This window comes from Streptomyces sp. NPDC054849 (assembly GCF_053610945.1).
The window spans coordinates 1-56436 of record NZ_JBSGZI010000021.1 but is presented as its reverse complement, the minus strand read 5'-3'; the positions used below and the strand labels follow the sequence as shown (position 1 = coordinate 56436).

The 56436-nt window shown below is 72.6% G+C and carries 49 protein-coding genes (1 of these 49 only partly in view); 25 read left to right on the top strand and 24 right to left on the bottom strand.

Translation table 11 applies throughout. From position 1 onward, the window contains the following. The 5 genes from ACWGIF_RS12570 to ACWGIF_RS12550 all read right to left on the bottom strand — a co-directional run. A protein-coding gene (locus ACWGIF_RS12570; protein ID WP_326591535.1) for a branched-chain amino acid ABC transporter permease crosses the window boundary here: on the bottom strand, positions 1–268 show its start. 665 nt of this gene lie to the left of the window's left edge; 268 of the gene's 933 nt are visible here — the first part of the coding sequence; its start codon is at positions 266–268; its stop codon lies off the left edge, out of view. A gap of 108 nt (positions 269–376) precedes the next feature. Beyond that, complete coding sequence (locus ACWGIF_RS12565; protein ID WP_398564234.1) at positions 377–1609, bottom strand: branched-chain amino acid ABC transporter substrate-binding protein; 1233 nt, start codon at positions 1607–1609, stop codon at positions 377–379. Positions 1610–2150: 541 nt separating this feature from the next. Beyond that, positions 2151–2561, bottom strand: coding sequence for a hypothetical protein (locus ACWGIF_RS12560; RefSeq protein WP_453495123.1), 411 nt, complete (start codon positions 2559–2561; stop codon positions 2151–2153). A 179-nt stretch (positions 2562–2740) separates the two neighbouring features. Then, positions 2741–3253: a hotdog fold thioesterase gene (locus ACWGIF_RS12555; RefSeq protein ID WP_453495120.1), complete on the bottom strand. Its 513-nt coding sequence runs from the start codon at positions 3251–3253 to the stop codon at positions 2741–2743. A gap of 54 nt (positions 3254–3307) precedes the next feature. Next, the gene (locus ACWGIF_RS12550) at positions 3308–5593 is read right to left on the bottom strand and encodes an FdhF/YdeP family oxidoreductase (protein WP_453495117.1); all 2286 of its coding nucleotides are present in this window, start codon (positions 5591–5593) and stop codon (positions 3308–3310) included. 106 nt (positions 5594–5699) lie between these two features. Between ACWGIF_RS12550 and polA the strand changes: the two genes are divergently transcribed. After that, a complete protein-coding gene (gene polA, locus ACWGIF_RS12545; protein WP_453495114.1) occupies positions 5700–8420 on the top strand; it encodes a DNA polymerase I in 2721 nt (906 codons plus the stop codon). Positions 8421–8452: 32 nt separating this feature from the next. On the opposite strand, the gene ACWGIF_RS12540 is transcribed toward polA, so the two are convergent. Continuing rightward, positions 8453–9319, bottom strand: coding sequence for a DUF4184 family protein (locus tag ACWGIF_RS12540; RefSeq protein ID WP_453495111.1), 867 nt, complete (start codon positions 9317–9319; stop codon positions 8453–8455). A 184-nt stretch (positions 9320–9503) separates the two neighbouring features. Between ACWGIF_RS12540 and ACWGIF_RS12535 the strand changes: the two genes are divergently transcribed. The 3 genes from ACWGIF_RS12535 to ACWGIF_RS12525 all read left to right on the top strand — a co-directional run bounded on the left by ACWGIF_RS12535 (position 9504) and on the right by ACWGIF_RS12525 (position 12203). Further along, a complete protein-coding gene (locus tag ACWGIF_RS12535; RefSeq protein ID WP_453495108.1) occupies positions 9504–10817 on the top strand; it encodes a lytic transglycosylase domain-containing protein in 1314 nt (437 codons plus the stop codon). 214 nt (positions 10818–11031) lie between these two features. After that, the gene (locus ACWGIF_RS12530; protein ID WP_453495105.1) at positions 11032–11172 is read left to right on the top strand and encodes an SPW_0924 family protein; all 141 of its coding nucleotides are present in this window, start codon (positions 11032–11034) and stop codon (positions 11170–11172) included. A 14-nt stretch (positions 11173–11186) separates the two neighbouring features. After that, entirely contained in the window at positions 11187–12203 is a 1017-nt protein-coding gene (locus tag ACWGIF_RS12525) for a DUF3068 domain-containing protein (protein ID WP_453495102.1), read from the top strand. Here the strand turns inward: ACWGIF_RS12525 and ACWGIF_RS12520 are convergent. Next, a complete protein-coding gene (locus ACWGIF_RS12520) occupies positions 12193–14889 on the bottom strand; it encodes an ATP-dependent RNA helicase (RefSeq protein WP_453495099.1) in 2697 nt (898 codons plus the stop codon). The genes ACWGIF_RS12525 and ACWGIF_RS12520 overlap by 11 nt on opposite strands. Positions 14890–14893: 4 nt before the next feature. Beyond that, positions 14894–15688: a class I SAM-dependent methyltransferase gene (locus ACWGIF_RS12515; protein ID WP_453495236.1), complete on the bottom strand. Its 795-nt coding sequence runs from the start codon at positions 15686–15688 to the stop codon at positions 14894–14896. 406 nt (positions 15689–16094) lie between these two features. On the opposite strand from ACWGIF_RS12515, the gene rpsA reads away from it, so the two are divergent. The 4 genes from rpsA (at position 16095) to ACWGIF_RS12495 (ending at position 20077) form a co-directional block, all read left to right on the top strand. After that, a complete protein-coding gene (rpsA, locus tag ACWGIF_RS12510; RefSeq protein ID WP_030720534.1) occupies positions 16095–17606 on the top strand; it encodes a 30S ribosomal protein S1 in 1512 nt (503 codons plus the stop codon). A 298-nt stretch (positions 17607–17904) separates the two neighbouring features. After that, a complete protein-coding gene (locus ACWGIF_RS12505; protein WP_453495096.1) occupies positions 17905–18843 on the top strand; it encodes a PAC2 family protein in 939 nt (312 codons plus the stop codon). Between the two features lie 103 nt (positions 18844–18946). Continuing rightward, positions 18947–19555 (top strand): dephospho-CoA kinase, encoded by a 609-nt coding sequence (gene coaE, locus ACWGIF_RS12500; RefSeq protein ID WP_453495093.1) that lies wholly within the window; start codon positions 18947–18949, stop codon positions 19553–19555. Positions 19556–19690: 135 nt separating this feature from the next. After that, positions 19691–20077, top strand: coding sequence for a tetratricopeptide repeat protein (locus ACWGIF_RS12495; protein WP_453495090.1), 387 nt, complete (start codon positions 19691–19693; stop codon positions 20075–20077). A 36-nt stretch (positions 20078–20113) separates the two neighbouring features. Here the strand turns inward: ACWGIF_RS12495 and ACWGIF_RS12490 are convergent, their stop codons facing one another. After that, the gene (locus ACWGIF_RS12490) at positions 20114–20374 is read right to left on the bottom strand and encodes a DUF6343 family protein (RefSeq protein ID WP_453495087.1); all 261 of its coding nucleotides are present in this window, start codon (positions 20372–20374) and stop codon (positions 20114–20116) included. Positions 20375–20534: 160 nt separating this feature from the next. Further along, positions 20535–21152 carry a hypothetical protein gene (locus tag ACWGIF_RS12485; RefSeq protein ID WP_453495084.1) on the bottom strand — a complete coding sequence of 206 codons (618 nt, stop codon included), beginning with the start codon at positions 21150–21152 and terminating at the stop codon, positions 20535–20537. Positions 21153–21334: 182 nt separating this feature from the next. On the opposite strand from ACWGIF_RS12485, the gene ACWGIF_RS12480 reads away from it, so the two are divergent. From ACWGIF_RS12480 to ACWGIF_RS12470, 3 genes are all read left to right on the top strand, one after another. Further along, complete coding sequence (locus ACWGIF_RS12480; protein ID WP_453495081.1) at positions 21335–22687, top strand: helix-turn-helix domain-containing protein; 1353 nt, start codon at positions 21335–21337, stop codon at positions 22685–22687. A gap of 96 nt (positions 22688–22783) precedes the next feature. Next, on the top strand, positions 22784–25657 hold the full coding sequence (locus tag ACWGIF_RS12475; protein WP_453495078.1) for an SNF2-related protein: 2874 nt from the start codon (positions 22784–22786) through the stop codon (positions 25655–25657). After that, on the top strand, positions 25654–26859 hold the full coding sequence (locus ACWGIF_RS12470; protein WP_453495075.1) for an SWIM zinc finger family protein: 1206 nt from the start codon (positions 25654–25656) through the stop codon (positions 26857–26859). Before ACWGIF_RS12475 ends, ACWGIF_RS12470 begins: the two co-directional genes overlap by 4 nt. Here the strand turns inward: ACWGIF_RS12470 and ACWGIF_RS12465 are convergent. Next, positions 26840–27388 carry a hypothetical protein gene (locus ACWGIF_RS12465; protein ID WP_453495073.1) on the bottom strand — a complete coding sequence of 183 codons (549 nt, stop codon included), beginning with the start codon at positions 27386–27388 and terminating at the stop codon, positions 26840–26842. The two genes, ACWGIF_RS12470 and ACWGIF_RS12465, sit on opposite strands and share 20 nt — an antisense overlap. 159 nt (positions 27389–27547) lie before the next feature. Here ACWGIF_RS12465 and ACWGIF_RS12460 point away from each other — a divergent pair, with 159 nt between their 5' ends. Beyond that, on the top strand, positions 27548–28234 hold the full coding sequence (locus tag ACWGIF_RS12460) for a chaplin (RefSeq protein ID WP_453495070.1): 687 nt from the start codon (positions 27548–27550) through the stop codon (positions 28232–28234). On the opposite strand, the gene ACWGIF_RS12455 is transcribed toward ACWGIF_RS12460, so the two are convergent. Then, positions 28227–28895: a DUF2293 domain-containing protein gene (locus tag ACWGIF_RS12455; RefSeq protein ID WP_453495067.1), complete on the bottom strand. Its 669-nt coding sequence runs from the start codon at positions 28893–28895 to the stop codon at positions 28227–28229. The two genes, ACWGIF_RS12460 and ACWGIF_RS12455, sit on opposite strands and share 8 nt — an antisense overlap. Positions 28896–29033: 138 nt before the next feature. On the opposite strand from ACWGIF_RS12455, the gene ACWGIF_RS12450 reads away from it, so the two are divergent. Then, entirely contained in the window at positions 29034–29408 is a 375-nt protein-coding gene (locus ACWGIF_RS12450) for a cupin domain-containing protein (protein ID WP_453495065.1), read from the top strand. A gap of 25 nt (positions 29409–29433) precedes the next feature. Here ACWGIF_RS12450 and ACWGIF_RS12445 read toward each other — a convergent pair whose 3' ends face one another. Further along, a complete protein-coding gene (locus tag ACWGIF_RS12445) occupies positions 29434–30879 on the bottom strand; it encodes a WGR domain-containing protein (protein ID WP_453495062.1) in 1446 nt (481 codons plus the stop codon). A 92-nt stretch (positions 30880–30971) separates the two neighbouring features. Here ACWGIF_RS12445 and ACWGIF_RS12440 point away from each other — a divergent pair, with 92 nt between their 5' ends. Next, positions 30972–31619, top strand: a complete 648-nt coding sequence (locus ACWGIF_RS12440; RefSeq protein WP_453495059.1) for a uridine kinase — start codon at positions 30972–30974, stop codon at positions 31617–31619. 292 nt (positions 31620–31911) lie between these two features. Here ACWGIF_RS12440 and ACWGIF_RS12435 read toward each other — a convergent pair whose 3' ends face one another. Both ACWGIF_RS12435 and ACWGIF_RS12430 read right to left on the bottom strand, forming a co-directional pair. After that, complete coding sequence (locus ACWGIF_RS12435) at positions 31912–32811, bottom strand: carbohydrate kinase family protein (protein WP_453495056.1); 900 nt, start codon at positions 32809–32811, stop codon at positions 31912–31914. Then, entirely contained in the window at positions 32808–33740 is a 933-nt protein-coding gene (locus tag ACWGIF_RS12430; RefSeq protein ID WP_453495053.1) for a pseudouridine-5'-phosphate glycosidase, read from the bottom strand. The genes ACWGIF_RS12435 and ACWGIF_RS12430 overlap by 4 nt, the downstream gene beginning before the upstream one ends. Positions 33741–33760: 20 nt before the next feature. Between ACWGIF_RS12430 and ACWGIF_RS12425 the strand changes: the two genes are divergently transcribed. Continuing rightward, positions 33761–34621, top strand: coding sequence for a class I SAM-dependent methyltransferase (locus ACWGIF_RS12425; RefSeq protein ID WP_453495050.1), 861 nt, complete (start codon positions 33761–33763; stop codon positions 34619–34621). A 73-nt stretch (positions 34622–34694) separates the two neighbouring features. Then, positions 34695–35111: a cupin domain-containing protein gene (locus ACWGIF_RS12420; protein ID WP_453495047.1), complete on the top strand. Its 417-nt coding sequence runs from the start codon at positions 34695–34697 to the stop codon at positions 35109–35111. Here ACWGIF_RS12420 and ACWGIF_RS12415 read toward each other — a convergent pair. The 3 genes from ACWGIF_RS12415 to ACWGIF_RS12405 all read right to left on the bottom strand — a co-directional run bounded on the left by ACWGIF_RS12415 (position 35101) and on the right by ACWGIF_RS12405 (position 38273). Then, positions 35101–36375: an MFS transporter gene (locus ACWGIF_RS12415; protein WP_453495233.1), complete on the bottom strand. Its 1275-nt coding sequence runs from the start codon at positions 36373–36375 to the stop codon at positions 35101–35103. The two genes, ACWGIF_RS12420 and ACWGIF_RS12415, sit on opposite strands and share 11 nt — an antisense overlap. Before the next feature lie 274 nt (positions 36376–36649). After that, the gene (locus tag ACWGIF_RS12410; protein ID WP_453495044.1) at positions 36650–37213 is read right to left on the bottom strand and encodes a methylated-DNA--[protein]-cysteine S-methyltransferase; all 564 of its coding nucleotides are present in this window, start codon (positions 37211–37213) and stop codon (positions 36650–36652) included. A 157-nt stretch (positions 37214–37370) separates the two neighbouring features. Beyond that, on the bottom strand, positions 37371–38273 hold the full coding sequence (locus tag ACWGIF_RS12405; RefSeq protein WP_453495041.1) for a glycerophosphodiester phosphodiesterase: 903 nt from the start codon (positions 38271–38273) through the stop codon (positions 37371–37373). Positions 38274–38507: 234 nt separating this feature from the next. Between ACWGIF_RS12405 and uvrB the strand changes: the two genes are divergently transcribed. From uvrB to ACWGIF_RS12385, 4 genes are all read left to right on the top strand, one after another. After that, positions 38508–40652 carry an excinuclease ABC subunit UvrB gene (gene uvrB / locus ACWGIF_RS12400; protein ID WP_453495038.1) on the top strand — a complete coding sequence of 715 codons (2145 nt, stop codon included), beginning with the start codon at positions 38508–38510 and terminating at the stop codon, positions 40650–40652. Between the two features lie 90 nt (positions 40653–40742). Further along, positions 40743–41321, top strand: a complete 579-nt coding sequence (locus tag ACWGIF_RS12395; protein WP_030762430.1) for a TerD family protein — start codon at positions 40743–40745, stop codon at positions 41319–41321. Positions 41322–41366: 45 nt separating this feature from the next. Next, positions 41367–43331 carry a TerD family protein gene (locus ACWGIF_RS12390; protein WP_453495035.1) on the top strand — a complete coding sequence of 655 codons (1965 nt, stop codon included), beginning with the start codon at positions 41367–41369 and terminating at the stop codon, positions 43329–43331. 238 nt (positions 43332–43569) lie between these two features. Beyond that, a complete protein-coding gene (locus ACWGIF_RS12385; protein WP_453495032.1) occupies positions 43570–44553 on the top strand; it encodes a TerC family protein in 984 nt (327 codons plus the stop codon). Positions 44554–44566: 13 nt separating this feature from the next. Here ACWGIF_RS12385 and ACWGIF_RS12380 read toward each other — a convergent pair whose 3' ends face one another. The 3 genes from ACWGIF_RS12380 to ACWGIF_RS12370 all read right to left on the bottom strand — a co-directional run bounded on the left by ACWGIF_RS12380 (position 44567) and on the right by ACWGIF_RS12370 (position 47473). After that, positions 44567–45883 carry an MFS transporter gene (locus tag ACWGIF_RS12380; RefSeq protein ID WP_453495230.1) on the bottom strand — a complete coding sequence of 439 codons (1317 nt, stop codon included), beginning with the start codon at positions 45881–45883 and terminating at the stop codon, positions 44567–44569. Positions 45884–46117: 234 nt separating this feature from the next. Beyond that, entirely contained in the window at positions 46118–46774 is a 657-nt protein-coding gene (locus tag ACWGIF_RS12375; RefSeq protein ID WP_453495029.1) for an MBL fold metallo-hydrolase, read from the bottom strand. A gap of 9 nt (positions 46775–46783) precedes the next feature. Then, complete coding sequence (locus ACWGIF_RS12370) at positions 46784–47473, bottom strand: maleylpyruvate isomerase family mycothiol-dependent enzyme (RefSeq protein WP_453495027.1); 690 nt, start codon at positions 47471–47473, stop codon at positions 46784–46786. Between the two features lie 187 nt (positions 47474–47660). On the opposite strand from ACWGIF_RS12370, the gene uvrA reads away from it, so the two are divergent. Beyond that, the gene (gene uvrA / locus ACWGIF_RS12365) at positions 47661–50660 is read left to right on the top strand and encodes an excinuclease ABC subunit UvrA (RefSeq protein ID WP_453495024.1); all 3000 of its coding nucleotides are present in this window, start codon (positions 47661–47663) and stop codon (positions 50658–50660) included. 325 nt (positions 50661–50985) lie between these two features. On the opposite strand, the gene ACWGIF_RS12360 is transcribed toward uvrA, so the two are convergent. Beyond that, complete coding sequence (locus tag ACWGIF_RS12360; protein ID WP_453495021.1) at positions 50986–51681, bottom strand: NAD(P)-dependent oxidoreductase; 696 nt, start codon at positions 51679–51681, stop codon at positions 50986–50988. A 31-nt stretch (positions 51682–51712) separates the two neighbouring features. On the opposite strand from ACWGIF_RS12360, the gene ACWGIF_RS12355 reads away from it, so the two are divergent. Continuing rightward, complete coding sequence (locus ACWGIF_RS12355; RefSeq protein WP_453495018.1) at positions 51713–52318, top strand: TetR/AcrR family transcriptional regulator; 606 nt, start codon at positions 51713–51715, stop codon at positions 52316–52318. A gap of 4 nt (positions 52319–52322) precedes the next feature. Here the strand turns inward: ACWGIF_RS12355 and ACWGIF_RS12350 are convergent, their stop codons facing one another. Beyond that, entirely contained in the window at positions 52323–53198 is an 876-nt protein-coding gene (locus ACWGIF_RS12350) for a carbohydrate kinase family protein (protein ID WP_453495015.1), read from the bottom strand. Positions 53199–53319: 121 nt separating this feature from the next. Here ACWGIF_RS12350 and ACWGIF_RS12345 point away from each other — a divergent pair, with 121 nt between their 5' ends. Beyond that, entirely contained in the window at positions 53320–53751 is a 432-nt protein-coding gene (locus ACWGIF_RS12345) for a Rieske (2Fe-2S) protein (protein WP_453495012.1), read from the top strand. 100 nt (positions 53752–53851) lie between these two features. Here the strand turns inward: ACWGIF_RS12345 and ACWGIF_RS12340 are convergent, their stop codons facing one another. Then, the gene (locus tag ACWGIF_RS12340; protein ID WP_453495009.1) at positions 53852–54784 is read right to left on the bottom strand and encodes a hypothetical protein; all 933 of its coding nucleotides are present in this window, start codon (positions 54782–54784) and stop codon (positions 53852–53854) included. A gap of 228 nt (positions 54785–55012) precedes the next feature. Between ACWGIF_RS12340 and ACWGIF_RS12335 the strand changes: the two genes are divergently transcribed. Further along, on the top strand, positions 55013–55612 hold the full coding sequence (locus ACWGIF_RS12335; RefSeq protein ID WP_453495006.1) for a papain-like cysteine protease family protein: 600 nt from the start codon (positions 55013–55015) through the stop codon (positions 55610–55612). A gap of 5 nt (positions 55613–55617) precedes the next feature. Continuing rightward, entirely contained in the window at positions 55618–56406 is a 789-nt protein-coding gene (locus ACWGIF_RS12330; RefSeq protein ID WP_453495227.1) for a hypothetical protein, read from the top strand. Positions 56407–56436 lie beyond the last annotated feature (30 nt).

Genomic DNA, 56436 nt, shown 5'->3' with positions numbered 1-56436 from the left:
AGGCGAAGCGTTCGGCTGCGCAGGCCACGGCGACGGAGGTTATTGCACCTCCGACGATCATGACGGGTATCGCGATCAGCAGGGAGGTGCCGGTCGGGAGGATGGCGTAGGCGGTGAGCGCGCCGAAGCCGCCGATCATGAAGATCTCGCCGTGGGCGAAGTTGATGAGCTGGACGATGCCGTAGACCATGGTGTACCCGATGGCGATGAGGCCATAGAGAGCACCGAGGGCCAGGCCGTTGGCCAGCTGTTGCGGCAGTTCGTGCACCGCAGGGCCTCCGATGAGCGTGTCGGATAAGACTCCGCGCGAGGGCGCTGTTTGCGCCCTCGCGCGATGATGGTTCAGGTGTTACGGGTGGTGCTGGGGACTACGGGCTTACTGGTTGAAGGTGTCGCTCTTGACGTCGACCCACTTGCCGCCCTCGACCTTGTAGACCGTGAGCTGCTTGTTGGTGGTGTCGCCGTACTGGTCGAAGGCGACCTTGCCGGTCACGCCGTCGAAGGAGACCTTGGCGAGTGCCTCGACGACCGCGGCGCGGCCGTTGTCGGGGAGCTTGCCACCGTTGGCGGCGGCGACGGCCTTGACGGCCTGGATGACGGCCCAGCCGGCGTCGTAGGAGTAGCCACCGTAGGCGGCGTACGGGTCCTTGTAGCCTTCGGCCTTGTAGTCCTCGATGAACTTCTTGGCGGTGTCCAGCTTCTCGACCGGGTAGCCGATGGAGGTGGCGAGGTCGCCCTCGTTGGCCTCACCGGAGGCGCTGATGAAGGCGGGGTCCTGGATGCCGTCGCCGCCCATGAGGGGGATGTTGGCGCCGGTCTTCTTGATCTGGTCGGCGAGCAGGCCGCCCTCGGGGTACTGGCCGCCGAAGTAGACGGAGTCGGCGCCGGAGGACTTGACCTTGTCGGCGGTGGAGGAGAAGTCGGTCTCCTTCACGGTGACGTGGTCGGTGCCGGCGACCTCGCCGCCGAGCTTCTTGAACTCGTCGGCGAAGATCGCGGCGAGGCCGGCGCCGTAGGTCTGCTTGTCGTCGACGATGAAGACCTTCTTCTTGCCGGCGTCCTTGAAGAGGTACTGGGCGGCGAACTTGCCCTGGACCACGTCGGTGGCGGCGGTGCGGAAGTAGGTGTCGAAGGGGCGCTTGAACTCGCCCTTGCCCCAGTTGTCGCCCTGGCTGAGCGAGGGGTTGGTGTTGGCGGGCGAGACCTGCGCCAGCTTGGCGGAGGCGAAGACGCCCTGCATCTGCTGGGCGACGCCGGAGTTCAGCGGGCCGACGACGCCGATGACGTCTTTGTTGCCGACGAGCTTGGTGGCGTTGGCCTGACCGGAGGCGGGGACCGCCTGGTCGTCGAGGGCCTCGACCTTGAACTCTATGCCCGGGACCTCGTTGTTCTTGTTGGCCGTCTTGGCCGCGAGGTCGACGGAGTTCTTGATGCCCTGGCCGAGCGCGGAGAGCGAACCGGTGAGCGGGGCGTCGACGCCGATGACGACGACGGTCTTCTTGCCGCCGCCGTTGTCCTTGGTGCCTCCGTCGCGCGATCCGCAAGCGGTGAGGGTCAGTGCTCCCGTGGTGATCACGGTGGTGAGGACGAGCAAAGAACGGTGTCGCACGATTCTTCCTTTCCCTGGCGCGGCTGCCTCTGTCGAGGTGCCGTTAGGTCGCCGGGCCGCACTGGGAGGTCCACGGCCGTGCTGATTCGCGCTCTGAGGCGCGGTGACTGGCCGTGACTCTAGGCCCGAGGTGGCGAGCACGGGGAGCGGCAAAAGGAGGATGTGACGCTCTTGTTATGCCAAGGCCAAGAATGTGAGGCGGGAGTGTGGACAAACCGGACATTAACGACGGGGAATTGTGTCCGCATCCTGAGAAATACCTGTTCCCCTAAGGTGCTTGAGGCCTCCATGCACCTGTCTTAGATCAAATTCAGCCGAATGTGGCCGTGTGTATGCGAAAGAATCCGCCGGGTGGTCATTCTCGAGGGAAAAGGCGGATTCCATACGACATCGTCATTACGGTGGGTAATGGTCGAGGTGGTGGCTTCGCGCCAGGTGGATCTTGCTTCGCCGGCCGACATGGCCTCCCACCTGCGCTTCGGCCGGGCGGGGTGATCTGCCCGGAAGGCGGACAGTGCACTCGGGAATCCGGTGACCCCGGTCACGTAGGGGGCGCCGGCTCTCCGGGCTCCCGGGTCGCACCGTCCTGTGCGGTGCAGCGCTGGGCCACGAACCGGTCGATCAGTTCAAGTGCCTTTTCCCGCCCGCCAGTTCGTTCCTCGGCGCGTCCCGCGGCGACGGCGTCCTCGTGGATCGCGTACTGACCGTTCGACAGGCCCTTCTGCTCCCAGTCGAGGCCGGACCACGAAGAGCCCTTGAGGGTCTCCTTCGCCCAGTAGGACACGAGGGCCGTGCAGATCTGCGCGGGGGAGGAAGGGGTGGCGGAAGGGCCGGTGGGAGGGGTGTCCGAGCCCGCCGCTGGGGGTGGCGCGGAGGGTGAGCAACCGGTCAGGGCGAGCGCCGCGAGGAGGATGTGGGCGGCGTACCGGGCCGTGCGTGGCATGGTCCCCATGAGGGGACGGTAGGCGGTCACCATCGGTGACACAACAGGTGGCGCGGGTCAGCGTGCGGACTGGCGGATTCCGGGTGGTTGCCGGGTGCGGAGGGTCCGAGAACGGGCGCAGGCCCGGATCCGCTGCCGTGGGGCGGGGTCCGGGCCTGCGTGATGGTAGTGGTGCGCCGGGGCCGGGTTCAGGCTCCCGCGGGGGCCCCGGGAGCCTCAGGGGCCTCGGCGGGGGCGCCGGCGACCTGGTCGACGTCGCGCAGCAGGCAGGTCAGCCGGGCGGTGCACACGCGGCGGTCCTGCTCGTCGCTGATCACGATCTCGTAGGTGGTGGTGGTGCGGCCGCGGTGCACGGGGGTGGCGAGGCCGGTCACCGTGCCGGAGCGCACGCCCCGGTGGTGGGTGCAGTTCAGATCGACGCCGACGGCGATCTTGGTGATGCCCCCGTGCATCATCGCGCCGATGGAGCCGAGGGTCTCGGCCAGTACGGCGGAGGCCCCGCCGTGCAGCAGTCCGTAGGGCTGGGTGTTGCCCTTGACCGGCATGGTGGCCACGACCCGCTCGGCCGAGGCTTCCAGTATGCGGATGTCCATCCGCTCGCCGAGGTCGCCCGCCGAGAACAGCGCGGGCAGGTCGATGCCCAGGGCCGCGTACTCGTCGAGTACGTCCTGCGGAAACTTCACAGCGTGCTGCTGACCCATGGGCCCGCTCCGTTCGTCAACGCTCGTTAACCTGCGTGTGCTGAGGTCGTTCTATCAGGCGGGCTCGAACCGCACGACGACGGACTTGCTCGCGGGGGTGTTGCTGGTGTCGGCGGTGGAGTCCAGCGGGACCAGCACGTTGGTCTCGGGGTAGTAGGCGGCCGCGCAGCCGCGGGCGGTCGGGTAGTGCACGACGCGGAAGCCCGGCGCGCGCCGCTCCACGCCGTCCTTCCACTCGCTCACCAGGTCCGTGTAGGAGCCGTCGGCCAGGCCCAGCTCCGCGGCGTCCGCGGGGTTGACCATGACGACGCGGCGGCCGCCGGTGATGCCGCGGTAGCGGTCGTCGAGGCCGTAGATCGTGGTGTTGTACTGGTCGTGGCTGCGCAGGGTCTGCAGGAGCAGCCGTCCCTGCGGAACGGTGGGGTACTCCACGGGCGCGGCGGTGAAGTTGGCCTTGCCGGTCTTCGTGGGGAAGCGGCGCTCGTCGCGGGGGCCGTGGGGGAGCTGGAAGCCGCCGGGGCGGGCCACCTTGGCGTTGAAGTCCTCGAAGCCGGGGATCACGCGGGCGATCCGGTCGCGGATCGACGCGTAGTCCCGCTCGAACTCCTCCCACGGGGTGGTGGAGGCGGGGCCGAGGACCGCGCGGGCCATCCGGGCCACGATCGCGGGCTCGGAGAGCAGGTGGGGGCTCGCGGGGGCGAGGTTGCCGCGGGAGGCGTGGACCATGCCCATGGAGTCCTCGACGGTCACGAACTGCCGGCCCGCCGCCTGGACGTCCTTGTCGGTGCGGCCGAGGGTGGGCAGGATCAGGGCACGGCGGCCGGTGACCGCGTGGGAGCGGTTCAGTTTGGTGGACACGTGCACGGTCAGGGAGGCGCGGCGGATCGCGGCCTCGGTGACGTCGGTGTCGGGGGTGGCGCCGACGAAGTTGCCGCCCATGGCGAAGAGGACCTTGGCCTTGCCGTCGCGCAGGGCCTGGATGGAGCGGACCACGTCGTAGCCGTGCCCGCGCGGTGAGGTGATGCCGAATTCGGCGTCGAGGGCGTCGAGGAAGGCGGGCGCGGGGCGTTCGAAGATCCCCATGGTGCGGTCGCCCTGCACGTTGGAGTGGCCGCGCACCGGGCAGACGCCGGCGCCGGGGCGGCCGATGTTGCCGCGCAGCAGGAGGAGGTTGACGACCTCGCGGATGGTGGCGACGGCGTGCTTGTGCTGGGTGAGGCCCATGGCCCAGCAGACGATGGTGCGCTGGGAGGCCAGGATCATGGCGAGGGCGCGCTCGATGTCGGGCCGGGTCAGGCCGGTCGCGGTGAGGGTCTCCTCCCAGTCGGCCTCCTTGGCGGCGGCCGCGAAGTCCTCGTAGCCGTGGGTGTGCTCGCGGATGAAGGCCTCGTCGGTGGCCCCGCCCGCCTCGATGACCAGCTTGTTCAGGAGGCGGAAGAGGGCCTGGTCGCCGCCGATGCGGATCTGCAGGAACAGGTCGTTGAGGGCGGTGCCCTTGAGCATGCCGAGGGGGGTCTGCGGGTTCTTGAACCGCTCCATCCCGGCCTCGGGCAGCGGGTTCACCGAGATGATCTTCGCGCCGGCGGACTTGGCCTGTTCCAGGGCGGAGAGCATGCGCGGGTGGTTGGTGCCCGGGTTCTGCCCGGCGACGATGATCAGGTCGGCCTGGTGGAGGTCTTCGAGGGAGACGCTGCCCTTGCCGATGCCGATGGTCTCGTTCAGCGCGGAGCCCGAGGACTCGTGGCACATGTTGGAGCAGTCGGGCAGGTTGTTGGTGCCGAACTCGCGGGCGAAGAGCTGGAAGAGGAACGCGGCCTCGTTGCTGGTGCGCCCCGAGGTGTAGAAGAGGGCCTCGTCGGGGGAGGAGAGGGCCGTCAGCTCCTCGGAGATGATCGCGAAGGCCCGCTCCCAGCTGACCGCCTCGTACCGCTCGGAGCCTTCCGCCGCGGCCCCTCGTTCGAGCAGCATGGGCTGGGTGATCCGGCCCTGCTGGCCCAGCCAGTACCCGGAGCGGGTGGCCAGGTCGGCGAGGGGGTGCGCGGCGAAGAACTCCGGGGTGACCCGGCGCAGCGTGGCCTCCTCGGCGACGGCCTTGGCGCCGTTCTCGCAGAATTCGGCGGTGTGCCGCTTGTCGCCCTCGGGCCAGGCGCAGCCGGGGCAGTCGAAGCCGTCCTTCTGGTTGACCTTGAGCAGGGTGCGGGCGGTGCGGGCCAGGCCCATCTGCTGCTGGGCGATCTTCAGGGTGTGGCCGATCGCGGGCAGCCCGGCGGCGGCGTGTTTCGGGGGCGCGACCTGCGGCGCGTCCTGTACCGGATCACCTGTGGGCGGCTTGGTGGCCATGACGCTCCCCTTTGAACAGTCCTTGCGTATCCACATCCGATCCTGTCACGGCCTCCGGATATCGCCGACGCCGGATTTGTCAGCGGGGGCGCCTAGGATCGGGGGCGTGGCAGATTCAGCATCGAAGAAGACCGACCAGACGACCGCAGCGGACCGCCCCCGCCTGATGCTCATGGACGGGCACTCCCTGGCGTACCGGGCGTTCTTCGCGCTGCCCGCGGAGAACTTCACGACCGCGACGGGCCAGCCGACCAACGCCATCTACGGCTTCGCGTCGATGCTGGCCAATACGCTGCGCGACGAGGCGCCCACGCACTTCGCGGTGGCGTTCGACGTGTCCCGCAAGACGTGGCGGTCGACCGAGTTCCCCGAATACAAGGCGAACCGCTCCAAGACCCCCGACGAGTTCAAGGGGCAGGTCGAGCTGATCGGCGAGCTCCTCGACGCGATGCACGTGCCGCGGTTCGCCATCGACGGCTTCGAGGCCGACGACGTGATCGCGACGCTGGCCACGCAGGCGGAGGCCGCCGGCTTCGACGTGCTGATCGTCACCGGCGACCGGGACTCCTTCCAACTGGTGTCCGAGCACACCACCGTGCTGTACCCGACCAAGGGCGTCTCCGAGCTGACCCGGTTCACACCGGAGAAGGTCGAGGAGAAGTACGGGCTCACCCCGCAGCAGTATCCGGACTTCGCTGCGCTGCGCGGCGACCCGTCCGACAACCTGCCGGGCATCCCCGGCGTCGGCGAGAAGACCGCAGCCAAGTGGATCACCCAGTTCGGGTCGTTCGCGGAGCTCGTGGAGCGCGCCGAGGAGGTCAAGGGCAAGGCCGGGCAGAACTTCCGGGACCACCTGGAGGCCGTCAAGCTCAACCGGGTCCTGACCGAGATGGTCAAGGACGTGGAGCTGCCCAGGGCCCCCGCCGACCTGGTGCGCCTCCCGTACGACCGGACCGCCATGCTCGGGGTGCTGGACGTACTGGAGATCCGCAACGCCTCGCTGCGCGAGCGGCTGCTCGCCGTGGACCCGGGCGCGGCCGAGGAGCCGGCCCCCGCTCCGGCGGCGGGTGTGGAGCTGGACGCCTCCGTGCTGGGCGCGGGCGAGCTGGCGCCGTGGCTGGAGAGCCACGCGGGCGGGCCGCTGGGCATCGCGACCGTCGACAGCTGGGCGCTGGGCCAGGGCAACATCAGCGAAATCGGGCTGGCCGCGGCCGGAGGCGCCGCTGCCTGGTTCACGCCCGCAGAGCTGGACGAGGCCGACGAGCGGGCCTTCGTGGCCTGGGCCGCCGACCCGGCCAAGCCCAAGGTGGTGCACAACGCCAAGGGTCTGATGCGGGTCTTCCCCGAGCACGGCTGGAGCCTCGCGGGTGTCGCCATGGACACCGCGCTCGCCGCCTACCTGGTCAAGCCGGGCCGCCGGTCCTTCGACCTGGACGCCCTGTCCATGGAGTACCTGCACCGGGAGCTGGCGCCGGCCGCCGCCGACGGCCAGCTGGCCTTCGGCGCCGACGACACGGCCGAGGCCGAGGCGCTGATGGCGCAGGCCCGCGCGGTGCTGGACCTGGGCGACGCCTTCACCGGCAAGCTCGCCGAGGTCGGCGCGGCGGAGCTGCTGCACGACATGGAGCTGCCGACGTCCGAGCTCCTCGCCCGCATGGAGCGGTCGGGCATCGCCGCCGACCGCGATCACCTGGAGGCCATGGAGCAGCAGTTCGCCGGCGCCGTGCAGCAGGCGGTGAAGGAGGCGCACGCGGCGGTGGGCCACGAGTTCAACCTCGGCTCGCCCAAGCAGCTCCAGGAGGTCTTCTTCGGCGAGCTGGACCTGCCGAAGACGAAGAAGACCAAGACCGGCTACACGACGGACGCGGACGCGCTGGCCTGGCTGGCCACGCAGACCGACCACGAACTGCCGGTGATCATGCTCCGCCACCGGGAGCAGGCCAAGCTGCGCGTCACCGTCGAGGGCCTGGTCAAGACCATCGCCGCCGACGGCCGGGTGCACACCAGCTTCAGCCAGACCGTCGCCGCGACCGGCCGGCTGTCCTCCACCGACCCCAACCTGCAGAACGTGCCGGTGCGCACCGACGAGGGACGCGCCATCCGCCGCGGCTTCGTCGTCGGCGAGGGCTTCGAGTCCCTCATGACGGCCGACTACAGCCAGATCGAGCTGCGCGTCATGGCCCACCTCTCCGAGGACGAGGGCCTGATCGAGGCGTTCGCGACCGGCGAGGACCTGCACACCACCGTCGCCTCCCAGGTGTTCGGCGTGGAGCGGTCCGCGGTGGACGCCGAGATGCGCCGCAAGATCAAGGCCATGTCGTACGGCCTCGCGTACGGGCTCTCCGCCTTCGGTCTCGCCCAGCAGCTGAACATCGAGCCCGCCGAGGCGCGCGGCCTGATGGAGACGTTCTTCGAGCGGTTCGGCGGGGTCCGCGCGTACCTGCAGCGCGTCGTGGACGAGGCCCGGGCCACCGGATACACGGCGACGATCTTCGGCCGCCGCCGGTACCTGCCCGACCTCAACAGCGACAACCGCCAGCGCCGTGAGGCCGCCGAGCGGATGGCGCTCAACGCCCCGATCCAGGGCACCGCCGCCGACATCGTCAAGGTCGCGATGCTGCGCGTGGACAAGGCGATCGTGGAGGCCGGTCTGCGGTCGCGGATGCTGCTGCAGGTCCACGACGAAATCGTGCTGGAGATCGCCCCGGGCGAGCGCGAGCGGGTCGAGGAGCTGGTGCGGCGCGAGATGGGCGCCGCCGTCGACCTCCGGGCCGCGCTGGACGTGTCCGTGGGCGTCGGCCCGGACTGGGAGTCCGCAGCGCACTGACCCGCGTACGCCCACGCCCGTTCCCGCCGGAGTCAGGAGGTGGGGACGGGCGTTCGCGTGTCCTCGTCCGTCCGCAGGCGGTCCCCGTCCCGGTCGCGGCGGTGGCGCAGGCGGACGAGGACCCCGTACAGCAGCAGGGCCACGGCGAGGCCGCCGCCCGCGCCGAAGCAGATGGTCGGGATGATGTCGAGCGGCGTACGGATCCGGTCGAAGAAGGTGTAGAAGCGGATCACGCGCAGGGTCACCCCGGCCGTCACGCACACCACGAACAGGGTGATGGCGCCCCAGACCTCCGCGCGGCTGAGCACCGGGACGGCCGCGGGTGCCGCAGAGGCGGGAAGCCGGCGCAGGGCGGTCGCCGTGAACCAGAGCAGCGCGCAGGCCGCGACCGCCGAAGAGCCGTACTGGAGGTACGAGTAGAGCGGCAGGCCGAAGGCCAGCGGCTCTTCGAGCACCGGCAGCGCGTCCGTCCCCCAGCGGTCGATGTGCGTGAAGCTGTCCCACACCACGTGGGTGAGGGAACCTGCGACCGCCGAGACGTAGAACCAGGCGGCGAGGGCGGGCAGTCGGCGACGCTCGCGCCAGTCCTCGCCCCGTACGAAGCTGTGGACCCTGCCGCGCCAGCCGCGCGGCAACAGCGCGACCAGCGGCTCGCGCAGCAGCAGCCAGCACCCCACGAGGGCGGCGGTGAGCACGGCGTCCACGGTGAGGACACCCGCCGGCGAGTGCGTGAAGCTGCCGTAGGCCATGACGCCCTCGACGACCGCGTCCGTGAAGTAGAAGGTGTCCGGCGCGAACGAGCCGAGGACCAGAGCGGAGGCGACCAGGGGGCCCCGTGCGCGCCCCGTCCGGCGGATGGCCGGAAGTACGGCGGCCGCATGGCTGAGAGTGAACGGCATGGCACTTCTCCTGGACGTTCTCGCGGGTGTTCCCTGCTTCGGGCCGATGCGTCCGAAGGGTTCCGACAGTATGCGTGACCTGCCCATGGACGTGGGGATGTGGTGAATTCCGGCTCATCGTCCGTGCCCCTTGCAGGGAGTTGACGTACAGTCACGCGGACGTCGAGGGGGAGGGGTCCGGCTCATGTCGGCTCGAATAATCGGACGCAGGCTGCGCAGGGGGACGACGGCCGCCCTGGTCTCCGCGCTGGTGGTCGCCGCGGTGACCGCCTCGCAGGGCCCGGCGGACGGGTATACGGACCGGACGGCCACCGCCGGCGAGGCCGGCCCGCAGCCCCTCCCCGCGGACTCGCCCGGCGGCGACTCCGCCTACTTCACCGAACTCCCGCCGCTGGTGAGCCCGCAGCCGCCCGCCGTGGTGCTGCCGGACGAGGCGCAGCCGGCGCCGCCGCAGACCCCGGCGACGCCGGACGTGGTGCCGGCCTCGGCCGGCACCGGACCGGCGGAGGGGACGCAGGGGATACCGGCGAGCGTGCTCGCGGCGTACCTGCGCGCGGAGCGGACGGTGGGGCAGAGCGACCCCGCATGCGGCCTGCGCTGGCAACTCCTCGCGGCGATCGGCAAGGTGGAGTCCGGTCAGGCGCGCGGCGGCCGGGTGGACGCGGCCGGGACCACGCTGCGGCCGATCCTGGGGCCCGTCCTCGACGGCAACGGCTTCGCGCACATCCCGGACACGGACGGCGGGGCCTACGACGGGGACGCCCGGTACGACCGGGCGGTCGGGCCGATGCAGTTCATCCCCTCCACCTGGGCGGCGTGGGGCCAGGACGCGGACGGCGACGGGCGGCGCAACCCGGACAACGTGCACGACGCGGCCCTCGCGGCCGGGCGGTACCTGTGCGCGGGCAGCCGGGACCTGCGGATACCGGCGGACCTGGACCGGGCGGTGCTCTCCTACAACCGGTCCACGGAGTACCTGAGGACGGTGCGGTCCTGGTTCACGTACTACCTGGCGGGGGTGCACGAGGTCCCGGACGGCACGGGCCCCGGGAGCGGTACGGGCACCCCCGCCGGACAGCCCGGCACGAAGCCGGGCCCGGGCCCGGTGACCTCCCCGGGGCCGGTGACTCCCCCGAGTCCGAAGCCGACACCCACGCCGAGCCCGACACCCACGCCGAGCCCGTCTCCCACCCCGACGCCGACGCCGACTCCGACGCCGAAGCCGGCTCCGACGCCCTCCCCGACTCCGTCTCCCACCCCCACGCCGACTCCGACTCCGACGCCCACCCCCAAGCCGACGCCCACGCCCACCCCCAAGCCGACGCCCACGCCGACGCCCACGCCGACGCCCACCCCGACGGGCAGCCCGACCCCGAAGCCCTCCCCGAGCCCGACCGCCAGTGTCCGGCCCACCCCCACCCCCGCGCCCAGCCCCACGGTCTCCGCGAAGCCGGGCTCCGCGCCCGCGCCGAGCCCCACCGCGACACGAACCCCGTAGGCCGCGTAAGCCGTCGCCCTCGTCATCGCGCACATCCCGCCCGGGCTCGGCCCCGCCGTCGCCCGCGCCGACGGACGCCCAGGGCCGGGCCGCGGCCGCTTCCCGCGCCCCCCGGCCCGGGGCCGGCCCCGGGCCGGGCGAGACGGTTCTCATCTCGCCCCCGCATTGCTACGGTGCCCCATCTCTGACGCCCTATCAGATTTCGGAGGCCGGCATGCGCGCACTCGTCGCCGCCGCCATCGGGCTGGCCGCCGCGCTCGCCCTCGTCCTCGCCATCACGGCGGCAGGCGTGCCGGAGGGCAAGACCTCACCCAAGCCGCTGCTCACCACCGCGCCCCCCGCGCCCGGACAGTAGAGGAGGGCCCGGCCATGCGACGCAGAGCGAGCCTCGTCCTGCTTGCCCTCGCCGTGTTCTGCGCGGCCCTCGCACCGCTGCTGCGCTGGTACGCCTACCCCCGTCTCGCCAAGATCCCGCCGAGCCAGTACCAGGAGATGGTCCTGGAGGCGAAGGACGCGACCCTGCTCGACTACACCGGCGGCATGCAGCCGAAGAAGGTCGACAAGGTCACGATCGTCCAGACGCTCAAGGGCAACGTGGAGGCGTCGAAGGAGATCGAGGCGAGCGCCGGCAAGGACGTCGTGGTCTGGGACACCCTCTCCTACATCATCGGCCCGGACGGGAAGATGGTCTCCCAGATCCCCGAGCGCTACATCTTCGACGCGCACACCCAGGACCCGGTGCACGCCACCGGGGAGATGGTCGACGGGGACCCGGTCAAGCGCCAGGGCATCGAGTTCAAGTGGCCGTTCTTCACCGAGCCGCGCGACTACCTGTACTTCGACGCGCAGACCCGTACCTCCTCGCCGATCCACTACGTCGGACCGCGCACGTTCAAGGGCATGGACGTCTACTACTTCGAGCAGACCATCCCCTGGACCAAGGTCTCCATGCCGAAGAAGATGCCGATCGAGGGCATCGACCCGGCGACGATCGAGGCGGCCACCGGCACCACCCTCTGGTACACCGCCAAGGTGCGGTTCTGGGTCGACCCGGTGACCGGGGCGCCGGTCAACGCCGAGCAGGACATCCAGCAGGAGATGCGCGGCGGCATCGCGGCGGGCGGCCCCGACGGCAAGCTGACCGCCTTCGCCGGGCACGTGACCATGCGCGAGGACTACTCCGACCACACGGTCGCGCTGGTGAAGTCGAACCGTACGAAGGTCCTCGCGCTGCACACATACGCGCCCGCCGGCCTGGCGGCCGGCGGGCTCGCGCTGCTGGGCCTGGCGCTGTGGCTGGAGGCCCGCGGCCGCCGCATGCGGCAGGAAGGGAAAGCGGAAGAAGCAGTGGATGCAGTGGTGGAAGGGGAAGAGGTCAGCGCCTGAGCCGGGCGTTGGTATGGCGGGTGGGCTCGGCGGTGGCCGGGTCTTCCGGCCAGGGGTGCTTGGGGTAGCGGCCGCGCAGCTCCGCACGGACGGCGCGGTAGCCGCCCCGCCAGAAGGAGGCGAGGTCGGCGGTGACGGCCGCGGGCCTGCCGGCGGGCGACAGCAGGTGCACCAGCACCGGTACGCCCGCCACCCGCGGCGTCTCGGCCAGCCCGAACAGCTCCTGGAGCTTCACCGCGAGTACCGGCTGCCCGGCGGAGTAGTCCACCCGGATCCGGGATCCGCTGGGCACTTCGAGCCGCTCCGGAGCCAGTTCGTCCAGCCGGGCGGCCTCCCCGGTGGCCCACGGCAGGAGCCGGTTCAGGGCCTGCCCGGCATCGATCCGTGCGAGGTCCGCGCGGCGCCGGGCCCGGGACAGCTCCGGCTCCAGCCAGTCGTCGGCCCGCTCCAGCAGCGCGGCGTCCCCTTCCACGTCGGGCCACGCGCCGCCGAGCGTCCGGTGCAGGAAGCCCAGCCGGGCCCGCAGGACCCGCGCGTCCGGGGACCAGCGCAGCAGTCCGAGGCCCTCGGCGCGCAGCCCGTCGAGCAGGGCCGCCCGTACGAGGGCCGGGTCGGGGGTGCGCAGGGGCCGTACGGACAGCTCGATCGCCCCGAGCCGCTGCGCTGCGCGGGCGACCACGTCGCCGTCCTCCCAGTGCACCTCCTCGGTGTCCGTGCGCAGGTGTGCGGCGGCGTTCCGGGCGGTGTCCTCGTCGATGACGGCGGCCAGCCGCACCCGTGCGGAGGCCGAGTGGGGGGCCCGGTCGGCCACGGCGACCGCCAGCCAGGGCGCACTGCGCAGGCCCGAGCCGTCGCCGAGCTCGCCCCCGGTGCCGGAGGCCATGAGGAAGGCCCCGTCGCCCTTGGCCTTGGCGACCCGCTCGGGGAACGCGAGCGCGGCGATCAGCCCCGCAGCGGCGTCGTCGGGTGCGGCGCCGCTGCCGGGGCTGCGCCCCGAACCCCGCGCCGCAAGCGCCGACGGGGCCGGCTTTCGGCCTGCTTCAGCCCCGCCGGCGTTCGAGGCGCGGCGGTTCGGGGGCGGCGCCCCCGCCGGGTCCGGGGCGGAGCCCTGGGGGGTCCGGGGCCCTGCCCCGGTTTCGGGAAGGGGCGAGACGGAGGCGGGCCCCGCAGGGTCCTGGACGGCCCGCTCCAGCCGCCGGACCTCGGCGCGCCAGCGCCCGGCGTAGGGGTCCGCACCCCGCCGAGCCACCCGCCAGGCGCCGGCCAGGTCGTCCCCGTACTCGCGCGGCGGCTCCTCGCTGAGCAGGGCCACCACCTCCGCGGCCCGCCGGGCACCGAGCGCGGCGGTGCCGTCCAGCAGGGCCCGGGCCAGCCGCGGGTGCAGCCCCAGCCGGGCCATCCGCAGGCCGCGCGGTGTCGGCCGGCCGAGGCCGTCCACCGCTCCGACGGCCACCAGCACCTCGCGCGCCGCGGCCATGGCCCCGGCCGGCGGCGGGTCCGGCAGCGCCAGCCCGGCCGCATCCGGGTCACCCCAGCACGCGGCCTGCAGGGCGAACTGCGCCAGGTCGGCGATGCGGATCTCCGGCGCCGGGAACGCGGGCAGCCGGCCGTCCTCCGCCTCGGTCCAGCAGCGGTACACCGCGCCCGGCGCCTCACGCCCGGCCCGGCCCGCCCGCTGCCGCCCGGCCGCGCGCGACGCCCGTACGGTCGCCAGCGCGCCCAGCCCCCGGGCATGGTCCACCCGCGGCTCGCGGGCCAGCCCCGAGTCCACCACCACGCGCACCCCGGGGACGGTCAGGCTCGACTCCGCGACGGCCGTCGCGAGGATCACCCGGCGGTGGTCCGAAGCCGTCAGCGCCGCGTCCTGCACCGCCGACGGCGCCCGGCCGTGCACCTGGAGCACCTCGGCGTCCACGCCGCCCAGCTGCCCGGCGACCCGGGCGATCTCGCCGACGCCGGGCAGGAAGCACAGGACGTCGCCGTCGCGCTCGGCGAGGGCCCGCCGCACGACCGAGGCGACGTGCGCCAGCTGCGCCGGATCGACCCGCATCCCGTGCGGGGGCCGCACCGGGCGGGCCGGCGGGGCCCACACGGTCTCCACCGGGTACGAGACGCCGGCAGCCTCCACCACCGGCGCGTCACCGGGGCCGCCGTGACCGAGGACCCGGGCCCACGCAGCGGCGTCGGTGGTCGCCGAGGCCGCCACGAGCCGCAGCTCGGGGCGCAGGTTCTCCCGTACGTCGAGGAGGAAGGCGGCGACCGTGTCGGCGTCGAGGTGCCGCTCGTGGCACTCGTCCAGCACCACCACGTCCACGCCGGCCAGCTCCTGGTCGCGCTGGAGCCGCTGCAGCAGCACTCCCGTGGTCACCACCTCCACCACCGTGCCGGGACCGGCCACCCGCTCCCCGCGCACCGTGAAACCCACCGATCCGCCGACCTGCTCGCCCAGCAGCCAGGCCATCCGCCGCGCCGCGGCCCGGGCGGCGATCCGCCGGGGCTCGGCGACGACGACCCGCCGACGCGGTCCGCCCCCCACAAGACCCGCGAGCACCATCGGCACCAGGGTGGTCTTGCCGGTGCCGGGCGGGGCGCAGAGCACCGCGGTGCCGTGGCCGTCCAGCGCGGAGACGAGCGCGGGCACGGCCTCCCGTACGGGAAGGGAGTCGAGGGCGGCCTGGCGGATCAAGGGATCAGTCCCTCTCGCACACGAAGATCGCCGTACCGGGGATCAGGTTGCCGCGCAGCGGGGACCAGCCGCCCCACTCCTGACTGTTCCACTCGGGCCACTCCGGCTCCACGAGGTCGAGCAGCCGGAATCCGCCCGCCACGACGTCGCGGACCCGGTCGCCGAGGGTGCGGTGGTGTTCGACGTACACCGCGCGCCCCTGCTCGTCCTGCTCCACGTACGGGGTGCGGTCGAAGTACGAGGCGGCGACGGAGAGCCCCTCGGGGCCGGGCTCGTCGGGGAAGGCCCAGCGGACGGGGTGGGTCACGGAGAAGACCCAGCGGCCGCCGGGGCGCAGGACGCGGTGCACCTCGCGCATGACGTTGACGGGGTCGGCGACGAAGGGGACGGCCCCGTAGGCGGAGCAGGCGAGGTCGAAGGAGCCGTCGCGGAAGGGCAGGCGCCCGGCGTCGGCCTCGACCAGCGGGACGTCCTCGCCGATGCGCAGGGCGTGCTGGAGCTGGCGGTGGGACAGGTCGAGGGCGACGGGGCGGGCGCCCCTGGCGGCCAGCCAGCGGGAGCACTGGGCGGCGCCGGCGCCGATCTCCAGGACGTCCTTGTCCTTGAGGGAGGCGGCGGGCCCCAGGAGGGCCGCGTCCGCCTCGTCCAGTCCCTCGGGGCCCCAGACGAAGCGGTCGTCGCCGAGGAAGGCGCCGTGCTCGCTCTGGTACTCGTCGGCGTTGCGGTCCCACCAGCTGCGGCTCGCCCGGCTGCTCTCCGCTTCATCTGCGTCACGCCGCGTGGCCTCGGCGTCCTCCATGGACCCCGGATCGGCTTCGTGAGCCTCTTCGGGGGCGTAGTCCTCTTGGTTCATGGGGCCCGTCGTCGTAGTCTGCGAGTGTCTTCGAATGTGGCAGGAAGTGCCAGGAAGGCCTCCCCGCCCACGAATTGTGCCGGTTATGCGGGGATCCGCCCGGGGTGTGCGCCTTCGCACATTGACCCTGTCCGGCTGCCCCCGTATGCTACAAGTTGCGCTGCGAGCCTGTGCTCCTCAGACCTAGCAGGCTGCGCTTGCATCTGTTGATGTCCCCTCGGTTTTCGAGGCCCTGCCGCTCTTCCGCGGATCGGGGGCCTCCTTGGCTGTCCGGTCTTCGGTGGATGCCGATAAGGGCTCCCGGCGTAGCAGTACCTACGACTTTCTGTCCGTAACCGGAGCCCTTTCCCACATGACGAGCAGCACCGAGACCACCGCCACCACTCCGCAGGTAGCGGTCAACGACATCGGCGACGCGGACGCGTTCCTCGCGGCGATCGACGAGACGATCAAGTACTTCAACGATGGCGACATCGTCGACGGCGTCATCGTCAAGGTTGACCGGGACGAGGTTCTCCTCGACATCGGTTACAAGACCGAAGGCGTCATCCCGAGCCGCGAGCTTTCGATCAAGCACGACGTCGACCCGAACGAGGTCGTCAAGGTCGGCGACGAGATCGAGGCCCTGGTTCTCCAGAAGGAGGACAAGGAAGGCCGCCTGATCCTCTCGAAGAAGCGCGCTCAGTACGAGCGTGCCTGGGGCACCATCGAGAAGATCAAGGAAGAAGACGGCATCGTCACCGGTACCGTCATCGAGGTCGTCAAGGGTGGTCTCATCCTCGACATCGGCCTCCGCGGCTTCCTGCCGGCCTCTCTCGTCGAGATGCGTCGCGTCCGCGACCTCCAGCCCTACGTGGGCAAGGAGCTCGAGGCGAAGATCATCGAGCTGGACAAGAACCGCAACAACGTGGTCCTGTCCCGCCGCGCCTGGCTCGAGCAGACCCAGTCCGAGGTTCGCCAGACGTTCCTCACCACCCTGCAGAAGGGTCAGGTCCGCTCCGGCGTCGTCTCCTCGATCGTCAACTTCGGTGCCTTCGTGGACCTGGGCGGCGTCGACGGTCTCGTGCACGTCTCCGAGCTGTCCTGGAAGCACATCGACCACCCGTCCGAGGTTGTCGAGGTCGGTCAGGAAGTCACCGTCGAGGTCCTCGACGTCGACATGGACCGCGAGCGTGTCTCCCTGTCGCTGAAGGCGACGCAGGAGGACCCGTGGCAGCAGTTCGCCCGGACCCACCAGATCGGTCAGGTCGTCCCGGGTAAGGTCACCAAGCTGGTTCCGTTCGGTGCGTTCGTCCGCGTGGACGAGGGCATCGAGGGTCTGGTCCACATCTCCGAGCTGGCCGAGCGCCACGTGGAGATCCCGGAGCAGGTCGTCCAGGTCAACGACGAGATCTTCGTCAAGGTCATCGACATCGACCTCGAGCGTCGCCGGATCTCGCTGTCCCTGAAGCAGGCCAACGAGTCCTTCGGTGCCGACCCGGCGTCGGTCGAGTTCGACCCGACCCTGTACGGCATGGCCGCGTCTTACGACGACCAGGGCAACTACATCTACCCCGAGGGCTTCGACCCCGAGACCAACGACTGGCTCGAGGGCTTCGACAAGCAGCGCGAGGCCTGGGAGACCCAGTACGCCGAGGCGCAGCAGCGCTTCGAGCAGCACCAGGCTCAGGTCATCAAGAGCCGCGAGGCCGACGAGGCCGCTGCCGCCGAGGGCGCTGCCGCCCCGGCCGCCGGTGGCGGCAACGCCGGTGCGGGCATCTCGGGTGGTTCGTACTCCTCGGAGTCGGACGAGACCTCCGGCGCCCTGGCGTCGGACGAGGCCCTGGCCGCGCTCCGCGAGAAGCTGGCCGGCGGCCAGAGCTGATCGCAGATCGCATCACACTCCGGTGTGAGCCGAGCTGAACTGAGTTGAACGGCGAGGCCCGTCCCCTTCGGGGGGCGGGCCTCGCTGCGTTGCCCCCTCGATGCCTCGATGCCTCGTTGCTCCACCGCGATGCCTCGTCCCGTCCCTCGATGTCTCGTCGCCTCCTCGGCACGGCGTGGTTCTGGGAGGCTGCGCCGTCTCTTGATCCATCGGGTTCCGGTGAATGCGGCCAACTGGGGAATGGCGGCGCCGCCTTGGACGTTCTTGGCAGAGAACGCGGCGAGGAGGAGTGGTGGCGGTGCTTGATCCACAGGGTTTGTACGAATGGGACGCCAAGGGCCTGGCGGTGGCCGACCTGGCGGTCGCTCAGGACTCGGCCGGGCTGGTCATGCTGTACCACTTCGAGGGGTACATCGACGCGGGGGAGACCGGCGAGCAGATCGTCGAGCGGCTCCTGGACACCCTGCCCCACCAGGTGGTCGCCCGCTTCGATGCGGACCGGCTGGTGGACTACCGGGCGCGCCGCCCGCTGCTGACCTTCCAGCGCGACCACTGGACCGAGTTCGAGGAGCCCCGGCTGGAGGTCCGGCTCGTCCAGGACGCCACCGGAGCCCCCTTCCTGCTGCTGTCCGGCCCCGAGCCGGACGTGGAGTGGGAGCGCTTCTCCGTCGCCGTCCGGCAGATAGTCGAGCGACTCGGCGTCCGGCTCTCGGTCAACTTCCACGGCATCCCCATGGGCGTTCCGCACACCCGGCCCGTGGGGATCACCCCGCACGGCAATCGGACCGACCTCATGCCGGGCCACCGCAGCCCCTTCGACGAGGCGCAGGTCCCGGGCAGCGCGGAGTCCCTGGTCGAGTTCCGGCTGGCGCAGGCCGGGCACGACGTGCTGGGCGTCGCCGCACACGTACCGCACTACGTCGCGCGTTCCCCGTACCCGGACGCCGCGCTGACCGTGCTGGAGGCGATCACCGCGGCGACCGGGCTGGTGCTGCCGGCCGTGGCGCACGCGCTGCGCACCGAGGCGCACCGCACGCAGACGGAGATCGACCGGCAGATCCGGGAGGGCGACGAGGAGCTGATCAGCCTGGTGCAGGGGCTGGAGCACCAGTACGACGCGGTCGCCGGAGCCGAGACCCGGGGCAACATGATCGCCGAGCCGGCGGAGCTTCCGTCGGCGGACGAGCTCGGGCGGGAGTTCGAGCGGTTCCTCGCGGAGCGCGAGGGCGAGGGCTGAGGTCCCGGCGCAGGAGCCCCGGGCGCCCCGGCGTCCCGGGGCGTCGTGTCCCTGAAGGGAACCCAGGGCCAAGGCTCGGGCCCGGGGGCCTAAGCTGCGGGTCATGCTGAAAGTAGGCCTGACGGGCGGAATCGGTGCCGGCAAGAGCGAGGTCTCGCGACTGCTGGCGGGGTACGGGGCGATCGTCGTCGACGCCGATCGGATCGCGCGCGAGGTCGTGGAGCCCGGTACGCCGGGGCTCGCGGCCGTCGTGGCGGCCTTCGGTGAATCGGTGCTGACCGCCGAGGGGACGCTGGACCGGCCGAAGCTGGGGTCCATCGTTTTCGCGGACCCGGCGAAGCTCCAGACGCTCAACGCGATCGTGCACCCGCTGGTCGGCGTCCGGTCCGCCGAGCTGGAAGCCGCCGCGGGGGCCGACGCGATCGTGGTGCACGACGTACCGCTGCTCGCGGAGAACGGCCTGGCCCCGCTCTACGACCTGGTCGTCGTGGTGGACGCGGCGCCGCAGACCCAGCTGGCGCGGCTGACGGCACTGCGCGGGATGGCCGAGGAAGAGGCGCGGTCCCGGATGGCCGCGCAGGCCACGCGGGAGCAGCGGCTCGCGGTGGCGACCCTCGTGATCGACAACGACGGGCCGCTGGAGGCGCTGGAGCCGCAGGTACGCAAGGTGTGGGAGGAGCTCACCGCGCGGGCGGCGGGCGGCGGCGCCTGACAACTGTCGCCTGCCGTGTGATCTCTGACTCCGACGTGTGACCTCTGACGGCCGACGGCCGACGTCTGACGTGTGCACGGAATAGCGGGTGGGGTGGGGGCGTTGAACGGGCCCGTAGAGGGAAGGATTCCGACCGTGTCCGAGACCACGCGCCCCACGCCGTCCAGCCCGGAAACACACGTCATCGACTACCGGGCCGCCGAGCAGCTGCTCGCCGCACGCGACCCGCGCGGCGCGGTCAAACTGTTGGACTCGGTCATAGCCGCCCACCCGGAGAACACGGCGGCCCGGCTGCTGCGGGCCCGGGCCTTCTTCGCGGCTGCTCAACTGCGCCCGGCGGAGCTGGAGTTCGAGCTCGTGCTGGAGCGGGAGCCGGACAACGCCTTCGCCCACTTCGCGCTGGCCCGCACCCATGAGCGCGCGGGAAGGCCCGAGCAGGCCCGCAAGCACTTCCGCCTGGCCGCCGCCCTCGACCCGCAGCCGGATTACCTGGCGGCGGCCCGCTTCGAGGACCAGGCCTGACGGGGTCTGATCCGACCGGCTCACCGGCTCACCGGCTCATTGGTTTCGCGGCGGGTCGTACGGCGGGATGTCAGGGCCCGGCTGGTAATGCGGCCCCTGGTGGATGTGGCGTAGGACCATGAACAGGTCCACGGCCACGATGACCGCCAGCACCCCGCAGGCGGCCGCCCACCCGGGACGGCCCGCCATCGAGAAGGCGGCCGTCCCGCCGACGGCCCAGATCATCCCCCAGACGCCCAGCCAGAACCGCAGCCGCAGCGGGCTGCGCGCGGTCACCGGCTCATTACCTGAACGCATGGGCATCGCCTCTCACGTCCATGGTCCCACTCAGGCCGTCCGACCGACGGCCGGGCCGCCGGCCGGTCGGATGGTGCGGAGTGCGGAGTGCGGAGTGCGGAGTGTGGAGTGCGGAGTGTGGAGTCCGGGGGCGGTGGGCTGCGGGCCTGCGGGTCGGGGGCTACAGGTTGAGCTTGTTCACGGCCGTCGTGGTCGTCTGCTTGAAGCCGGCGACCGGAGCCTGGGACAGGTCGCCCATCTGGCCCCACTTCACGACGGTCACGGTGGAGCCGTCGCGTCCGATTCCGAAGAGGTGCACGCCGGGCTCCGAGTCGGGCATCGAGGTGTGGACCCCGTAGACGTGCGCTCCCTCCTCGACGGGGAGTGTCCCGTAGTCCTGCCAGGAAGCCGTACCGCCCGGGGTCGTCCGCAGCCAGTCGGCGGCGCAGGCCGCGACCCTGCGCTCCAGGGTGCCGACGAGCTTGGCGGCCGCGGAGGGAGAGGCGGACCGTACGGAGATCTGCACGGCGCCGGTGTCGAACTCGGTGCCGAATTCGCGGTGCCAGCCGCCCGTCGCCGGAAGCGCGCCCTCCAGGCAGAACGGCGCGAACTCGGGCAGCCCCTTGGTGACCGCGCCGGCGTACCAGGGCGAGGTGGGATGCGGCGGAAGGTCGGTGCCGCTCAGGAAGCCGGGCGCGCTGGCGGCCGCGGCGGAGGTCGAGGTCGTGAGGACGAGGGCGGTGGCCGCCGCGACGAGGGCGGTGGCGAGGGTGGCGGCGGTGTCGGAGCGTCGGAACATGGTCGGTTCTCCCCGTTGCTTGCTGTGGTGTGCCTGACGAGCCTGTTCAGCCTGTTCCCGGGACGGTGCGGCGGGCCACGGACTGCGGCGAATCCGGGACACTGGAACGGCCGTATGCGCTGTCACCTGGGGGAACACCTCATGCATGGAACGCAGTCACGGAACGCGGGACGGGGGACGCCGTGAGCGAGGCCGAGAATTTCGCACGGCTGATGCGGGAACTGAAGGAACGTGCCGGGCTGAGTTACGGCACGCTGGCGCGTCGGCTGCACACGAGCACGTCGACGCTGCACCGGTACTGCAAGGGGGATGCGCTGCCGGCGGAGTTCGCGGCGGTGGACCGCTTCGCGCGGGCCTGTGGGGCGTCGCCGGGGGAGGCGGTGGACCTTCACCGGGCGTGGCTGCTGGCGGATGCGCGGCGGCGGGCGGGGGGTGAGCCGGTGCCGGTGCCGGTGCCGGTGCCGGCACCGGTGCCGACGGCGGCACCGGTGCCCGTGCCCCTGCCGATGTCGGTGTCGGACTCGGAGCCGGTCGTCGTCGTGGCGCAGGCGCAGACGCCGGAGGAGGCGCCGGCCGCTGCCGGGGTGCCGGCGCCGGGCTCGGGCCCGATGCCGAGCGGGCCCCGGTACCGGCGGCGTGCGGTCGTGGTCGCCGCCGCGGGGCTGACGGCGGGCGCGGTCGCCGTGGCGCTCCTGGCTGCGGCCGGCCCCGAGTCCCGTGCGCCGCGCGCCGGAGCGGGTGCCGGTGCGGGCTCGACGGCGCCCGCGGCACCGGGATCCGCACCGGTCCCTCCCCCGGTACCGGCGGTTACGGGTGCGCCGCAGCCGACGGCGCCGGACGGCGGATCCGGTCCGGGGCCCGTCCCGCCCTCCGCCTCACCGCCGGTCCCGGCCACGCCTTCCGCTCCGCATGCCACTGCGGTGGCGCCCCTGAAGGCGGCGGTACGGACGCACGTGTGGGCCGCCGGCTGCGATCACGCCTACCTGGCCGAGCGGGGCCCCGGCTCCGTGGCCCCGCCGCCCGTGGAGGCGGACGCGCCCGCCTGGGCGTCGGCCCAGCGCGCCGTGCACGCCGGAACCCAGATCGTGGAGGTCACCCTGCACGGCACGGGCGGGGGCGTCGTGGTCCTGGAGGACCTGGAGGTGCGCGTGGCCGCGCGCCGCACCCCGCCGGCCTGGAACGTCTACCAGATGTCGCAGGGCTGCGGCGGGGGGCTCACCCCGGCCGTGTTCGCCGTCAATCTGGACGCGCCGCGCCCGCTGGCCCGCCCCGTCGCCGGGAACGACGCCGGACGTACGCTGCCGGCCCCCGCGTTCCCGCTGCGCGTCTCGGCGGCCGAGCCGGTCGTCCTGCGGGTGGAGGCGGTCACCACGGGCTGCGACTGCGACTGGTTCCTCGACCTCCGCTGGACCGGCCCGTCCGGCTCCGGCACCCTCCGCGTCGACGACGGCGGCGGCCGGCCGCTGCGCACGAGCGCCGCCACCGGCCGACCTGTCTACGGGTACGCGCTGGAACTGGGCCGCTGGTCCCGCTGATCCGCAGGTCGGAGGCGTTGTCGGTGGCCCCGCCTAGACTCGTCGGCAGAGCGGACCGGCAGATCCGCAGGGACATCGACGCGGGAGGGGGAGACCATGACACGGCAGCCGCAACAGGCACCGCTGCAGCCGCAGCTGCAGGCACACGCACAGCCGCAGGCATCCGCGCTGTTGCGCCACGCCGCCGTCTTCCTGCCCGCCGCCGTGCCCCGCGAGGGGCGGGTCGCCTTCTGGGCACCCGACGGTGACGCCCTGCCCGACCGGGGTACGCCGGGGCAGCTCACCGTCGTCCGACCGCACGGCGACGGGGTCCGCAGCCGGACCGTGCCCGCCGTGAGCTTTTCCGTCGCCTCCGCCCTGCCCCTGCTCGCGCAGGCGCCCCGCAGCCCCGGCGCGCACGCCGCCACCCGCGCCTGGGGCACGGCCGCCGTGCAGGCGCTGACCCTGGCCGCCCGCGGGCGGCTGCTCCCCGGGCTCACCCCGGAGGGCGTCGACGCATGGCGCGCCGGGCCGCTCGACGCCGCCGACGTCGGCCATGTGCGCGCGGTCGCCGCCGCACTGCCGTACGAGGGGTATGCGACCCCCCTGGCCGGCCGCCGCCCGCTTCAGCTGCCCGAACCGGAGGCCCTGGTCCGCGCGTTCCTCGACGCCGTCGCCGACGGCCTGCCCCGTACGCCGGCCGGGGCCGTGGCCGCCGGGCGGCCGTTCGCCGCGCGGGAAGCGCAGCGGGTGCCCGGGATGCAGGAGTGGGCCGCGCAGGTCGCGGCCGGCTCCGACAGCGGGGTCGGGATATCGCTCCGCCTCGACCTCTCCTCCTTCCGCCTCTTCGACGAGGCGGAGGACGAAGACATCCGGCGGGCCGGGGCCGCCGTCGTCCAGGTGCACAGCCTGGCCGATCCGACCCTGGTCGCCGATGCCGGGCAGCTGTGGGCGGGTACGGCTGCGGCGGGGTTCGGCCCGCGCGCCAGGATCGACGCCGTGCTCGCGCTGCGCCGGGCCGCGCGGATCTGGCCGCCCCTGCTGCGCCTGCTGGACCAGCCCGTGCCCGACGCCCTCGCGCTGTCCGACCCGGAGCTCGAAGACCTGCTGGGGGTGGTCGCGAGCCGGCTGGCGGCCGCCGGGGTCCCGGTCCACTGGCCGCGCGAGCTCGCCCGTACGCTGTCCGCGACCGCCGTCGTACGGTCCACCGCGCCCGGTTCGGCTACCGACGGGACCGCCTTCTTCGACGCCGAGCACCTCTTCGCCTTCTCCTGGGAGCTGGCGCTGGGCGGCGACCGGCTGACTCCGGGGGAGATGGACGCGCTGGCGCAGGCCCACCGGCCCGTCGTGCGGCTGCGGGACCAATGGGTGCGGGTCGACCCGGAGTTGGTGCGCAAGGCGCGCAAACGGGAGCTGGGCGTGCTGGACCCGGTGGACGCGCTGGCCACCGCCCTGTCGGGGACGGCCGAGGTCGACGGCAGGCCCGTCGAGGTGGTGCCGGTGGGGGCACTGGCCGCCCTGCGGGAGCGGCTGACGGGGGAGCTGGCCCCGCTGCCGCAGCCGGCCGCACTCAAGGCCACCCTGCGCGACTACCAGGCCCGCGGGCTGGCCTGGCTGGACCTGATGACCTCCCTCGGCCTGGGCGGCTGCCTCGCCGACGACATGGGTTTGGGCAAGACCGTCACACTGATCGCGCTGCACCTGCACCGGGACCGGCCCGAGCCGACGCTCGTGGTGTGTCCCGCGTCCCTCCTGGGAAACTGGCAGCGGGAGATCGAGAAGTTCGCCCCCGGCACGCCCGTGCGCCGCTTCCACGGCGGCGGCCGCAGCATCGAGGACCTGACGTCCAGCGCGGGCGGCTTCGTCCTCACCACGTACGGGACGATGCGCGCCAGCGCCCCCCTCCTGGCCGAGCAGAGCTGGGGCATGGTCGTCGCCGACGAGGCGCAGCACGTCAAGAATCCGCATTCGGCGACCGCGAAGGCGCTGCGCACGGTTCCGGCGCCGGCCAGGGTGGCGCTGACCGGTACCCCGGTGGAGAACAACCTCTCCGAGCTGTGGGCGCTGCTCGACTGGACGACGCCGGGGCTGCTGGGTCCGCTCACCGCCTTCCGGGCCCGCCACGCGCGCCCGGTGGAGCACCAGCAGGAGGAGGACGGCGGCAACGACGCGGCGGTCGCCCGGCTGTCCGCGCTCGTACGGCCGTTCCTGCTGCGCCGCAAGAAGTCCGACCCCGGCATCGCGCCCGAACTGCCGCCGAAGACGGAGACCGACCACCCCGTCTCGCTCACCCGGGAGCAGGCCTCGCTCTACCAGGCCGCGGTGGACGAGGCGATGGCGGTGATCGAGGCGAGCGAGGGCATCGAAAGACGCGGCATGATCATGAAGCTGCTGGCCTCGCTGAAGCAGATCTGCAACCACCCGGCGCAGTACCTGAAGGAGGAGCGGCCCCGGATCGCGCACCGCTCGGGGAAGCTCGCCCTCCTGGACGAGCTGCTCGACACGATCCTGGCCGAGGGCGGCTCGGTGCTGGTCTTCACGCAGTACGTGACGATGGCCCGCCTGATCGAGGGCCACCTGTCGGCCAGGGGCATCTCCCACCAGCTGCTGCACGGTGGTACGCCCGTGCCGCGCCGCGAGGAGCTCGTCGACCGCTTCCAGGCGGGAGAGGTCCCGGTCTTCCTGCTGTCGCTGAAGGCGGCGGGCACCGGGCTGAACCTCACCCGGGCCGGCCACGTCGTCCACTTCGACCGCTGGTGGAACCCCGCCGTCGAGGAACAGGCCACCGACCGCGCCTACCGGATCGGCCAGACGCAGCCCGTGCAGGTCCACCGGATCATCGCCGAGGGCACCGTCGAGGACCGGATCGCCGAGATGCTGGAGGCGAAGCGGGCCCTGGCCGATGCCGTCCTCGGCTCCGGAGAGTCGGCTCTGACCGAGCTGACCGACCGTGAGCTGGCCGACCTCGTCTCGCTGCGGAGGCCTGCATGATCACCGCGCGGGACGACCGCCGCCGTACCTTCGAGACCGTGCCCGCCGGGGTCGCGGCGGTGAGCTGGTGGGGCCGGGCCTGGGTGTCGGCGCTGGAGGAGGTCTCCCACGACACGGCCCGCCTGGCCCGCGGCCGTACCTACGCCGAGCAGGGACACGTCGACGCGGTGACCGTCACCCCCGGCCGGATCGTGGCGTACGTCCGGGGCAGCCGGCCCCGCCCGTACCGCACCGAGCTGACCCTGCCCGCCTTCGCGGACGCGGAGTGGAGCGAACTCCTCGAAGCGGTCGCGGCCGACCCCGCGGCGCTCGCCGCCCTGCTGGAGCGGGAGGTTCCGCAGTCGCTCGCGCAGAACGTCCTGCCCGGCGCGGGCGAGCTCGTCCCGCACTGTTCCTGCCCGGACTTCGGGCGTCCGCCGTGCAAGCACGCGGCGGCCCTCTGCTACCGGGCGGCCCGCCTCCTCGACGAGGACCCCTTCGTCCTGCTGCTCCTGCGCGGCCGGGGGGAGCGGGAACTCCTCGACGATCTCACCCGCCGCAATGCCGCCCACGCCGCGCGCGAACAGCCCGACGCGGCGCCGGACTTCCCCGGGGTCCCGGCCCGGGCGGCGCTCGCCCGCGCCGTCCTGCCGCTGCTGCCGGCGCCGCTCCCCGCGCCCGCCGCCGCGGGTCTGCCGCCCGCCTACCCGGCCGGCCCGGCCGCCCCGGACCCGCTCGCCCTCGACCAGCTCGCCTCCGATGCGGCCGCCCGCGCCCTCGCCCTCCTCACCACCGGCGAGGACCCGATCGCCGGACTCACCCTCTGGCAGGACGCCGTGCGGCTGGCGTCCGCGCACCCCACGGCAGGCCTGACGGGCACGGCCCGCACCCTCTACCGGGACCTGGCCCGCGCCACCGGCCGCACCACCACCGACCTCGCCCGGGCCGCCGCGGCCTGGCGCCAGGGCGGCCGCCCCGCCCTGGCCGCTCTCGAAGAGCCCTGGGACCCCCCGGCCGGCCCCTTCGACCGGGCCCGCCCCGCGCTCCTCGCCGCCGCCCAGGGTTCCTTCCGCCCCGAGCGCAACCGCCTCACGTCCCACACCCGCCAGCTCCGGCTCGGCCGTGACGCCCTCTGGTACGCCTATGAATCCCGCCCGGACGACGAGGACTGGTGGCCCACGGGCCACCCCTCCCCCGATCCGGTCACGGCTCTGCTGGGCTGAGCCCGGCCGCCCAGCGGGTCAATGTGGTGAAGTCTCGGTCGCGCAGGCCGTGGCGCGGATGGATGCGCAGGAGGAGGGCCGGGGCCGGGTGGTGCGCGGCGACCCAGGCGCGGTCGCGGGGGGTGATCATGTCGTCGACCCAGGCGAAGGGACGGCCGTCCGCCCAGCGGTGGAGGTGGCGGGTCTTCCACGAAAGGCCCTCGGGGTCTTCGGCGAAGAGATCGGGCCATTCGACGACGGACAGGTCACCCGGCAGTCCGATGTGCGGGGCGATCAGCGTATTGGCCTGGTGCGTCCAGGCGGTGGCCCAGGCGAGTTCGAAGGGCAGGGCCAGCAGCCGGGCGCCGTGGGCCGGGTGGAGGCGGACCCGTGCGCCGCGCCGGGCGCTGCGCGACTCCGGATCGCGGTAGGAGAGCCAGACGTCCGGTCGCATCCGGTGGCTCCGGTACCCGCGCAGAGCGGCGAACGGGGACCGGAAGGGATTGAGGGGGCCGTCCACGTCGAGGAGGAGCAGCGGGCGTTCAGTCATGAAGTGGCAGTACCCCGTACACGATTGAGTGAAATGCCTACCGCCTCTATAACCCGAATGGGTTTACGGCGTTATTCCGGTGCGGGTGCAGCGCCCGCGAAATCCCCGGAAGGCAGGGAACTGATGCGTCACAGTCGTCGGAATGGCTTGATTGCGGCGGTGGTTGCGGGTGGTGGACTGGCGGTCGCGGGCGTGAGCGGCCTCGCCCACGCCGACGCGGACGCGGGTGGCCGGGCCGAGCGCTCGCCGGGGCTGCTGTCCGGCAATCTGGTGCAGCTGCCCGTGAACGTCCCGGTGAACGCGTGCGGGAACACCGTGAGCGTGATCGGTGTGCTCAACCCCGCCGCCGGCAACCGCTGTGTCAACGACGCGCCGGGGGGCGGCGGCGGACATGCCGGACAGAAGGCCTCGGATTCGTCGACGCCGGGAGCCCGAAGCGGCGGAGGGGCCGTGGCCGACGGACGCGTACAGGGCTCGCCCGGGGTGCTGTCCGGCAACGGGCTGCAGCTTCCGGTCGACCTTCCGCTGAACATCAGCGGCAATGCCGTGAACGTCGTCGGCGTCGGGAACTCCTCCCACGGCAACACGTCCGTCAACGGTGAGGTACCCAGTGGTCCCAAGCCGGTCAGGCCGCCCGTCGTCGAGCCGCCCGTTGTGGAGCCGCCCGTCGTAGAGCAGCCCGTGGCTCCGCAGGCGCCGTCGTCCCCGCCCCGGCACACCGAGGCCCTCGCCCCCACCGAGGCCCTCGCCGACACCGGGGCCGACGGCCTCGGCTACCTGCTGCCCGGCGGCGGAGCGCTGCTGCTCGGCGGGGCTCTCCTCTACCGCCGCTTCCGCCTCAACTAGGCCCGCCCGAAGGCGTCGTACGCCATCCGTCCAGGATGGCGTCGATGCGCGCGGCCAGCCGCGCGCGGGCCGCGAACCGGGGGACGCCCGCCATCAGCAGGGCGTCGTACTCGGTGTCGGTGTGCCGCACCGCCGCCCGTACCGCGACGGAGACCGCCTGTGCGTCGAGGGCCCGGCCGGCCGCGGTGCGGCCCACCCGGCCGCTGCCGCGCACCGAGGCGTGGGTGGCGATCGCCACGGCCCGGTCGGCCGGACACCCGGGGAACAGCCGTACTATCTCGGCGGCGAAGGCCGCCGTGAACCGGGTGTCCTCGACCGCGCGCCGCAGCCGGTCGCGCTCGCGTCGGCGGGCCCGCGCCTCGGAGTCCGCCAGACAGGCGCGCTCCGCACGGGCCAGGGCGGCGTCCTCGACGAGGAGCCCCAGGCGTTCGTAGCGACGACGGCGCCGGTGGAAGCGGACGACGACCGCGGAGAGAGAACTGGCCTCGCGGGCACGGCGGGTGAGCGCGGCGTCCCCGCGCGGGAGATAGACCAGATGTCCGAGATCCGCGCAGTCCAGACAGCGTGGCACACCGGACTCGCGCACAAGGTGCCGGAGCGGGCCCTGTCGGCACTCCGCGCAGTGGATCTGCTTCAGAGACTCGAACACCACCAGGCTCATACAGGTGTGATACCGCCTGAGCGGCCTCATATCACCTGGTCGGAAGGGGAGGTTGATGTTTCATCGACTCTTCCTGGATGTCCCACCAGCCTTCTACGGTGGGCGGGGGACCGGGAGCCGGTCCACCGAGGAGGGCACATGGGTGTACGGCAGGCGACGACGGCGCGACCCGGCGGCGGGGCGTGCTTCGTCATGGTTCCGTCCGGCCGGGAGATAGTCATCCCGCCGGGCGGCTGTACCGGCTGGCATTTCCACCGGGTCCGGCTGGAGGCCGTGGTCCTGGCGGGGACCCTCACCCGGGTCCTGCACGACCGCACCGTCGAAGTGCACACGGCGGGCACCTCCTTCGTGGAACCCGCGGGCATCCGGCACATCCACCTGGGCCACAACCTCGGTACCGAGCCGGTCGTGCTGCACGTGACCCCCGAACTCCCCGAGGGAACCCCCTTCTCCATACCGACCCCCGCCCCGCCGGGTGTCACCCCGGAGATCTGCGGGGAGCACCTCCACTGAACCCCGCCCGGACGGCCGGCCCTGCTCACACCAGTCGGCGTATCTCCCCGCGGACCCGGTAGAAGCCCCCCGAAGCGGCATGCAGCCCGTCGACCACGTACCGGGCACCCGCCTCCCGGATCCCACGCGGGAACTGCACGTTCCACGACGGTTCGTAGCCCCCCGACACCACCTGTACCCGCATCCGGCCGCCCTGCTGGACGCACTCCACCACCACACCGCCGGCCGGAGCCGCGGCCATCGAGACCGTCGCCACCGCCGAGGCCGACGCGGCCGGGGTGAACACCGGCAGCGCCGCCGCCGACTTCACGTCCACCGGTGCCGGGACCGAGCCCTGCTGGGCCGCCGCGATCGCCTGCTCGCTCGCATCCACGCAGACCAGCGAACCGTCGGTGGTGACCAGGTACAGCCGCTCGTCCAGATACTGCATGGACAGCGCCGATCCGCCGCCGGTCCCCAGCTTCCACAGCCGCCGCCCGTCGGCGTCGAAGCAGTAGACCGAGGAGGAGGAGTCTGCGGCGAAGACGTGCCGCCCGTCGGGCGAGGTGGCACACGAATACACCGCCGCGTCGCAGGCGTAGGAGACCTCTATGGCCCCGGTGGCCTTCGACAGCCGCTGCACGGTGTTGCGGACCGTGCCCGCATACACCGCGTGGTCCTCCTGCCAGCCGAACAGCACCCCGCCGGGTGTCCGCGTGTGCCACAACTGCCCGGTGCCGTCGGCGGCGTAGGCCGTCACACCGCCGCTGTGCCCGTGGTAAACGGCACGCTCGTCCGCCCGGACCATCCAGGCGCCCGTTCCGCCGGACTTGCGCGACCACTGGTGCTCGTCCTCGTGGTCGATGACCGTCAGGCCGCCACCGGCGTCGGAGACGTTCAGCACACCCTCGTGGATGTCGAGCCAGTAGATGTCCACATCCGCCGCGATCGCGTAGGCCCCGAAGGGAACCTTCGACGACAGGTCGTACACCGTGCCGTCGTCACAGCCCGCGTATATCCAGAACTCGTCCGCGACCAGGCACTTCACCCCGTCCGGCAGAGAATACCGGGCCAGCACCTCACCGCCGTGGCTCAGCGTGTGGACATCACCGGCCTGGTTGCCGACCCAGCAGCGGTCCTCGTCCACATGGATTCCGAAGGCCGAGGATCCGGTACGGAAACGCCACAGCACCGGAGCCACCGCGCGGGCCGTCGACGGCGCCGAGGTCACCTGACGGCGGGTCACCGAGCGGGCGGCGCGCTGCCCCTGCACGGCCGGGGCGTACCCCTTGCGGCCCTTCTCCCCGATCTTCTTCGCGGCGGCCGCCCGGGCCTTCTCTGCGGTGGGGAACGAGGAAGCCGTCAGCTGGCCGTCCGCGCCGATGCGCCCGTACCGCACGGAGACGGCCGTGCCGTCCACGGTCACCTCGTAGAACTTGTGCGCCCCGCCGTCATCCTGCGAAAGCTCCAGGTACGTCGTCTCCCGAGCCATGACAAACCCCTCCCCAAGGCAGGGCCGCCGACGCCCGTTCCGCCGGTGATCCCTCGTGAAAAACGTTAGGGCCCACCACTGACAATGGGCCGGTGCAGTGGGAAGCGATCACATGGCAGCGGATGGCCGAGCGGCTCGCCGGTCACCTCGACGACCCCGCCAACGCCCCCGGGCCGGGTGGTTGGCAACGCGTCGGCGTGGACGGAGCGCCCGCCGCCGGCACCGGCGTGCTCGCCGGGCAGCTCGCCGAAGCGCTGAGGCTGCGCGGGCGCTCGGTCCTGGTGGTGCCTACCGACGGCTTTCTGCGGCCGGCCTCGCTCCGCTTCGAGTTCGGCCGCCAGGACGTGGACGCGTACCTGGGCGGCTGGTACGACACGGCCGCGCTCTGGCGGGAGGTGTTCGGCCCGACGGAGCCCGGTGGCAGCGGGCGGGTGCTGCCGGACCTCTGGGACCCGGTGACCGACCGGGCGACCCGCAGCCCGTACGTCGAACTCCCGCCCGGCGGTGTGCTGCTCGTGCACGGGCCGTTGCTGCTGGGGCACTGGTTTCCCTTCGACCTGAGCGTCCACATCCGGCTGTCGGAGGGGGCGTTGTCCCGCCGGACGGAGGAGTCCGCGCGGTGGACCGTGCCGGCGTTCGCGCGCTACGAGGCCGATGTGGATCCGGTTGCGGCCGCCGATGTGGTGGTGCGGGCCGACGATCCACGGCATCCCGCCTGGACGGGTGTGCGGGGGAGGTGACGGGCGGCTGAAGCTGCGGGGAGCTGGTCGCGGCCCTGCCGTTGCCGCGGGTGCCGGCCGGCCCCGCGCCTCAAGCGCCGGCGAGGCTGAAGGATGGGGCTCGGCCCCGGGGCCCGCGCCTCAATCGCCGGCGGGGCTGGGTTGGGTCGGGGGCTGGATCGGCCCGCGCGGCTCAAGGATCGGGGCTCGGCCCCGGACCCCGCGCCTCAAACGCCGGCGGGGCTGGGTGTGGCGCCGACGGGGCTGGACGTGCAGCCGGCGGGGCTGGATCGGCCCGCGCGGGCTCGGCGGGTTAGGGGCGGCCGCCCGGGCGGGTCAGGGCCTGGGCTGCGGCTCGGCAGCCTGTGCGGGTGGCTTCCGTCGGGGTCGCGCCGTCCAGGCGGGCCGCGAGGAAGGCGCCGGTGAAGGCGTCGCCGGCGCCCGTGGAGTCCACCGCTTCGACCGGCTCCGCGTCGACCTCGGCGGTGATCCGCCCCCGTTCGGCGACCAGCGCACCGCCCGCCCCCAGGGTCACCACCACCAGCGGAAAACGCCGGCTCAGCTCCGCAGCCGCCCGGGCCACCGCCGCCGGCTCCGGCAGTCCTGCCAGCAGCCGGGCCTCGTCCTCGTTGGGCAGCAGGACGCAGGCCCCCGCCACGGCGTCGAGAAAGCGCTGCGGGCCCAGCGTCACCAGGAACCCGGCCGAGGCGGGGTCCACGCTCACCGGCACGCCCCGTGTCCGGGCCGCCCGCAGCGCGACCAGAGCCAGCTCCCGGCTGCAGTCCGCGAAGAACAGATAGCCCGACAGGTGGAGATGGGCCGCCCCGTCCAGCAGGGACGGAGCCCAGTCGGCGGGGCACAGCCGCAGCGACGCTCCGCTGTCCGTCAGGAAGGTACGTTCGGCGTCCTTGCCGACCAGCGCGACCACCGTCCCCGTCGGCTCCTCCCGGTCGATCACCAGTCGCGGCCGCACCCCCGCGTCCACCAGCGCCCGTTCGTGCCACCGCGCCGATTCGGAGCCCACCCGCGCCAGGAGGCGTACCTCCGCGGTGCCCGTGCGGGCCGCCCAGCACGCCGCATTGGCCCCGGCGCCGCCCGGCAGGGTCCGGATGCGGGCGGCGGTGTCCGTGGCCGGAGCGAGGGGCTCCGGGTGTATCGCCACCACGTCCGTCACCACGTCCCCGACGACGAGCAGCGCCCCCGCCGCGGTCATGCGCGCGCCGCCCAGGCCCCCGCGATGCGGGCTCCGAGACGCACGTTGCCGCGTACCGCCGCCAGGTTCGCCTCCAGCGAGGCCCCGCCCGTCGCCTGTACCAGGAACCCCAGCAGGAACGGCGTCACCGCCTGCCCCGTGATACCCCGCTCGCGGCATGCGTCGAGCGCCTCGGCCAGCACCCTGTCGTGCAGGTCCGGATCCAGCTGCTGCCCCGGCGCGACCGGATTGGCCACCAGCAGCGCCGAGTCCGGGCCGCCCAGCGCGTCCTGAGCGGCCATCACCGCCGCCACCTCCTCGGGGCGGTGCACGGTCCAGTCCACCGGCTCACCGGAATCGGCCAGGTAGAACCCGGGGAATCGCCCGGTTCCGTATCCGAGCACCCCCACCCCCAGCGTCTCCAGCCGCTGCAGCGTGGCCGGCACGTCCAGGATCGACTTCACCCCCGCGCACACCACGGTGATCCGCGTCCGCGCCAGCAGCGAGAGGTCCGCCGACTCGTCCTGCGTCTGCGCCCACTCCCGGTGTACGCCGCCCAGCCCGCCCGTGGCGAAGACGCGCAGGCCCGCCCGGGCGGCCAGGAAGGCCGTCGCGGACACCGTCGTCGCCCCGGTGGCCCCCGTCGCCAGCGCGGGCGCCAGATCCCGGTGGCCGAGCTTGCGCACGCCGTCGCCGCCCGCGATCCGCTCCAGCTGCGCCTTGTCCAGGCCCGCGTACGCCACCCCGTCCACGACCGCGATCGTCGCCGGAACCGCACCCTCGGCGCGGACCAGATCCTCCAGCTCCAGGCCCACCTCCAGATTGCGGGGGCGGGGCAGGCCGTGCGTGATGATCGTCGACTCCAGGGCCACCACGGGCCTGCCCCGGGCGAGTGCCGTGCGTACCTCGTCCGACAGGACCGGGACCTCAGATGGTGTGTGCTGTGACATGTCCCCATCCATGGCACGGGATGGACGGCCCCAAACTCACTCCCGCCGCACCCGCCCCAACCTGTCCGAGTAGCGTCCCTTCATGGACGCGCGGAGTTTCAGACGAGCCGGCCGAGCGCTACGACCTCGTGTACGCCGACTGGGACGCGAGCATCGCCCGTCAGGGCCGGGCCCTGGACGCTCTGCTCACCGTCGCACTGGGTCCGGGACCCCACGCGGTGCTCGACAGCGCCTGCGGCATCGGCACCCAGGCGCTGGGCCTCGCCCTGCTCGGCCACCGGGTCACCGGGAGCGACCTCAGTCCCGTCTGCGCAACCCGCGCCGCGCGCGAGGCCGCCGGCCGGGGGCTCGCCCTGCCCGCCGTCGCCGCCGACATGAGGGCCCTGGCGTTCGCGGACGCCTCCTTCGACGCCGTGGTCTGCGCCGACAACGCCCTTCCGCACCTGCTGACCGCCCGGGACGTGGGCGCCGCGCTGGCCGAAACCCTGCGGGTCCTGCGCCCCGGCGGTCTGCTGCTGCTCTCCACCCGTGCGTACGGGGAGCTGCGCCGGGTGCGGCCGCAGAGCGAGGCCCCGCACGTCCGGACGGGGCCCGAGGGCCGGACCGTCACCTTCCAGCTGTGGCACTGGCACCCCGACGGGGAGCGGTACGACCTGGAGCTCTTTCAGCTCCTGCCGAGCGGCGACACCTGGACCACGCGGACGTCGACCGCGACGTACTGGGCGCTGCCGGAGGAGGAGACGGCGCAGTACGCCCGGCAGGCCGGCTTCGCCGACCCGCTGTGGCACGCGCCGGCCGACACCGGATTCCACCAGCCGCTGCTCGCCGCCCGGCGCCCGGCGCCCGGCCCGGTCAGGGCGCCGGGCGGGTGGACAGGGTGACTCGTCCGCCGGGCCGTTCCTGGACGCTGTGGTCACCGCGGCGCGCGGGCGGGCCGCACTAGGCTGGCGCGCCATGAGCACCAGCGATCACTCCGTCGTCCCCGCCGCCGTCCCCGCCGCCCCCGCCGCCTCCACCCCCGCCTCCACCCCCGCCTCCTTCTCCGTCTCCGTCGCGGACGTCGAACTGGAGGCCGAGCACCTCGACCCCGAGCAGGTCGTCTCCGGCGATCCCGTCGTGACGGGCAAGGTGCTCTGGGAGTCGGCGGACGGCAGGCAGGTGCGCGGGATCTGGCAGATCACCCCCGGCGTGGTCACCGACACCGAGGCCGACGAGCTGTTCGTGGTGGTCAGCGGCCGCGCCACCGTCGAGGTCGAGGGCGGCGCGAGCCTGGAGCTGGGGCCCGGCTCGGCGTGCGTGCTCCGGGAAGGCGACAGGACGACCTGGACCGTGCACGAGACGCTGCGCAAGGCCTACCACATCAGTTACTGACGCCCTTCGCGGCAGGCGCGGTGACAGGGGCGGCGGCCACGGCGGGCGCGGGATGGCGGCGCGCCGTGAACAGAGCCAGCGCCGCCATCGGCAGCAGCAGCGCGGCGCCGACGGCGTTCAGCCAGCCGTAGCCCGCCTGAGCCATGATCAGGCCGGCGGCCGCGCCGCCCACACCCGCGGCCGTGTTCATCGTGAGGTCGCTCAGGCCCTGTACGGCGGCCCTCGCGGGTTGCGGCACCGAGTCGGTCAGCAGCGCCGAGCCGGAGACCATCCCGGCGGACCAGCCGAGGCCGAGCAGGAAGAGGCCGAGCGCGCTCTGCCCGTGGCTGGGCCCGGCCGTCCCCGCGAGCAGCGCGGCGACCGACAGGAGTCCGGCGGCCAGGCCGATCACGGACAGCCGTCCGAGCCGGTCGGCGAGCCACCCCATCACGGGCGAGAAGGCGAACATGCCCGCGATGTGACCGCTGATCACCAGCCCGATGAGCTCCAGGCCGGCCCCGTGGTGATCCAGGTCCATCGGGGTCATGACCATGATCGAGACCATGGTGGTGTGGGACACGGCGACGGTGACCAGGGCCAGCCGAGCCCGCGGCGAGGACTTGACGGCGGCGAATCCGGCGCGCAGCGAGCGGCCCTCGCGCGTCTGCTCCTCGGGCGCGGCGAGCGAGCGGGCCGTCAGCAGTGGGTCCGGGCGCAGGAGTACGCCGATCAGCGTGCCGGTGAGCAGGAAGACGACGGCGGCCCACACGAAGGGGCCCGCCGTCTCGGGTATCGCGGTCCCGGCGAAGCTGCGGCTGGCCGGGGCGGACAGGTTGGGGCCGAGCACCGCGCCGATGGTGGACGCCCACACGACGACGGAGATCGCCCTGGCCCGGCGGTCCGGGGCCGCGAGGTCCGCGGCGGCGAACCTGGCCTGCAGGTTGGCGGAGGAGGCGGCGCCGAACGCGGCCATGCCGAGCAGCAGCAGCGGGAAGTTCCCGATCGTGGCCGCGAGCACGACGAGGCCCGCTCCGGCGGCGCCGATCGCGTACGCCAGGACCAGCCCGGGGCGGCGGCCGCGCGCGGTCATCAGGGCGGCGAGCGGCAGCGAGACCACGGCGGTGCCGATCACCGAGGCGGTGGAGGCGAGGCCGGACATCGCCTCGGTGCCACTGACCTCGGTGGCGAGCACGGGGGCCAGCGCGATGCTGATGGGCACGCCGAGGCCGCCGAGGACCTGGCCGGCGATGAGGACCCAGGAGGTGCGCCGCTGCAGCCGGGCCACATCCGGAAGGCCGAGCGGCGGAGCCGGCCGGTCGGTGCCGGGCGAGGCGGTCACGCCGTACCCCGCTTGCGCGAGGGGGTGACGCGGGGCGCGTTGGACGCGGTGGGGCCGGGTGCGGCAGCAGTAGTCACCGCCGCAGTGTGCCACCCCTTACTGCCCGGCGGAAGGTGACTTAGCGCCCGGTGGAGGGTGACGGTGTCCCCGGTCCGGGCCGCAGGTCAGGGTGCCGTTCAGAACTGCGGCACCGGCCCCTTCAGACCATGGCACCGGACGTTCAGAACAGCGGCTGCGGAAGCACGCCCTCCAGCGCGAGCAGCAGCCGTTTCGTCTCCACGCCGCCGCCGAATCCCCCGATGCCCCCGTCGTTCTCCACGACCCGGTGGCAGGCCACCACCAACGGCAGCGGGTTCGAGCCCATGGCGTTGCCCACGGCCTGGGCGGCGCCGGGCTGTCCGGCCCGGGCGGCCAGCTCCCCATAGCCGACGACCGAGCCGTAGGGCACGGAACGGTCGAGCTCCTGGAGCACCTGGCGGTTGAAACCGGAGCTGAGGCGCCAGTCCAGCGGCAGCTCGAAGCGCCGCAGCGAACCGGCGAAGTAGGCGGCGAGCTGCCGTATCGGCTCGGCGAGCAGCATCTCCTCGCCCGGCGCGGGACGGCGGGCGTCGGCGCCGAGCCGGGAGACGAGCGGGCCGATCATCCGGTCGACCCGGTCCGGCTCGGCATGGAACTCGACCCGGACCAGACCGTCCGGGGTCGCGGCCAGGAGCAGGGGGCCGATGTCGCTGGCGACGACCGTCCATTCGAGGTGCGGCCCGCGGGGCCGCTCGGTGCTGTCCACGCCTCCACCGTACGGCTCCCCCCTGACAACGCCGCAGCCGATCACGCGGATCACGCCGATCACGCCGACGGCACGGACGCTGCCGACCGCACCGAACGCACCGACCGCACCGACCGCACCGACCGCACCGACGACCGACGGCGCGCCCGCAGCCGGCTCAGAACCCGCCGACCGCCTCCCGGACCACGTCCGGGGCGTTGGTGATGATCCCGTCCACCCCCATGGCCTGCACCTTCCGGGCGGTCGCCGCGTCGTCCACGATCCAGGTGTCCACCTCCATGGCCCTGCCGTGGGCGCCGCGCAGGCCGTGCACCGCCGCGACCCAGTCGGCCGAGATCGTGGTGTGCCACGGGTTGATCCGGTCGGTGAACTCCGCGTACCGCGGCAGTTCCGCCACGGGCGGGGTACCCAGGAAGGCCGTCACCAGGTCAGGGCGCAGCTTGTGCACGATGCGCACGCAGTCGGCGCTGAAGCTCTGCACCACCAGGCGCTGCGATACGCGGCGCTCGTCGAGCCAGCCCGCCTCGCCCAGCACCCTCAGGGTCTGCTCCTCGATCCCGGGGTAGAGCTCCGGCTTCTTGATCTCCAACAGCAGCCGCTGATGGTTGCGCCTTACCCGGTCGAGGTACTCCCGCAGGGTCGGCACGGAGGCGCCCGCGTACTCCTCGGCGAACCAGCGGCCCGCGTCCAGCCGGGCGATCTCGGCCGCCGTGAAGTCCTGCACCTTCCAGGGCTTGCGGTCGGGGAAGAGCTGCTCGACGTCGGTGGTCCGGGCCAGGGTGTCGTCGTGGATCACCACCAGCTCGCCGTCCTTGGTGCGCTGCACGTCGTTCTCGACCCAGTCGAAGCCCAGCTGCATCGCCAGGTCCACGGCCTCGAGGGTGTTCTCCGGGGCGTACGCCGAAGCCCCCCGGTGGGCGTACACGACGGGGCCCCCCAGCGCCGCCGATCCGTTGGCGGATCCCGGGCCGGTGGCGGCGTACGAGGCCGTTCCGCCCAGCAGGGTGAGTGTGAGGCCCAGGAATGCGGCGGCGGCCGCGGCGGCGGGTCGGACGTACATGTGCGTTCTCCTCGGGTCGTGAGCCCTGTGCCTGCGTCAGACGGATCCGGAGCGGCAGACGTTGTGGCGATGCACTTCACGGCGATCATGGGGTTGAAGATCACCGAGCCGCCACCGAACTACGACAAACGGACCAGAACGAATGACAGCGGTCCGGGCCGGGCGGAAACCCCCTGAGCGCTCCGGGGAGCCGCGCGGTGCGTGAGTGTCAGTGGGGGGTCGTACGGTGGACTCATGCGGCCCGTATCGAAGATCGAACGCACGGTGGCGCCTTTCGAGGTCGTCAGCTCCTACCAGCCCAGCGGCGACCAGCCGACGGCCATCGCCGAGCTGGAGAAGCGCATCCGCGCAGGTGAGAAGGATGTCGTCCTGCTGGGTGCGACCGGCACCGGCAAGTCGGCGACCACCGCCTGGATGATCGAGAAGCTTCAGCGCCCCACCCTGGTCATGGCGCCGAACAAGACCCTCGCCGCCCAGCTGGCGAACGAGTTCCGCGAGCTCCTGCCGAACAACGCCGTCGAGTACTTCGTCTCGTACTACGACTACTACCAGCCCGAGGCCTACGTTCCGCAGTCGGACACGTACATCGAGAAGGACTCCTCGATCAACGAGGAGGTGGAGCGGCTGCGCCACTCCGCGACGAACTCGCTGCTGACCCGGCGGGACGTGATCGTCGTCGCCTCCGTGTCCTGCATCTACGGCCTCGGTACCCCGCAGGAGTACGTCGACCGGATGGTCTCCCTCAAGGTGGGCGAGGAGACCGACCGGGACCAGCTGCTGCGCCGCTTCGTGGACATCCAGTACACCCGCAACGACGTGGCGTTCACCCGCGGCACCTTCCGCGTGCGCGGCGACACCATCGAGATCTTCCCGGTGTACGAGGAACTGGCCGTCCGCATCGAGATGTTCGGCGACGAGATCGAGGCCCTCTCCACCCTTCACCCGCTGACCGGCGAGGTCATCAGCGAGGACCGCGAGCTGTACGTCTTCCCCGCCAGCCACTATGTCGCCGGCCCCGAGCGCATGGAGAAGGCGATCGCCGGCATCGAGGCCGAGCTGACCGAGCGCCTCGCCGAGCTGGAGAAGCAGGGCAAGATGCTGGAGGCGCAGCGCCTGCGGATGCGCACCACGTACGACCTGGAGATGATGCGGCAGATCGGATCCTGCTCCGGCATCGAGAACTACTCGCTGCACATGGACGACCGCGAGCGGGGCTCCGCGCCCAACACCCTCATCGACTACTTCCCGGAGGACTTCCTCCTGGTCATCGACGAGTCGCACGTCACCGTGCCGCAGATCGGCGCCATGTACGAGGGCGACGCCTCCCGCAAGCGGACCCTCGTCGACCACGGCTTCCGGCTGCCGTCGGCCCTCGACAACCGGCCGCTGAAGTGGGAGGAGTTCCAGGAGCGCATCGGCCAGACGGTCTACCTGTCGGCGACCCCCGGAAAGTACGAGCTCTCGCGCGGCGACGGCTTCGTCGAGCAGATCATCCGCCCCACCGGTCTCATCGACCCCGAGGTCGTGGTCAAGCCCACCGAGGGGCAGATCGACGACCTGGTCCACGAGATCCGGCAGCGGGTGGAGAAGGACGAGCGGGTCCTGGTCACCACCCTCACCAAGAAGATGGCCGAGGACCTCACGGACTACTTCCTGGAGCTCGGCATCCAGGTCCGCTACCTGCACAGCGACGTGGACACCCTGCGCCGCATCGAGCTGCTGCGCGAGCTGCGGTCCGGCGAGTACGACGTCCTGGTCGGCATCAACCTGCTGCGCGAGGGCCTCGACCTGCCCGAGGTGTCCCTGGTGGCGATCCTCGACGCCGACAAGCAGGGCTTCCTGCGCTCCGGGACCTCGCTCATCCAGACCATCGGCCGCGCGGCGCGCAACGTCTCGGGCCAGGTGCACATGTACGCCGACAGCATCACGCCGGCGATGGCCCAGGCGATCGACGAGACCAACCGGCGCCGGGAGAAGCAGGTCGCCTACAACACCGCGAACGGGATCGACCCGCAGCCGCTGCGCAAGAAGATCAACGACATCGTGGCCACCATCGCCCGCGAGGAGCTGGACACCGAGCAGCTCCTCGGCACCGGCTACCGGCAGACGAAGGACGGCAAGGCCGTCAAGGCGCCGGTGCCCGTGCTGGGGGCCAAGGCGGTCGGGGCCAAGGCGGCCAAGGGTGCGAAGGGCGCCAAGGCGGCCGAGGTGCTCACCGACCGGCCCGCCGCCGAACTGGCCGCGCTCATCGAGCAGATGACCGAGCGTATGCGCGGGGCGGCCGCGGAGCTCCAGTTCGAGGTCGCGGCCCGGATCCGGGACGAGGTGGGCGAGCTGAAGAAGGAGTTGCGGCAGATGAAGGAAGCGGGCCTCGCCTGACTCGAAGCCTGTCAGTAGGGTTGGGTCACAGCGCCGCAGGTACACGCTGCGCGCCCGTTAATGGGGCGGGCCATGGAGAGGGGACAGCTCGTGACGGTCAACATGACCAAGGGTCAGGCCATCAGTCTGCAGAAGGCGGACGGGGGGACGCTGACCGCGGTCCGGATGGGCCTCGGCTGGCAGGCGGCGAAGCGCCGCGGACTGTTCGGCTCCCGGACGCGGGAGATCGACCTCGACGCGTCGGCGGTGCTCTTCGCCGACAAGCAGCCCGTGGACGTCGTCTTCTTCCGGCACCTGCAGAGCGACGACGGCTCGGTGCGCCACACCGGTGACAACCTCGTCGGCGGCGTCGGCCAGGGCGGGGACGACGAGGCGATCCTCGTCGACCTTCAGCGCGTGCCGGTGCACATCGACCAGATCGTCTTCACGGTGAACTCCTTCACCGGCCAGACGTTCCAGGAGGTGCAGAACGCGTTCTGCCGCATCGTCGACGAGACCAACGGCCAGGAGCTGGCCCGCTACACCCTCGACGGCGGTGGTCAGTACACCGCGCAGATCATGGCGAAGGTGTCCCGCGCGGGCGCCGGCTGGCAGATGACGGCCCTCGGGAACCCGGCCAACGGCCGCACCTTCCAGGACCTCATGCCGGCGATCCTGCCGCACCTGTAGCAGTACCGGAAAAGAAGAGAAGAAGGCACGGGGAGGGGCTGCACGATGACGGCCGAACTGGTCCGGGGGCAGAACCACCCCGTGTCCCAGAGCCGGGTGGAGATCAGGGTCTCGGCGGGCACACCCGTGCTCGCCCTGGCCTCGCTCGCCGACGAACAGGGCCGGTACTCCGGCGACGGCATACTGGCCCACCCCGGCGCCAGGTCCCTCCCCGGCGTCCGCTCGCCGGGGGAGCTCGCCGACCGGCACACCTTCGCCGTCGACCTCGACGCGGTCGCCGCCGACGTCCACCGGGTCGGCGTGCTCCTGGTCCTGCCCCCCGGCGGACCGGTGCGCTTCGGAGCGGTGCCGGCCTCCTACGTGGCCGTGGCCGACCCGGACGGCGCCGAACTCGCCGGGTACACCCTGACCGGACTGGACGCCGAGACCGCAGTGGTCGCCCTGGAGCTGTACCGGCGCCAGGGCGCCTGGAAGGTCCGCGCCGTGGGCCAGGGCTACGCCGAAGGCCTCGGCGCACTGCTGACCGACGGCGGGCTGCCCGCACCGGCCGCCGCGGCGCTGGCCGCCGAGGCGCTGCGCACGGTCGCCGAGTCCGGCGGCACGCTCGCGGCCATACCGAGCCTCGTCGGCGACCTGCGCGCCCCGCACACCCCGCCCCGGCCTCCCGCGTCCGCCCCCGAGCCGCCGGACCCGGTCCCGGTCTCCGGGGTTCCGTACGCCGGTACGCCCGGGCCCGGGCCCGCGGCCGTGCCGGGGGGCGACTCGGATGGTTCTTCACCCACCATCAGCTACGCCCACCCGCGCCGCCGCCGCACCAGCACCGAGCCGCCCGAGCCCGCACCGCGGGCGGCCGCGGCCCAGGAGCCCGGCCGGCCTCCGCGGCCCGTCGCCGGGGACGCCAGCGGCTGGTCCATGGAGGAACGGCTCTACAACCAGGTGTGGGGGATGTTCGAGGACCTGGCCCGCACGGTCGCCGCCTACCGCAGCGCCGTCGAGTTCGCCGACTCCCGCATGGACCGTGAGCTCGACGAGGCCCTTTCCGACCCGCGCCACCGCCTCGGCGGCTCCGGGAACGCCGCCCGCGACACCGCGCGGGCCCGCCGTGAGGAGCTCGTCGCGCAGGCCCAGGCCGTCCTGGACCGCGACCTCGTCCAGCTGATCGCCGAGTCGCAGGTCGTCGAGCCCGCCCTGCCGGCTTCGTACGCCCGCTGGGACAACCCCGTCTGGCACGGTCACCGCACGCCCGAGGAGAGCCCGCTGGCCCTGCGCCTGGGGGACCTGTCCCTGCCTGAGCGGCCCGATCTGCGCATCCCGATGCTCGTCCGGGTCCCGCTGGAACGCGGACTGTGGATCGACAACGGCCGTACCGGTTCCGAGGCCGCGATGACCATGGACACCGACCGGCTGCGCCGGGTCGCCATGGACATGGCCGTCGCATACGCGGTCCGGCTGCTCGCGGTCCACCCCGGGGACCGGTTCTCCGTCCACGTCATCGACGCGGCCGGCGCCGGGTCCGCCTCCCTGGCGCCCCTCGTGCGCGCCGGGGTGCTGGCCGGGCCGCCCGCCGCCGGGGCCGCGGGAGTCACCCAGACGCTCGCGCGGCTGACCCGGCGGGTGGACCTCGTACAGATGGCGCTGCGGGCCGGCGCTCCCGAGGACCTGCCCCCGGACGTGGACACGGCCGAGCAGCTGCTGATCGTGCACGATTTCCCGCACGGCTTCGACGACCGTGCCGTCACCCAGCTGCGCTACCTCGCCGACGAGGGCGCGGCGGTCGGTGTGCACCTGCTGATGGTCGCGGACCGCGACGAGGCCTCGGCCTACGGGCCGCTCCTCGACCCGTTGTGGCGCTCCCTGATGCGGCTGTCGCCGGTGCCGGACAACCATCTCGTCGACCCCTGGGTCCACCATGCGTGGACCTTCGAACCGGACCTGCCCCCGCAGGGCAGCCGGGTCCTCGAACAGGCCCTCGACCGCGTGGCGGAGGCCCGGCGCACTACCCGCCCGTGACCATTCTTTGGGACTCTCTTTACCTTTCCCGTCCATGACGGGTATGCTCGTGTGTGCGGAGGGGAGTATTCCTGCTTTCCTGCTACGGCGTACCCGTCAATACGGATCGCTGCGTTTCTGTGAGCGCAGTCGGTCCCGGGGCGCCGGCCCACGGCCTCCAGGCCGCCCGGGTGGAAGAGACCTCCGGCAGCGATGACGCTGACGAAGTGCTGAGCCATCCGCCGGAGGCGTGTTCACCATGGAAGTTTCCTGGGCCCTGTGGGTCTCGACCATTCTCGGTCTGTCCCTCCTCATAGGCGCCGATTTCTTCATCGGCCGCAAACCGCACGACGTATCGATCAAGGAAGCGGGCACCTGGACGGTAGTCTGGATCGTCCTCGCCGGACTCTTCGGACTCGGCCTGTGGTTCTTCGGCAACGCCCAGGCCTCCCAGGAGTTCTTCGCGGGCTTCATCACCGAGAAGTCCCTGAGCGTCGACAACCTCTTCGTCTTCGTCCTGATCATGGCGAAGTTCGCGGTGCCCTCCCACCTCCAGCAGCGGGTGCTGCTCGTCGGCGTGCTGATCGCCCTCGTGCTCCGCGCGATCTTCATCGCCGCAGGCGCCGCGATCATCGCCAGCTTCTCCTGGGTCTTCTACCTCTTCGGCGCCTTCCTGATCTACACCGCGTGGAAGCTGATCCAGGAGGCCCGCAAGGACGAGGAGGAAGAGGAGTTCGAGGAGAACCGCCTCCTCAAGTCCGTCGAGAAGAAGTTCGGCGTCGCCGACAAGTACCACGGCACAAAGCTCTTCATCCAGAACAACGGCAAGCGCGTGCTGACCCCGCTGATGGTCGTCATGCTCGCCATCGGCACCACCGACGTGCTGTTCGCCCTGGACTCCATCCCCGCGATCTTCGGCCTCACCCAGGACCCGTACATCGTCTTCACCGCCAACGCCTTCGCCCTGATGGGTCTGCGGCAGCTGTACTTCCTGATCGGCGGCCTGCTGAAGAAGCTGGTCCACCTCAGCTATGGCCTGTCGGTCATCCTCGGGTTCATCGGCGTCAAGCTGGTGCTGCACGCCCTCCACGAGTCCGGCGTGCACGTCCCGGTCATCTCGATCCCGGTCTCCCTGGGCGTCATCTGCGGTGTCCTGGTCATCACCACGGTCACCAGTCTGATGGCCTCGAAGAAGCAGGCGGCGGCCGAGGCCGCCGCCCGCCCCGAGAGCATCGACGCCTGACCGAGGTACGGAGCTACGCGGGGGCGGCCGCTTCGGCCGCCCCCGTTTCCGCTGCCCGGCCCGCGCCCGCCCGTCTGCGTACGACCGCCGGACTGGTCTCGGGCAGCAGGGCGAAGCAGCCCAGGCTGACCAGGGCGATCGCGCTCAGGTACAGCGCGACGCCCCACGGCGGACCGGAACCGTCCGCCAGCGCCGTCGCCACGATCGGGGTCAGCGCCCCGCCCAGCACACCGCCCAGGTTGTAGCCGACGGCCGCCCCCGTGCAGCGGATCCGCGGGGCGTACAGCTCCGGCAGGTACGCGCCCACCACCGAGAACATCGTCACCATGCCCAGCAGCGCCCCGGTGAAGCCCAGCGTCATCAGCAGGGGGTCGGCCGTACGCAAGAGCGCCACCAGCGGAAACATCCACAGCGCGCAGATCGCGCACCCCGCCAGGCACAGCGGCCGCCGCCCGTAGCGGTCACCGAGCACCGCCATCAGCGGGGTCACCAGGCCCTTGAGCGCGACCGCGGCCATGATGCAGGCCAGCATCACCGTGCGGCTCACCGCGAGGTGCTCGGTGGCGTACGCGAGGGACCAGGTGGTGACCGCGTAGAAGACGGCGTACCCCACGGCGAGCGCCCCGCCGGTCAGCAGGAGCAGCCGCCAGTGGTCCCGGACCACCTCGGCCACCGGGGCCTCGGCCCGCCGGCCGGTCGCGGCGAGCGCCCGGAACTGCGGCGTCTCCTCCACCGAGCGGCGCAGCCAGAGCCCGGCCAGCGCCAGCAGCCCGGCCGCCCAGAACGGCACCCGCCACCCCCAGGAGATGAACTGGGCGTCGGTCAGCGACGCGGACAGCGCCAGCATCAGGCCGTTGGCCAGCAGAAAGCCCACCGCCGGGCCGATCTGCGGGAAGCTCGACCACAGCCCGCGGCGGTCCTCGGGGGCGTGCTCGGCGGTCAGCAGCACCGCGCCGCCCCACTCGCCGCCGAGCCCGAGGCCCTGCAGGAAGCGCAGCAGGAGCAGCAGCACCGGCGCGGCCACGCCGATCGAGCCGTACGTCGGCACGCAGCCGACGGCGACCGTGGCGAGGCCGGTGAGCAGCAGGGAGCCGAGCAGGACCGGGCGCCGGCCGTAGCGGTCGCCGATGTGGCCGAAGACCGCGGAACCCAGCGGGCGGGCCAGGAAGCCGACGCCGAAGGTGCCGAAGGCGGCGAGGGTGCCGGCGAGCGGAGAGAAGGCGGGGAAGAAGAGCGGGCCGAGGACGAGGGCCGCGGCTGTTCCGTAGACGAAGAAGTCGTAGAACTCGATGGCGGTCCCGGCGAGCGAGGCCGAGGCCGGCCGCAGCATGCCGGGGCGGGCGGCGCCGCCGGTTACGGCGGGCGGTGCAGTGGGGGTGGGGGCGGTGGGGGCGGTGGACGTGGGGGTGGGGCTCGGCGAGGCGGTGGGGGAGGCCGCGGGGGGTGGGGAGGGGTCCTGGTGCATGCTGCACCAGATACCCGCTCCCCGGCTCCGGGGACGTGCGTTCGGCCGTCAACGACCGGAAGGAGTGCGCCGCGTACCCGGCTTGACGCGTTGTGGTGCCTACCAGCCGCGCTCGCGCCATTCGGCGAGGTGCGGACGCTCGGCGCCGAGTGTGGTGTCGTTGCCGTGGCCCGGGTAGACCCAGGTCTCGTCCGACAGCTGCCCGAAGAGCTTGTTCTCGACGTCGTCGATCAGGCTCGCGAAGGCCTTCGCGTCGCCCGAGGTGTTGCCGACGCCGCCCGGGAAGAGGCAGTCGCCGGTGAACACGTGCGCGTGGCCGTGCGGGTCGTCGTAGATCAGGGCGATCGAGCCGGGGGTGTGGCCGACCAGGTGGCGAGCGGTCAGCTCGACCCGCCCGACGCGCACGGTGTCACCGTCCGCGACCAGGACGTCGGTCGCCACCGGGATGCCCTCGGCGTCGTGGGCGCCCGCGTAGGTGGTCGCCCCGGTCGCCGCGACCACCTCGGCGAGGGCGCCCCAGTGGTCGCCGTGCCGGTGGGTGGTGACGACGGAGGCGATGCCGTCGTCCCCGATCAGGCTCAGCAGCGTGCCCGCCTCGGCGGCGGCGTCGATGAGCAGCTGCTCGTCGGTCGCGCGGCAGCGCAGCAGGTACGCGTTGTTGTTCATGGAACCCACCGCGACCTTGGAAATCATCAGGTCCGCGAGCTCGTGCACGTCGGCCGGACCGCCGACCTTGACCTCTCCGGTGTACGTCATGCCTTGATCCTAGAGCGGCGGGAGCGTGGGGAGGGGGCCGCCCGTGGCCGACAGCGAGGCGCCCTTGTCGCCGCGGCCGGCCAGCCAGGCCAGCAGACCGGCGGCGGTGCCGGACACCGTCACGGCCGGGTCCCCGGTGGAGCCCGTGCGCCAGGCGCGCCCGTCGGCCGTCACCAGGGAGACCGGCGGAACCTCCGGACGCCCGGACCAGCGGTCGGCGAGGAAGACGATCTCGCGGTCGGTGAATTCGTCCGGGAGGTCGGAGAGCTCGTATCCGATGTTCAGGTCGACGTGGTGCAGCTCGACCTCGACGAGGCGGCGGAACGGCACGTTGGCGGCGAGGTCGGTGACACCGTTGCGCAGCTCGACGGTGCGTGACCAGTCCTGATCGGGCTCGGTGACGGCGAGGAAGCGGGCCGCGGAATCACGGAGGTCCGCCAGGTGTTCTTCCAGAGGCCTGCCGGCGTCGCGTGCGATGTCCGCGTCGCGCGCCGAGCCGCTCTCGTACATGGGGCGCCCCTCGAGGACGTTCACGAGGGCGTCGGCGTTGCGTGCGAGGTGGGCCAGGATGTGGCCGCGGGTCCAGCCGGGGAGGTGTGACTCCTCGGAGAGGGCGGCGTTGTCCAGTTTCGCGACCGCGGTCAGCAGCCGGTCCGTGGCTTCACGTACAGATCGCAGGTCGTGCACATGATCAGTCATGACGCCGAGCCTAGTGGTTTCCGGCCTTTGGCCACACGATCGGGTGACGAGGTCTGCGGAGTGCCGTAAATCGAATGCGCGTGCTATACGCTCGAAGTTCAGACTCCATCTCCACTGCAGAGGCGCCCCCCATACCCTGGGACGGGGGCCCGTGCCCCCCGCTCTCTCAAGAAAGGTGCGGACCGGCGTGACCGACCGTCTCATCGTTCGTGGCGCTCGCGAGCACAACCTCAAGAACGTCTCGCTCGACCTGCCCCGCGATTCGCTCATCGTCTTCACCGGACTCTCCGGGTCGGGCAAGTCCTCCCTGGCCTTCGACACGATCTTCGCCGAGGGCCAGCGCCGCTACGTCGAGTCGCTCTCGTCGTACGCCCGCCAATTCCTCGGGCAGATGGACAAGCCCGACGTCGACTTCATCGAGGGCCTCTCCCCGGCCGTCTCGATCGACCAGAAGTCGACCTCGCGCAACCCGCGCTCGACCGTGGGCACCATCACCGAGGTCTACGACTACCTCCGCCTGCTCTTCGCCCGCATCGGCAAGCCGCACTGCCCGGAGTGCCGCCGCCCCATCTCGCGCCAGTCACCGCAGGCGATCGTCGACAAGGTGCTCGCACTCCCCGAGGGCAGCCGCTTCCAGGTGCTCTCGCCGCTGGTGCGCGAGCGCAAGGGCGAGTTCGTCGACCTCTTCTCCGACCTCCAGACCAAGGGCTACAGCCGGGCGCGGGTGGACGGGGAGACCATCCAGCTCTCCGAGCCGCCCACGCTGAAGAAGCAGGAGAAGCACACCATCGAGGTGGTCATCGACCGCCTCACCGTCAAGGACAGTGCCAAGCGCCGGCTCACCGACTCCGTGGAGACGGCCCTCGGCCTCTCCGGCGGCATGGTGATCCTGGACTTCGTCGACCTCGCCGAGGACGACCCCGAGCGTGAGCGGATGTACTCCGAGCACCTCTACTGCCCCTACGACGACCTGTCCTTCGAGGAGCTGGAGCCGCGCTCCTTCTCCTTCAACTCGCCCTTCGGCGCCTGCCCCGAGTGCACGGGCATCGGCACGCGCATGGAGGTGGACCCCGAGCTGATCATCCCGGACCCGGAGAAGTCCCTCGACGAGGGCGCGGTCTCACCGTGGTCGCTCGGCCACACCAAGGACTACTTCCAGCGGCTGATCGGCGCGCTCGCCGGGGAACTCGGCTTCCGCACCGACATCCCGTGGGCCGGGCTGCCGGTACGCGCGAAGAAGGCCCTGCTCCACGGGCACAAGACACAGATCGAGGTCCGCTACCGCAACCGGTACGGGCGGGAGCGGGCCTACACGACGGCCTTCGAGGGCGCGGTGCCGTTCGTCAAGCGGCGGCACGCGGAGTCGGAGAGCGACGCCAGCCGCGAGCGCTTCGAGGGCTACATGCGCGAAGTGCCCTGCCCGACCTGTGAGGGCACCCGCCTCAAGCCGATCGTGCTCGCCGTGACGGTGATGGAGAAGTCCATCGCCGAGGTCGCCGCCATGTCGATCAGCGAGTGCGCGGACTTCCTGGGGCGGATGCGCCTCGACGCCCGCGACAAGAAGATCGCCGAGCGGGTCCTGAAGGAGGTCAACGAGCGGCTCCGCTTCCTCGTGGACGTCGGTCTCGACTACCTCTCGCTCAACCGGGCCGCCGGCACGCTGTCGGGCGGCGAGGCCCAGCGCATCCGGCTCGCCACGCAGATCGGCTCCGGCCTGGTCGGCGTGCTGTACGTGCTGGACGAGCCCTCCATCGGCCTGCACCAGCGCGACAACCACCGGCTGATCGAGACGCTGGTGCGGCTGCGGGACATGGGCAACACGCTCATCGTCGTCGAGCACGACGAGGACACCATCAAGGTCGCCGACTGGGTCGTGGACATCGGTCCGGGCGCGGGCGAGCACGGCGGCAAGGTGGTGCACAGCGGTTCCCTGAAGGACCTGCTGAACAACACCGAGTCGATGACCGGGCAGTACCTGTCCGGAAAGAAGTCCATCGCGCTGCCGGACGTACGCCGGCCCGTGAACGGGGAGCGCAGGCTCACCGTCCACGGCGCCAAGGAGAACAACCTGCAGGACATCGACGTGTCCTTCCCCCTGGGTGTGCTCACGGCCGTGACCGGTGTGTCGGGCTCGGGCAAGTCGACGCTGGTCAACGACATCCTCTACACGCACCTGGCCCGCGAGCTGAACGGCGCCCGCTCGGTGCCGGGGCGGCACACGCGGGTGGACGGCGACGAGCTCGTCGACAAGGTGGTGCACGTCGACCAGTCGCCGATCGGCCGGACCCCCCGGTCCAACCCGGCGACGTACACCGGTGTCTTCGACCACGTGCGCAGGCTCTTCGCGGAGACGATGGAGGCGAAGGTGCGCGGCTACCTGCCGGGCCGCTTCTCCTTCAACGTCAAGGGCGGCCGGTGCGAGAACTGCTCCGGCGACGGCACGATCAAGATCGAGATGAACTTCCTGCCGGACGTCTACGTCCCGTGCGAGGTGTGCCACGGCGCCCGGTACAACCGGGAGACGCTGGAGGTCCACTACAAGGGCAAGTCCATCGCGGAAGTCCTGAACATGCCGATCGAGGAGGCGCTGGGCTTCTTCGAGGCGGTGCCGACGATCGCGCGTCACCTGAAGACGCTGAACGAGGTCGGACTGGGTTACGTCCGCCTCGGGCAGTCCGCGCCGACCCTGTCGGGTGGTGAGGCGCAGCGCGTGAAGCTGGCCTCAGAGCTCCAGAAGCGGTCGACGGGCCGGACGGTGTACGTGCTGGACGAGCCGACGACGGGTCTGCACTTCGAGGACATCTCGAAGCTGATCAAGGTTCTTTCAGGGCTGGTCGACAAGGGGAACTCGGTGATCGTCATCGAGCACAACCTGGATGTCATCAAGACCGCGGACTGGGTCATCGACATGGGTCCCGAGGGCGGGTACGGCGGCGGCCTGGTGGTGGCCGAGGGCACGCCCGAGCAGGTCGCGTCGGTGGGTGCGAGCCACACGGGCAAGTTCCTGCGGGACATCCTGGGCGCGGACCGCGTCTCCGACGGGACGCCTGCGGCGCGGACGCCGGCCAAGAAGGCGCCCGCCGCGAAGAGGGCTGCCGCCGCCCCGGCCAAGAAGGCTGCGGCCGCTGCGAAGAAGGCCGCCGCCGCCCCGACGGCCAAAAAGGTGACGCGGGCCCGCAAGGCCTGACGTTGCGCTGGGCGGGGGCGTGGGCGGTGCCGTGTCCGACTGCGGCGCCGCTGCCGGGGGCGCCGCCCCCGGACCCCCGCGCCTCAAACGCCGGCGGGGCTGGAGAGGGAGGCGCTGCCCGTACCCCGCGCCAAACGCCGCCCGCGGGGCTGGAGAGAGGGGCGCTGCCCCGACCCCCGCGCCTCAGACGCCGGCGGGGCTGGAGAGGGGGGCGCTGCCCGGACCCCCGCGCCTCAAACGCCGGCGGGGCTGGGTGTGGCGGTCCCGCGTGGTTCAAGCGACGGCGGCGCTGGATGGGGGCGCTGCCCTCCGGGCAGCGGTGTTGTCAGGCCGCCACCCCGACCGCGTGGCCCGTGTAGGCCGGGTCGGTCAGGGTGGTGAGGAGTGCGTCCGCGACGTCCGCGCGAGCGATGACGCGGCCGCCGCGGACGTTGGCGCCGATCGCGCGGCGGTAGGTGCCGGTGCGGGGCTTGTTGCGGAGCATCGGAGGGCGGATGACCGTCCACCGGGCTTCGCTCTCGCCCATCTCCGCCTCCATCACCGCGAGGTCCGCGTAGAGGTCGCGCAGGAATCGGCGCAGCAGCGGGTAGACCACCGCTCGGGTGAACAGGCTCTCGCCGTCCGGCAGCGGGCCGACCGGGGCCGCGCTGACCGCCGAGAGGCGGGACACGCCCGCCCGGTCCATCGCCGCGAGGATGGAGCGTATCGCCGGGCCCGTGACCGGAGCCGCCTTGGCCTGCTTGTTGCCGGCCGCGCCGAGCGCGGAGATCACAGCCGACCGGCCCGCCACGACGGGGACGAGTGCGTCCTCGTCCGTCAGATCGGAGACGACGGCCACCCGAAGGCGGTCGTGGGCCGGGACGTTCAGCCGCGCAGGGTTCCGGACGACCGCGGTCACCTCGTGCCCTGCGTCGAGTGCCTGCCGCACGACCTCGCGGCCGACGCCGCCCGTCGCTCCGAACACCGTGATCTTCATGGTTGCCCCCTGGCCGAAGAGACGGAACGCGCGTTGGGTGAGCATTCACTCACCCCTCCTCCGCTAGGGTGAGTGAATGCTCACCTCGAAGTCAAGCCGCCCCACCCCGGAGCGTCTTCTCGACGCCGCCGAGAAGCTGATGCGCACCAGCGGCCTGGCCAACGCCACCACCAAGGCCATCGCGCGCGAGGCCGGCTGCTCGGAGGCCGCGCTCTACAAGCACTTCGCGAACAAGGAGGAGCTGTTCGTCCGCGTGCTGATGGAGCGCACCCCCAATGCGGGCCCCCTGATGGCGGCCCTGCGGGCCGACCTGGGGGAGCTGGGGGGCGAGGAGGGGCTCGCCGACGTGGCCCGGCACGCCTCGCTGTTCTACGCCGACGCCATGCCCATGGCCGCCTCGCTCTTCGCCGAGCCCGCCCTGCTCACCCGCCACCGCGAGGGCGTCCGGGAGATCGGGGCCGGCCCGCACCTGGTCCTGGACGCGCTGGCCGGGCTGCTGCTGCGCGAGCGCGACGCCGGCCGGCTTCGGCCCGACGCCGATCCGCGGGCCGCCGCGGCGCTGCTGCTCGGCGCCTGCTTCCAGCGGGCCTTCTTCCTGCACTTCTCCGGCGCCGAAGTGGTCCAGCCGGTGGAGAAGTTCGCTCCGGCCGTTGCGCGCACCGTCTGGGCCGCGCTGCGCTGAAGCGTCAGAGTTCCGCCGCGTACGGCGGCTCCGCGCCCGCCCGGGTGCAGGTCAGGGCCGCCGCGTGGGCGGCGTAGGCCAGGACGTCCGGCCAGTCCACCGGCCTGCCCGGGTCGTCGGCGAGCCGGTGCAGCAGGGCGGCGTTGACGGTGTCGCCCGCCCCGATCGTGTCCGCCACCGCGACCTGCCGGGCCGCCGCCGAGTGCTCCGCGCCCTCCCGCGTCCAGACCGTCAGGCCCGCCGCGCCCCGCGTCAGCACCACCGCCGACGGCCCGGCCGCCAGCCAGTCCGGGACCCGCCCGCCCAGCCAGGCCGCGTCCTCCTCCGACAGCTTGAGGACGGTCGTGTGCGGTAGCAGCCGGTCCAGGATGCGTGCGCGGTACGCCGCCGGGTCCGCGATCAGCGCCGGCCGGATGTTCGGGTCCAGCAGCGTCAGCAGCCCGCGCCGCGACTCCCGGCGCAGCAGGGCCTCGTACGCGCTCGCGCCCGGTTCCAGGACCAGCGAGCAGGTGCCGAGCGCGAGGGCCCGTACGCCGTCCGGGAGGGCGGGCGGCAGGGTGAACAGCCGGTCCGCCGTGCCTTCGACGTAGAAGCCGTACGAGGCGGAGCCGTCCGGTGCCAGCGAGGGCACGGCGAGGGTGGTCGGCTCCGGTCCGCGCTGGACCAGCGACACGTCCACCCCGGCCGCCCGCAGCCCGGCCAGCAGGCTCTCGCCGAAGCCGTCCGCCGAGACCCGGGAACAGAAGGCCACCTCCGCGCCGAGCCGCCCGAGGGCCAGCGCGGTGTTGTACGGTCCTCCGCCCGGCCGGGGCAGCAGCGCGCCGGGCGGCCGGTCCACGGGCACCAGGTCGATGAGGGCTTCTCCGCCGACGACGATCACGCGGGGGAAGCTACCTCATGGGACGGCGGTATCGTCGGGTGGGCCGGTGCCCCGGCCGGGCTCCGGCCCGAGCCCCCCGGCCGCGCCCCCGCCCCACCGTGCCCGCACCCAGGAGAACCGCATGCCCGCGCCGCAGTCAGCCGCCCGCCGTACCGTCCTCAAGGGCGCCGCCGCGCTCGCCGGGGCCGCCGGCGGCGCAGTGACGCTCGCGGCCTGCTCCACCGCCACCAACAGCGGGGGCAACACCCCCGCGACCCCCACCGCGCCGGTGGACCTGGGCGCCGCGGCCGATGTCCCGGTGGGCGGCGCGAAGCTGTACCGGGAGCGGAAGCTGATCGTCAGCTGCTCGGCGGAGGGTCGGTACACGGCGTTCAGCGCCCAGTGCACGCACGCCGGCTGCGTCCTGGACAAGATCGTCGAGGGTGAGGGCAACTGCCCCTGCCACGGCAGCCGCTTCGACGTGACCACCGGCGAAGTCGTCAAGGGTCCCGCCACCGACCCGCTGCCCGCCGTCCCGGTCAAGGCTGAGAACGGCAGGCTCGTCGCGGGCTGAGCCGCTGCCTCGCTGCCCCGCTGACTCGTCCGCCCGTCCGCCCGTCCGCCCGTCCGTCCGCCCGTCCGCCCGTCCGCCCGTCCGGCCGACCGGCCTGGACTCAGTCCCAGTCCCAGGCGATCCCGAGGATCCCGCGCCGGACCGCCTGCTCCACCAGGTGCACCGCCCGGTGCCGGCCGCTCGGCGTCAGGTCCGCGAGTCCGGTGCGCGGGGCCTCGGGACCGGTGCGGGCGAAGCGCCGGCAGCGCACCGGCAGGGCCGCCTCGTCGAAACGGACCTGGAGCATGTACTGGCCGCCCGCATAGCTGAAGCCGCGCACGTACTCGCCGCTGCGGGCGCCGGTGCCGTCCTCGATGCCGTAGCCGAAGACGTAGGTGTCCCCGCGCCGCAGCCGGGCGTCGAAGAGCAGCTCCGCGACCACCACCCCGGCCTCCGGGTGGCACCGCACCCGGCCCGTGCGGCAGTTCTCGTACGCCGTCACGCGCATCCGGGACACGTCGCAGCCCGGGTCGCCGTGGTGGACGGCGAGGTAGCGGTCGACCCCGTCGCGGTGCGCCCGGACGATCTGCTGGGACTCGCGGGTCCGCATCTCGCCCGCCGGTCCGATGCGGACCCGCTCGTGGTGTCCGACCGAGTGCAGTCCGCCGTCCGGCGGGAGATCCATCCCGTCCAGCAGCCGCTCCACCGTTCCGCCCATGCTGAACAGGGCCCGGTACGGGCGGGTGGCCGGGCGGGCGGGCCCGGAGCCGGGCTCCGGGACGGCCAGCAGGCGCACGAGGGCGCCGTCGGGCAGCTCCAGGATCCGCTCCAGGGCGGTGACGGCCCGCAGCGACTCCGCGTGCTGCGGCCGGCGGGCGCCCTGCTGCCAGTAACTGAGGCTGGTGACGCCGACCTTGATGCCCTGGGCCGCGAGCCGGTGCTGCACCCGGTGCAGGGGGAGTCCGCGCGCGGCGAGGGCGGCGCGCAGGGCGAGGTGGAAGGGGCCGCCGCGCAGCAACTGGCTGAGTTCCGCCGTGTCCCCGGTCGGCCGCATGGCGACTCCTCTGTGAACGTTCACACGCACCGGCGCGGAGGACCGCGGCGGCGGTCCCGGGGACCAGGTGAAACGACAGCAACCGTTCACACCACAGCCCCACCGTTCACACTGCGATGTCACCGCGTATTGAAGCGTGTTGACCTGATCGCGACAACTCCCTGATGCTCCTCCACAGCGTCCGGACGCGCTCCTCCACCCCCCACTCCCCACCTCGGGAGGAACGCGATGCGCAACCGAAACTGGCGGCTTTCCCCGGCCGCCCTCCTCACCGTCCTGCTCCTCGCCCTGTCCGCCGGCACCGCCACCGCCGCCGATGCCGGCTCGGACACCGCGAGCGCAGCCCTCGCCTCCAAGCGCCTGAACATCACCATGCAGGCCCAGCAGAAGACCAACTGGTGCTGGGCCGCGGGCGGCAACACCATCGCCACCTGGTTCGGCCGCACGTACAGCCAGAACCAGTTCTGCAACGCCGCTTTCAACCGCCCGCAGGGCTCCGACTGCCCCAACAACCAGGCCACCCTGGGCAACGTCCAGACCGGGCTGCGCTGGGCGGGCGTCAACCCCGGCTCGTACGTCAACGGCTGGCTCCAGTACTCCACCGTCCAGACCGAGATCAACGCCAACCGCCCGATCGAGACCCGGATCCAGTGGTCCGGAGGCGGCGGCCACATGCACGTCGTCTACGGCTACGACACCGCGGGCAACTGGGTCTACTGGGGCGACCCCTGGCCCTCCAGCGACCGCTACAACTGGGCCTCGCACGCCTGGTACGTGAACAACAACACCTTCTCCTGGACCCACTCGCTCTACCGGATCGGGGCGTGACCGCCATGACCCTGCGCGCCACCGCCACCGCCGCCGGCGCGGTTCTCGCCGCCACCGCCCTCCTCGGGCTCGCCCCGCAGGCGTCCGCGGCCCCCGTGCCGCAGCCCCAGGGCGCCACCGCCGAGACCAGGGCCGCCGCCGCGCAGGCGGCGGCCGCCCCCGACACCCTGGCCACCCTCTCCCGCTTCTTCGCCCGCGAAGGCCGGCTCTCCCCGGACGCCGCGCAGCCGCGCATCCAGGGCGAGGCGATACCGGTCCATCACCTCTCCCCGGACTTCGTCGCGGGTAAGGCGGGTGCGTCCGTCGCCCGCCTGGAGTTCCTCGCCAGCAGGGCGGTCTCCTCCGACGGGCAGCAGGCCGCCCTGTGGACCGCGCAGACGGAGGCCGGCTGGCAGGTCGTGAACATCGCCACCGGCGACGACGAATTCCGCTACGCGCGACTGGGCGTCTCGAAACTGCCCGGCGGGACGGTCTTCCGGGAACCGCAGATCGACGCCTGGTATGTGGCCGGGGGCAGCCGGGTGCTGCCGCTGGACGAAGACGCCGTGCGGGCGGTGGGCGCCGGGGGCACCACGCTGAACGCGTACCGGAGCCGGGTCGCGGCGGCGTACGGGGCCAAGCTCCCCGGCTCCGCCTATGCCGAAGGGGGCATGGCGGGTGGTTACGCGGAGGGCTCGGCCGAGGCCGTCGCTGCCGGGGCTCCGGTGGGCTTGGCAGGCGCCGGCGCCGGGGCGCTTGCGCTGAGCGGGGCCGGGGTGCTGGTCCTGCGGCGCCGCCGGGCCGCCGCCGCTTAGCCGAGCGACCGCAGGGCCCGGCCTCCCGCC

Bases quoted from the DNA above. Each gene is read 5' to 3' on its own strand.
- ACWGIF_RS12560 (WP_453495123.1), bottom strand. From the start codon at position 2,561: ATGGGGACCATGCCACGCACGGCCCGGTACGCCGCCCACATCCTCCTC.
- ACWGIF_RS12555 (WP_453495120.1), bottom strand. From the start codon at position 3,253: ATGGGTCAGCAGCACGCTGTGAAGTTTCCGCAGGACGTACTCGACGAG.
- ACWGIF_RS12550 (WP_453495117.1), bottom strand. From the start codon at position 5,593: ATGGCCACCAAGCCGCCCACAGGTGATCCGGTACAGGACGCGCCGCAG.
- ACWGIF_RS12540 (WP_453495111.1), bottom strand. From the start codon at position 9,319: ATGCCGTTCACTCTCAGCCATGCGGCCGCCGTACTTCCGGCCATCCGC.
- ACWGIF_RS12535 (WP_453495108.1), top strand. From the start codon at position 9,504: ATGTCGGCTCGAATAATCGGACGCAGGCTGCGCAGGGGGACGACGGCC.
- ACWGIF_RS12530 (WP_453495105.1), top strand. From the start codon at position 11,032: ATGCGCGCACTCGTCGCCGCCGCCATCGGGCTGGCCGCCGCGCTCGCC.
- ACWGIF_RS12525 (WP_453495102.1), top strand. From the start codon at position 11,187: ATGCGACGCAGAGCGAGCCTCGTCCTGCTTGCCCTCGCCGTGTTCTGC.
- ACWGIF_RS12515 (WP_453495236.1), bottom strand. From the start codon at position 15,688: ATGGAGGACGCCGAGGCCACGCGGCGTGACGCAGATGAAGCGGAGAGC.
- rpsA (WP_030720534.1), top strand. From the start codon at position 16,095: ATGACGAGCAGCACCGAGACCACCGCCACCACTCCGCAGGTAGCGGTC.
- coaE (WP_453495093.1), top strand. From the start codon at position 18,947: ATGCTGAAAGTAGGCCTGACGGGCGGAATCGGTGCCGGCAAGAGCGAG.
- ACWGIF_RS12490 (WP_453495087.1), bottom strand. From the start codon at position 20,374: ATGCGTTCAGGTAATGAGCCGGTGACCGCGCGCAGCCCGCTGCGGCTG.
- ACWGIF_RS12485 (WP_453495084.1), bottom strand. From the start codon at position 21,152: ATGTTCCGACGCTCCGACACCGCCGCCACCCTCGCCACCGCCCTCGTC.
- ACWGIF_RS12475 (WP_453495078.1), top strand. From the start codon at position 22,784: ATGACACGGCAGCCGCAACAGGCACCGCTGCAGCCGCAGCTGCAGGCA.
- ACWGIF_RS12470 (WP_453495075.1), top strand. From the start codon at position 25,654: ATGATCACCGCGCGGGACGACCGCCGCCGTACCTTCGAGACCGTGCCC.
- ACWGIF_RS12465 (WP_453495073.1), bottom strand. From the start codon at position 27,388: ATGACTGAACGCCCGCTGCTCCTCCTCGACGTGGACGGCCCCCTCAAT.
- ACWGIF_RS12455 (WP_453495067.1), bottom strand. From the start codon at position 28,895: ATGAGCCTGGTGGTGTTCGAGTCTCTGAAGCAGATCCACTGCGCGGAG.
- ACWGIF_RS12450 (WP_453495065.1), top strand. From the start codon at position 29,034: ATGGGTGTACGGCAGGCGACGACGGCGCGACCCGGCGGCGGGGCGTGC.
- ACWGIF_RS12445 (WP_453495062.1), bottom strand. From the start codon at position 30,879: ATGGCTCGGGAGACGACGTACCTGGAGCTTTCGCAGGATGACGGCGGG.
- ACWGIF_RS12435 (WP_453495056.1), bottom strand. From the start codon at position 32,811: ATGACCGCGGCGGGGGCGCTGCTCGTCGTCGGGGACGTGGTGACGGAC.
- ACWGIF_RS12430 (WP_453495053.1), bottom strand. From the start codon at position 33,740: ATGTCACAGCACACACCATCTGAGGTCCCGGTCCTGTCGGACGAGGTA.
- ACWGIF_RS12425 (WP_453495050.1), top strand. From the start codon at position 33,761: ATGGACGGCCCCAAACTCACTCCCGCCGCACCCGCCCCAACCTGTCCG.
- ACWGIF_RS12420 (WP_453495047.1), top strand. From the start codon at position 34,695: ATGAGCACCAGCGATCACTCCGTCGTCCCCGCCGCCGTCCCCGCCGCC.
- ACWGIF_RS12405 (WP_453495041.1), bottom strand. From the start codon at position 38,273: ATGTACGTCCGACCCGCCGCCGCGGCCGCCGCCGCATTCCTGGGCCTC.
- uvrB (WP_453495038.1), top strand. From the start codon at position 38,508: ATGCGGCCCGTATCGAAGATCGAACGCACGGTGGCGCCTTTCGAGGTC.
- ACWGIF_RS12390 (WP_453495035.1), top strand. From the start codon at position 41,367: ATGACGGCCGAACTGGTCCGGGGGCAGAACCACCCCGTGTCCCAGAGC.
- ACWGIF_RS12385 (WP_453495032.1), top strand. From the start codon at position 43,570: ATGGAAGTTTCCTGGGCCCTGTGGGTCTCGACCATTCTCGGTCTGTCC.
- ACWGIF_RS12380 (WP_453495230.1), bottom strand. From the start codon at position 45,883: ATGCTGCGGCCGGCCTCGGCCTCGCTCGCCGGGACCGCCATCGAGTTC.
- ACWGIF_RS12375 (WP_453495029.1), bottom strand. From the start codon at position 46,774: ATGACGTACACCGGAGAGGTCAAGGTCGGCGGTCCGGCCGACGTGCAC.
- ACWGIF_RS12370 (WP_453495027.1), bottom strand. From the start codon at position 47,473: ATGACTGATCATGTGCACGACCTGCGATCTGTACGTGAAGCCACGGAC.
- ACWGIF_RS12360 (WP_453495021.1), bottom strand. From the start codon at position 51,681: ATGCTCACCCAACGCGCGTTCCGTCTCTTCGGCCAGGGGGCAACCATG.
- ACWGIF_RS12355 (WP_453495018.1), top strand. From the start codon at position 51,713: ATGCTCACCTCGAAGTCAAGCCGCCCCACCCCGGAGCGTCTTCTCGAC.
- ACWGIF_RS12345 (WP_453495012.1), top strand. From the start codon at position 53,320: ATGCCCGCGCCGCAGTCAGCCGCCCGCCGTACCGTCCTCAAGGGCGCC.
- ACWGIF_RS12340 (WP_453495009.1), bottom strand. From the start codon at position 54,784: ATGCGGCCGACCGGGGACACGGCGGAACTCAGCCAGTTGCTGCGCGGC.
- ACWGIF_RS12335 (WP_453495006.1), top strand. From the start codon at position 55,013: ATGCGCAACCGAAACTGGCGGCTTTCCCCGGCCGCCCTCCTCACCGTC.
- ACWGIF_RS12330 (WP_453495227.1), top strand. From the start codon at position 55,618: ATGACCCTGCGCGCCACCGCCACCGCCGCCGGCGCGGTTCTCGCCGCC.